Origin of the sequence: Campylobacter sp. 2352 PW (genome assembly GCF_024723575.1) — a bacterium.
Taxonomy (GTDB): domain Bacteria; phylum Campylobacterota; class Campylobacteria; order Campylobacterales; family Campylobacteraceae; genus Campylobacter_D.
Genome location: NZ_JANQCX010000002.1, coordinates 1 through 57671 on the forward strand (window position 1 = coordinate 1; position 57671 = coordinate 57671).

Below are 57671 nucleotides of genomic sequence, written 5' to 3' on the forward strand. Positions count from 1 at the left end.
AGTTTGATGTAATGTGGTATTAGATAAATTAGTACTATGAAAGCCATTAACTACAAAAATATCTTCTTTAATACTTGGAGTGAGTATGTCTTGTTGTGATTCTTTTAAATTTAACCTAAAATAATCCTTATTTTTAGGATTATCATAAATCAAAGTAGTATCCGAAATATTTTTATTAGTAGAAAATTGTCCATAATAATTCACACCGTTGATAAATTTATAGGTATCAAGATTATAATCATATACATCATTATTATTAAATTTATGCTCTTTAATAACATAAGCATTAGAAGCTTTATCATAATTTGCCTGGGTGGCTGCTTGTAGGGAGCTTAAAGAGATGATAGTGATAAAATAGAGTTTTAATAAAGTGCTACTACCCCCCACCCATAAAACATTTTTTAGATAAATTTTTATTCATTAAAAAACCCTTTCGTAAAATTGATATAAAAAATGGATATAGCTGTTTTATGTATATTTTGATAATGAGCGTAATATTAATATTTTATTCATAAAATTATTCTTAATAATAATTTTATGAATAAAAATTATCTAAATTATAAATTTTTATTTTATAATTTTTATATTTAATATTGGAAAAATTATTCTATATAATTAAAAACTAATTCTTTGGAGCATTTTTTACACTTATAAGCTATATTTAAATATTTTATTTTAATATGCACTCCATAATCAAGTTTATGAATCATATCCTTACAAGCGCAAATATACTCAAATTTATCACTGCTCTCTTGCACTTGTTTTTGATTTAAATCTTTTTTATCTAAACTTTTTTTAAATTTACTAATTCTCATGTCATGTTCTACTATATGTTCTAAAAGCCATACTGAAACTATCTTATATAGCTTTTCTTTAAGATCATTTGTACTAGAACATTCACTAAGCAATACACTCATGTCTTTGATAATTTTCTTATGCATTGCTTTGTGTTCTGATAAATACGGATAATTTATAGAATACATATAATCTTCTTCATCTTTAAAATGGGTTCGCATATAATCAAAAAAGTCACCCAATAATTCCTTGACTTCTGCTTTATAAATATGTCTATTTAAAAGATTAGCGGTTTTTTCTGCTAAAGCAAAAAGAGTTTGATGTTGCAAATCAATATCTGCATTTTCAATGCTGAATTTTTCATTCCATATTGGAAATGCTTCCATAAGACATCCTAAGCAATGCGAATATTTTTTTTACAAACTTTGCAGTTATATTTTACACCATTAAGAATTTGTAAATGAACACGATGAGGGATTTTATGCTTTTCATTTGCACAACCACAAATATAAACAACATATTTTGGTGTTTCTTCAACAAAATGCTCTACAGTTAAATTTTCATCCTTATTAAAATCTACCTCATCGGTTTTTTGTTGTTTTTGTTTTTCATATCTATAATATTTCATATCTTCTTTTAATATATGTTCTACAAGCCATTTTTCTGTAATTACATTAAGTTTTTCTTTGAAATCATTTACAGTTTTAATGTTTTTCACTAAAGAGATTAATGAAGTTGTAATTTCTTGATGGATTTTTCTATGTTGCTCTAATCCAGGATAAGCAATATTTTGCATATGAGCTTCCTCATCTTTAAAATGAGTTTTAATATACTCAAAAAGCTCAATCAAAACACTCTTGATTTCACTAATACTCGCATGATTTTCTGCTATAAGATAAGCCTTTTTGGCTATATCAAATAAAACTTTATGCTGCTCATCAATGGTTTTATTATGCACGCTATATTCTTTCGACCATTTAATCATAAAAGCCCTTTTTTTAATAAAAAATACAACCAAAAAATAAACATAAATAAGTATAACAAAATAACCAAATTATATAATAAATTATAAATGTTTGCAATAGTATAAAAATTAATTTGTAATATATTTATAATTATAAATATAATTTTTAAGCTAATATTTTTAACTTTTATATTGAAAATATTTTATTTAAAAGCTATGAAAGTTTCAAAATTTACCCATTTAAAAACACTTTCTACTTTAGAAAATCCTGCTTTTTTAAGCATGGCTATGTTTTCATTTTGAGTATAAGGTATGAGGATATTTTCTAAGGCTTCTCGTTTGCTTGAAATTTCTAGCTTGCTATAACCTTGCTCTAGTTTATATTGCTCATAAATTTGTATCATTTTTTTAGCTATTTTTACATCTTCATATAGAATTTTTTCACTAAACACAAACATACCATTTTCATTTAGGTTTTGATAGATTTTATCAACTAACTCTTGTCTTTTAGGTGGGCGGATAAACTGTAAAGTATAAGTAGCTATAAAAACATCATTTTTAAAAAACTCAAAATCATCTAAATTTTTTTGATGAAATTCCACCCTAGCTCCAAAGGCTTGGCATTTACTTTTAGCAATCTCTAGCATAGCATTAGCCTCATCAACCCCACTTAAAAGGAAATCTTTTCTTTTTTCATAAAGTGCAAGCAATAAACTAGCCGTAGAACAACCAAGATCACAAATTCTTGCATTTTGCGGTGTAAAATGATCTATGAGTTCGACTATGAGTTTTAAATTTTGCGTATAAAAAGGCACGGACCTTGACACCATATCATCAAAAACGCTTGCTACACTTTTATCAAATTCAAATTGTTTTTCTAAGGGTTTTTTAAAAATTTCATCTTTCATTTAATTTTCCTAAAATTTCTTTTGCTTTGTTAATATCTTTACCAATTTGTATTTTTAATAAGGCTAAATCATTGAATTTCTCATTAGCTCTTATATAGTCAATAAAGCTTAACTCCACTGATTTTGTATTTGTGTTTGTGAAATTTTCATCTAAAATATGCGTTTCTAAAGCAAAATTTTCATCAGTAGATCTTATACCTATAAAACTTACACTATGATAACTTTTATTTTCAATCTTTACCAAAGTCGCATATACACCATCTTTAGGTAAAAAGAAGTCTTTGACGCATAAATTTAAAGTTGCAAAAAGCTCTTTAGCACCTATGCCTTGCCCTTTGATGATATTTGCCTGTATAGTATAAAACCTACCTAGGAAATTTTTAGCTTCTTTAACTTTTGCTTCTTTAAGTAAGGTTTTAATCATACTTGTATGAACGCTTTTGTTTTGAATTTTAAACTCATCTACAATGATAGTGTTTATACCACAAAGGCTTTGTATATCTTTGGCGCTACATTTTCTTTCTTTACCAAATTTAAAATCATAACCTACGATGATTTTTTCTAGTTTGGGAAATTCTTGCTTTAAAAGCTTTAAAAAATCCTCGCCTTTGTAATTTTTTATTTTTTCAAAATCACAAAAAATCAAAGGAAAATCAACCAAATTTACTCTAAAATCCTTAGGCGTTAGGGCTTCTTTTTCCTCTTTAGTGATGATAAACAAGGCTCCATTTTCATCTAAATGCTTAAAAAGCTCAAAATGTCCTAAATGCATGCCATCAAAATGCCCTATAGCTAAATTTGTGATTTTAGTTTTTTCTATAGGCGTAGAAAAACTCAACATTACCTTCTTTTCCTTTTAAGTGTGACTCTTGACTTGCTTGCAAGATCCAACCAAACTTTGCACAAGCTTTTTCAAAGCTCTCTTTAGCAGTTTTAATAGCTTTTATATCTTTTACCACTCCGTTTTTATCACGTTTAGCATTTTTACCTACTTCAAATTGAGGCTTAAAAAGCAAGATGATAAGATCTTTAGCAAGCTTATCTATATGAAAAATCAAATGTGTTAAAGAGATAAAACTTACATCACAAGTGATAACATCATATAAAATTTCACTTTTAAACTCACGCAAATCGGTGTTTTCACAAATTTGGATATTTTCTAAATTTCTTAAGCTCTTATGAAGTTGGTTAGAGCCTACATCTAAAGCTGTGATGTGTTTAGCCTTATTTTGATGTAGAATTTGCACAAAACCTCCGGTTGATGAACCTATATCTAAACAAATTTTATCTTTTATAGTTAATGCATGCTCTTGTAAAAAATGTTTAAGCTTAAAAGCAGCTCTACTTACAAAAAGCTCTTCTAAAAGCGTGAGTTTTAAACTCTCATCTTCTAAAGGATTTAAAGATGTGATTTTAAAAGAGGTTTTTTTAAACTCGCCATTGAGTAAAATTTGCTTGTTTTCTATAAGCTCGCAAGATTTGTTGCGAGAAATGTTTAATTTTGTACTTACAAAAACATCAAACCTCATCAGCACCGCCTAAAAGAGCATTAAGTTCAGCTTCATTAATACATCTAACCCCTAAGCTTTGAGCCTTTTCAAGCTTTGAGCCTGCTTCGCTTCCATATAATACAAAGTCAGTTTTTTTAGACACACTAGAGCTTACTTTCGCTCCAAAGCTTTCGATTAGTTCTTTAAAATGATCGCGTGATTTGCTTAAAGTGCCTGTGATAACAAAGGTTTTATTAGAAATATTTTCATTTATAATAAGCTCTTTTTTCTCATCTTCTAAATGCAAAATTTCGTAAAAATGTTTAATGCGATTTGCATTGACATGGGTAAATTCTTCTAAGCTTTTAGCCATTTGCTCGCCAAAGCCTTCTAAATTTGCATAAGCTTCATAGCTTTGCATAAACCATTCAAAGCCAAAAGATTGTGCTAGCTTTTTAGCTGCCACTTCTCCAATATGCTCTATACCCAAAGCAGTGATAAACCTTGATAAAGAGCATTTTTTTGCATTTTCAATGGCGTTTAAAAGATTATTGATTTTTTTCTCTTTAAAGCCTTCTAAGCCTTCAAAATCGCTGTATTTTAAGAAAAATATGCTTTCTATATTAGTGATTTTTCCTTCTTTAAACAAAAGCTCGACGATATTTTCTCCAAGGCCGTCTATATTTAAACACTTTTTAGATACAAAATGTATAATGGAATTTACAAGTCTTGCCTTGCAGTCTAAGTTTTGGCATTTTAAAAAAGCACCCTCATCTAAAAGCTCACTAAAACACTCAGGACAAAGAGTTGGTTTAGTAATCTTACTTTCTAAACCATCACGCCTTTGGGTAAAAACTTTAGTGATTTTAGGTATAACATCGCCACTTCTTATCACACTTACACTATCGCCTATCATCACTCCAAGTCTAGCTATCTCATCAAAATTATGCAAGGTTGCAGACTTTACTACAACCCCATCTAAATTTACAGGTTCTAGCACTGCCACAGGAGTGATCACTCCGCTTCTTCCAACTTGCAAATTAACCCCAAGCAAAGTTGTGGTTTTTTCCAAAGCAGGAAATTTAAACGCAGCCATAAATTTTGGAAATTTCACTGTATAACCCAAAAGCTTACAATGAGCTAAATCATCAACCCTTACAACCATACCATCCATCATCATAGGCTTTTGATCTCTTTTTTCTAAAAGCTCGTGGTATTTTTCCAAAACCTCATCTAAAGTTTTCACACAAAAAACAAAATCATCTTTTAAAAAACCAAGACTTCTTACAAACCCCATCACTTCAGAGTGCTTGCTAAATTCTAAAGAATTCTCCCCCACTCCCCAAGGATAAAATTTTAAATTTCTTTCTTTTGTAATGCTTGTATCAAGCTGTCTTAAAGAGCCACTTGCTGCGTTGCGTGGGTTTGCAAATAAGCTCAAGCCATCTTTGGCTCTTTTTTCATTGATTTTTTCAAAATCTTCTTTTAAAATCACTACCTCGCCACGAATTTCTATCTTGTCTTTATAAGGAATTTTTTGAGGTATATTTGATATTTCTTTTATATTTAAAGTAATATCCTCGCCTACTTCTCCATCACCCCTTGTAGCACCGCTGATTAAAATGCCATTTTCATAAGTAAGATTTAAACTCGCTCCATCAAATTTAGGCTCTATGAAAAAATCAAACTCACATTTAGCTCTTTTTGCCCAAGCTCTAAGCTCAGCTTCATCAAAGACATCTTCCATAGACCACATTTTTGCACTATGCGCAAGTTTGTGAAATTCACTTTGTATAGTTGGGGCGATATTTTGCGTAGGAGAATCTTTAGAAATCTTTTCTTGATGAAGCGTTTCAAACGCTTTTAACTCTCTTATAAGTTTATCGTATTCTTCATCGCTTGCTAAAGGCTCATCATCTTCATAATAAGCCCTCATCCATTCTTTTGCTAATTTTACCTTTTCTAAATACTCTTGATAAGTCATCATTACTCCAAAGAAAGTTCATCCATAGCTTTTGCAAGTTCAAACATTTGCTTATGTTCATACACATCATGTACTCTTATAATACTTGCTCCATTTTTGAAAGCTTCTAAATGTAAATAAAGCGTACCCGCTAGTCTTTGCTCAACACTTGAGTTAAAATAAGCATTTATCATACTTTTCCTACTAGCTCCGATTAAAAGTTCTTTTTTAAAGCGTAAAAAATGCTCTAAATGCTTGATTAACATCATATTATGCCAAGGACTTTTACCAAAACCAACACCAACATCTAAAATCACATCTTCTAAACCAAGCTCACTTAGTCTTTCTAGCTTTTGCGCAAAAAAATCATCAAGCTCAGCTAATACATCTTCATAATGCGGGTTATCTTGCATATTTTGTGGGGTATTTTGTATATGCATGAGTGTGTAAGTGGCTTTGTATTTTAAAGCTAGTTTGGCTAAATTTTCATTTTTAAAACCGGTGATATCATTAATAAGTTTAAAGCCTTTATTTAAAGCATATTCTAAACAATACTCATCAAAGCTATCTAAACTAAAAATACATTTTTCATAAAGTTTTTCTTTATAGATTAAATCTAGGGTATTTTTTAAGCGCTTAAACTCTTCTTCTTTCCCACAATACACACTACCAGGTCTTGAAGAAACTGCACCTATATCTATATAATCAGCCCCTTGAGAGATCATAAGTTCGATTTTTTCTAAAACTTCATTTTCTTTAACCCTACTTTGAGCATTAAAACTATCTTCATTGATATTCATCACACCCATAATTTTTGCATATTTTGGTTTAGTGAAGTTAGATTTTAAAAATAGTGCTAAATTTTTAAGCTTAAAATCTTGTAATTTTTCTTTTTCTATAAGCTTTTTGGCTTGATCTTGCGTTACCATAAGCAAGGCATTAGTATGTTCTTTACCTAGTATAACTTCTTTATGTGTTACAAGCTCAGCTCCAACTCTTAGTGCATCTTGCTTGAGTATATTTGCAGCAGGCGCTCTTAACTCTTTAATAAGAAAAAAATGAATTTGAGTTTTTTCACTCATAATTTTCTCACCCGCTTTGTGTGGTTTTATATATTTAGAAATTTGTTCAAAGTCTGTGTTAGGATTGATTTTAATGATTTTCATTTTTTCTCTCGTGTAAAATTAAAGCTATGGTACTTAGTAAAATAGTTGGCTTTGCATTTAATTTAGCTAACTCATAAGCTTTGTAGAAAAATTCGATTTCTTCATCGTTTAATTTTATATCTTGTTTAAAGCACTCATGGCTTAAAGCACTAATTAGCTCTAAACACTCATGCTTGTCTATATTTTCATATTGTTTTAATAATGAAGCAATTTGAGCAAGATCTATTTTTTTAAGATCCAAATTTAAAGACATCTTTTCTTTTTGAATTTTATGCTTTTCTACGATAAATCTTGAAAGTATAGTAGGTAAAAAAACATTTTTTGAAGGAGCTACGATGATAAAATATACATTTTTTGGTGGCTCTTCAAAAAGCTTTAGTAAAAAATTTTGCGCTTCTTCACGAAAAGATCTAGCTAGTATAACAATGATTTTAGCTTGTGCTTCAGCCACATAGCTTTCTTTCATAATAGCTTTTGCGGTTGCTTGAGCGTTTTTATCATAGGTTAAGTCATTTATTCTTAATTCTAAGTCAGGATTTTTAGGTATGAAAAATTTAAGATTTTTTGCTCCATATTCTTCTGTGAGTTTTTCTTGCATTAGTTCAAAATCATTATGAATAATGATTTTATTTCTTAGATTCAAATTTCTACCTTAGAAAAAAGTACAGCCTCTAAGCTTTGTTCAAATACTTTATATAAAGAAATAAGTTTATAGTCTAATTCTTTATCATGCGAGGAAAGATAAAAGCTATTTTGCAATTGCTCATCAAAAAGCCAAAGCATACTTTCTGCTTTAGAATTAGCGATTTTAAATTTAAACCCTGTATTAGTTCCTATATAAAAAAAAGCATAACCGTTAGGAAAAGAAATACTCAAAAGATCATTAAGCAAATCTATATCTTCTTGGGTATTACAAGCTTTATTATAAATTCCTTTTAAAGACACAAAAGGCACTAAAGGTCTTGTGGAACTAGCGTTAATTTGACTTAAAAAATACTCTTCAAACCACGTTCTTTGATCATCAGTAATCACAATAAAAGTATAACCTTGCAAAAGCAAAGCTAACTTAGAAGCGATCAAAGGCGACCATTCAAGACGCCTTTCTTCTAACCAACTTGTATAAGTACCATTTTCTCGGATTTGTTCTAGGGTAAATTTTAAAAAACTATTGCTCATTTATATATCTAGTTTATAAACTTCATGCAATACTCTTACAGCCAATTCGCCGTATTTTTCATGCACGATAACTGAAATTTTAATTTCACTTGTAGAAATCATTTGTATGTTGATATTTTCATTTGCTAGAGCTTTAAAAGCTGCTGAAGCTACTCCAGAATGTGATTTCATACCCACACCCACAACTGAAACTTTTACCACAGCACTATCTGTTTCTATATTAGCATTAGCACCTAAAACTTTTTTCATAGCATTAGTTGCTAAATCAAGCTCGTTTTCAGGCACAGTAAAGCCTAAATTTGTAGCTCCATCTACACCTACATTTTGGATAATCATATCTACATTGATATTTTCATTTGCTAAAGTTCCAAAAATTTCAGCAGCAATACCTGGTTTATCATCAATATTTCTTAAAGTAACCCTTGCTTGGTTTTTATCTAGTGCTATACCGCTAACCAAAGCCTGTTCCATATTTTCCTCCTTAGTAATAATCGTCCCTTCATTTTCATTAAAGCTACTTCTAGTAACTAATTTCACATTTAATTTTTTAGCAAGCTCTACAGATCGGTTTTGTAAAACTTTAGCTCCCAAACTTGCAAGCTCTAGCATTTCTTCATAAGAAATTTTATCTAGCTTTTTAGCCTTTGGTTCAATTCTAGGATCGGTAGTATATACCCCATCTACATCAGTATAAATCTCACATAAATCAGCATTTAAAGCTCCCGCTAACGCAACTGCACTTAAGTCACTTCCACCACGACCCAAAGTAGTAACATTACCCATTTTGTCAATACCTTGAAAGCCAGCAACTACTACAATATATCCTTCATCTAAAGCTTTGTTAATATTTGTAGTATCAATGTGTTCAATTCTTGCTTTAGTATAAACATCATCTGTAATAATCCCTGCATTGCGTCCGGAAAATGCAGTGGCTTTTAAACCCATTTCATTTAATGCAATAGCAAGCAAAGATGAAGTTACGCGCTCACCACTACTTAAAAGCATATCCATTTCACGGCCTGAAGGGTTTTTACTAAAATGGTGTGCAAAATCGATAAGCTCATTAGTCACTCCACTCATCGCAGAAACTACAACAACTAACTTATCGCAAGTTTTTTTACTTTTTGCCACTCTTTTAGCAACTTCATCAATACGCTCAAGCGTTCCTACGCTTGTTCCCCCATATTTTTGTACGATCAGCATTAAATATACCCCCTTTCTTTAAAATATTTTAAAACCTTAATATATATAGGTTTTTTAAAATGGTTAATCATATCATAAACATCTTCTAATGAAGCAAATTTATAAGCATCAAATTCAGGATTTTTAGTGTTTAGATTAATGATAGCTTTATTTTTCAATCTAACCAAAAAATATTTTTGGCTTTGACCATCATAAGGATACATTTTTTGTGCAACCTTAGCTGGAAAATCATAATTAATCCACTCAGGATATTCAGCTAAAATTTCAACCTCATCTGTGCCTATTTCTTCTTTTAATTCTCTAAACAACGCACTTTTAACATCCTCTCCTTCATCTATACCACCTTGAGGAAATTGCCATATATCTTCCATATCATTGCGTTTAGCAAGTAAAATTTTACATTCAAAAGGATAAGCTGATGATAGTACTATAGCAGCTACATTTGGCCTATATTTTTTTTCTTTTTCCATGATTTTCTTATCCTTGACTTTTTAATAATATAATTCTAACAAAAAAATACGAATTTATAATCACATTTTAAAGAAGTTTTATGCATTTATACATACATATACCATTTTGTGAAAGCAAGTGTTTTTATTGTTCTTTTACTTCACTTAAAAAAAAGGACTTTGAAAAAGATTATTTAAATGCTTTAATGCAAGATATAAAATATCAACTAAATTTTTTCAAGCTTGATAAAAATTCCATAAAGACTGTTTTTATAGGTGGTGGAACGCCTAGTTTAATGGATGCTAGTTTTTATGAAAAAATATTTATTTTTATACAAAGTTATTTACAAAAAGATAGTGAAATTAGTATAGAAGCAAACCCCAACTCGAGTAATTTTTCTTGGCTTAAAGAGATAAAAAATTTAGGTTTTAATCGTATTTCTTTTGGAGCGCAAAGTTTTCATGAAAAAAAACTACAATTTCTTGGGCGTATTCATGATCAAAAAAGTATTTTTACTAGTATAGAAAATGCAAAAAAAGCAGGATTTGATAATATCAATCTAGACTTAATTTACGATACAAAACTTGATGATAAAAAAATGCTTGATTATGAAATTTCCAAACTTACTCTGCTTGATATTAGCCATGTAAGTGCTTATAATCTAACCATAGAAGAAAAGACAAGATTTGCTAAAAAATTTCATTTTAAAAAAAATGCACCGCGCCTTGCAAAGCATTTTATTAAAGCAATTGAAATCCTTGGCTATAAACAATATGAAATCAGCAATTTTGGACAAATTTGCAAACACAATCTTGCATACTGGCAAGGAAAAGACTATATAGGTTGTGGTTTAAGTGCGGTGGGATTTTTAAAAAATCAAAGATTTTATACTAAAAAAAGTTTAAAAGATTATATAACAAATCCTTGTTTTAGAGAGATTGAAAATTTAAATTCAAAAGATTTACGCTTAGAGCATATTTTCTTAGGACTTAGAAGTATTATAGGAGTGGATGAAACAAAGCTAGAACCTTTAGAAAAAGAAAAAGCAATATTTCTTAGTAAAAAAGGAAAGCTAGTTTATAAAAATGGAATTTTTTATAACACCAACTACCTTTTAAGCGATGAACTAGCTTTGTATATTAGCACTTAGAAAGTAATGTTTTAAATTTTTTAATTCTATCAAGTATTTTTGGACTTAATCTTAACAATTCATGGGTATGATCATTTATAATGATACAATTTTGCTTCCAAGCCTTAGTGGATTTTAATAAAGAATAATTCAATAAGCTTTGTTTGTTTGCACCCATTCCAAGTATGATCATATCAGGATTTTGCTTTAAGATATGCTCTTGAGAAAGAATGGGTCTTGAAACCTTACTTTTAGGACTAACATTAGAAAAACCCAGTAATCTTAAAATATCTGCAATCAAAGAATTATCATTAAAAGCCATCAAAGGTTGAGCTGAATATAAATATATAACATTTTTATTTTTAGCTTGTTCTTGAAGTTGTTTAAGTTCATTTTGAAAATACTCCAAAAGTTTTTGCCCCTGCTCCTCTTTATGAATAAGCTTTGCTAAGATGAGAATATTTTCTTTGATATCCTCTAAATTTTTTGATTGTAATGCAATGCTTTTGATTTTAAACTGATCTAATATGGGTTTTAGATTGAAAGAATATTCACTCAAAACAACTAAACTTGGTCGCAGGGAAACAATTTTTTCCACTGAAGGGTTAGAAAAAGTACCTACACTTGGGATATTTTTAGTCTTTTCTTCTGGATAAATACTAGAATATTGCAACTTAGCAATACCAACAATCTCATCTGCTCCATCAAGCATAAATATGGTCTCAACACTAGCAGGATCTAACACCACTAAACGCTCTTTAGAATACACAAAACTAATCACAATACTTATTAACAATAAGATTTTTTTCATTTTATTCCTTTAAAGCTAAAACATATGGTCTTGCATTTTTATAAATCACTTCGCATTTTAACCCATAAATTTCATATAAAATTTCAGGAGTAAAAAGCTTATGTGTACTGTCAAAATACCGAACCTTTCCATCTTTTAAAAATACCAATTGATCACAAAAAATCGAAGCTAAATTTAAATCATGCAAAATAGCCACAATAGAGATATTTTTTTTATGGATAAGTTGCTCGCAAAATTTTAAAATTTCTATAGAGTATTTTAAATCTAAAGCTGAAGTAGGCTCATCTAGGAAAAGTATTTTTGGATTTTTTAATAAAGCCCTTATAAGGAGGATTTTTTGGAATTCTCCCCCACTTAAAGATAAGATATTTCTATGCAACAAATGTTCGCATTGTAGTGTTTTTGCGTAATTTTTCACTTCTTTTATATCTTCATGAGTATAACTCGAAAAAGAATGCTTTAGTGCGTTATATTTTCCCATTAGCAAAACATCTACAACCTTTAAAGGAGCTTGGAGTTTAGATTTTTGTGGTACTAGTCCTATTAGACGTGATATGTCTTTTGTGTTAATATGATTCATATTTTCGCCTAATAAAACAATTTCACCTTGATTTGGCATTAAATCTTTCAATAGTAACTTTAATAAAGTACTTTTTCCAGACCCATTTGGACCTAAAATACCTAAGAATGTTTGATGTTTTAGACTGATATTGATATTTTCAAGTAATGCTTTATGATCATATGAAAAATACAAATTATGAATTTTAATCATTTTTCAAAATCCTTTTTTTGACTTCAAAGCTAAATATAAAAATATAGGCGAACCAAACAAAGCAGTAATAATGCCTATGGGTATTTGAACAGGAGAAAGTAAAGTCTTTGCTATAATATCACTAATGAGCAAAAAAATACCACCAAGAACAACAGAATATGGGATCACAATAGCATTATCATAGGTTTTAAAAATCAATCTCACAATATGCGGTATAATCAAACCAACAAAAGCTATAATCCCCGTAAAAGCCACAGCAAAAGATACAGCTAATGAAGAAACGATCAAAAGTTTTATCCTTAAACTATATGCATCAACTCCTAAATTTTTAGCCTCTTCATCTCCGCTTAGTAAAATATTTAAGGCATTTTTATTGATATAAAAATACAATAAACTTAAAAGCAAAGGCAAGATAAGAATTTGCACATGATACCAAGAACTTAAGCCAATATTTCCCATCAACCAAGCTACAACCTTAAAAGAGTCTTCTCCAATAACATAAGTAAAAAATGAAGTAAAAGCTCCTAAAAAAGATGATGTAGCAATACCAATAATCAACAATGTGCTAATGGAAGTTTTAGAAGCAATTTTAAAAACAAAAAAAGAAAAAATACTCGAACAAATAAAGGCAAAAATTCCATAATAATAATCTTCAAAGCCCAATAAATAAGCAACAATAGCCCCAAAAGTAGCCGCTGAAGCAATACCTATGATATAAGGATCTGCTATGGGGTTTAAAAATACATTTTGAGTAATAGCTCCACTACTTGATAATAACATTCCAATCAAAATAGCCATAACTACTCTACTTAAACGAGCATCTATGATCATTTGATTTAAAGTGTCATTATGTATAAAAACATACTCATACAACTGCACAGGGTTGATATTTTCTTCACCTAAGCATAACGCCATTACAATAACCACAAAATAAGCCAAAACAAACATGGAGTAAATTAAAGTGTTTTTAGAACACATACTTAAACTCCGTATAATAACTTCTTCCATTTCCTGGTAGGTACTGATCATTTATACTATCTTGATAGGTGTAGTATTTTTTATCAAATACATTTCTTATCCCTGCAGCAATTTGCAAATTTTTATAATTATAACTTGCTCCAATATCTACTAAAGTGTAGTCTTTGATCCATTCATTTTGATACATTTTTCCCGTTTTCTCATCTATCATACCACCATCTTTAGCTCTAGAATGATAATTTAAGTCAACAAAAGTATTAAAATTTGCACTCCAGTAATAATCTAATCCCGCATATAAATTAACATTAGAAACATAAGGAATTCTTAAGCCATCATTAACCCCTTTAGATATACTTGCATCGATGTAAGCTACACCTTGTTTTAAGATCAAAGTTTCTCCAAGTAGTTTTTGACTTAAATTCATTTCAACACCAAGTCGTCTAGTCTCATCTATATTGTAGTATTTCCACCATGATCCTGATGTAGCATGCGGGTTGCCAAGATAAGCTATCTCATCTTTACTTTGGGTGTAAAAAACACTTGCTCTAAAAGCGTGAAAATCCCACAATACATCATTAATACCCAATTCAAAGGTATGAAAAATTTCAGAATTTAAATCCGTAGAATAATACTTCTTACTTTTGTTGTCTTTATTTACAAATTGTGCTGGGCTTGGAGATATAAAACCCTTTTCGTATTTAAAATACGCCAAACCCGTATCAGAATACACAAAAGTAGGAGTAAGCTCAAAAGCAATATTATCACTGTGTTTTTTTGTGTCAAAAAGACTCAACTCATCTATAATTATGGGGTGATTTGGAGTATTAATTTGCATTTGATTTTTATAGCTTCTATGCGTGGTATATTGGTTCCATTCGTATCGAATACCACTAGATAAAACAAAAATATCATTAAATTGATGAGAGTTTAAAACAAAAATCGAATGGCTTTGCTTGTTCATATCCATAATAGTTTGCATATGATGATAAGGTATGATAGGAAAAACACTATATTTTAATAAGCTTGTTCGCTTAGCATCATGATTTAAAAAATCATACCCGCTTACCAAGTAAGAATTCTCATTGTAATTGTATTTTGCTTTAAAATTAAACCCTAAAGTCATGTCATTAAATCCACTTCCATCTTGGTAAGCTTTAATGCCTTTCATCATAATCACATCTTTATCGTAAACGATTTTTTGATCTTGCCAAAAACTCCCTAAGCGAAATTCCCAAGCATCACCAAGGTAGTAATTATAATCTAAGCTTAATTCAGATCTATTAGTTTGTGTGATATTCTCTGAAGCGCCTTTTTGTCTAGGGTTACTTTCAATTTGTGCTTTGGTTAAATAGCCGCTATTTTTATTTGTACTTTTAAAATGATTATAATTTAATGCAATATTACTATTTTCATCAAGATCACTCATTATGCCTGTATTAAGATGAAAGCCTTTTTCATTATAGCCTTCTTGAAAGCCATTTTTGTCAAATTTTTGAGCACTCAAAGACAAAGCCACATCATCACGTAAAACCTTATTTAAATTAAAACCGAAATTACCTCCATCGATAACATTTTGGTAAGATTGTGTTTGACCAAAAATAGAAAAATGATCTTGTTTTTGCTTTTTGCTTATAATATTGATCACACCACCTCTTGTGCCATTTCCATATAAAATTGACCCTCCACCCGGTATGATTTCTATACGTTCAATATTGTTTATATTAATACCATTTAAAGGAGTAACACCATGGGAATTATCAAGCATATTAATTTGGCGACCATCTAGCATTACCTTAACAGCAATATTAGATTTATTTCCTTGTCCTCTCATATCAACATTACGACCTAATCCAAAATTAACAAAATTGATTTCAGGTATACTCTCTAACACTTGCTCTATAGAGCTAAAACCTTTTTTCTTTAAAAAAGAACCATCTACAACAATAACATTTCTCAAATTCTTATCCGCATCTTGCTCAAATCCACTCGCAGAAACTACAAGTTCATCTAAATACACTTTTTCATCTTTTGTATTTAATGCATTAGCCCATGCATGATTTAAAAATAATACTGCATAAAAAGAAAATGAAATAATCCTACTTGTAGAATTCATTATATATACTCCTTAGTGATTACTATATAATAATGATAATTTATATCATTATTAAAAAAAGAGAAATATACTCTCATTTAATTTAAAAAAAGATAAAATAATAAGCGGTTTAAGATAAATTTAATTTGATAATTGATATTGTTTTTCAAAATTTTATAAAAAGGATACTATTCAATGAATTTTAGTACTATCATAGAGCATATGAACTCACACCATCAATCCAACCTTATAGACTTATGCAAAAAATTTTCTGACTCCAAGAAAATCGAAAAAGCTATACTTCAGAGTGTGGACTTTGAAGGGCTAGATATAATCTACAATGATGATCAAACACTACGCATTAATTTTCCAACAAAAGCTGATATAAACACCATTAAAGATATCATCATCGAGCTTTGCGTGAATGCAAAAAACGATGGTTTAGAAAACATTCATCAAGAGATTGATGAATTTATCGCACAATACAATTCCATCATTTTAGCAACACTCACTGAAAATGGTGAAACCACTTGCTCTTATGCTCCATTTTTTAGATTTCAATCTGAAAATTACATTTACATTAGTCAAATCAGTGAGCATTTTCATAATATCAAAACAAACCCAAACAACATTGAAGTAATGTTTTTAGAAGATGAATGCAAAGCGAGTTCAGTCGCTCTAAGAAAAAGACTACGCTATAAAGCAAGCGCATCCATTCTTGAAAGAGATACAGAATTTGACAAAAAATATGATGAGTTTGAAAAACAAACAAAAGATGATAAAGCAGTGAAGATGATTAGAACTATGCTTGATTTTCATTTGATTAAACTTAACTTTCACAATGGACGCTTTGTAAAAGGATTTGGCAAAGCTTATGATATACAAGATGGGAAAATTATTCACATCAAAGGCAAACACCCTCATCAATTCTCACACAAAAAATAGCTTGCTAGGTAACTTACCTAGCGTTAGCGCATTCACAAGAAAACCTTTTAAGCTCAGGAAGCTTTATGGAAAGTTCATTGATGTTTTTTAATATATCATTACAAAAATTATTTAAATTTTCTTTTACTCCATAATACGCCCAAACACCTTGTCTATCTACTTCTAAAAAATTAGCTTCTTTTAAAATTTTTAAATGTCTTGAAAGTCTTGATTGACTCATATTTAAAGAGCTTTGCAAATCACACACACAAAGCTTTCCGTATTTTTGTAAGAAAGCTAGGATCAAAATCCTGCTTTCATCATTAACCGCACTTGTTATTTTTAAAAACTCTTGCATAAAAATCCTTATATAAAAAACATTAAAAGACCAAAACTAATCGCAATAGCAACAATCATACTTGCAAATAAAATCAAAAAGCTTGTTTTGAAAATTCTTTTAAGCAAAATAAGCTCAGGCAAAGAACACCCTGCTCCTGCTATTAAAAAACTCATCATTATACCAAGTGGAATTCCACTGGTAGTTAAAGCTAGTGCTATAGGTATCATAGCTGTACAATTCATATAAAGTAAAACTCCTATAAAAGCTGCTATAAATACGCCCAAAACTCCATAATTTTTCATATAATTTTGGAAAAAATCTTGTGGAAAAGCACCATGTATAACAGCCCCTATAGCCATACCTATAACAATATAAGGTAAAATTTTTTTATACTCTTTAAAACTTTGTGAAAATAATATTTTGATTTTACTTTCTTTAGCTTTGTTTTTAAAATTTAAAATTTTACTTGTTTTAGAATTTTTAGCAAAAACCAAGCTAGGTTTTTGACAACATGAGCTTTGAAAAGTATTATTAGAACAACATGACTTTTGCTCTAAATCATTTTTTAAAAAGTCTTCATTAAAAAATCCTTGAGTGTTTATTTTAGAAACACAAAAAGCAATAAATAAAATCACACAAAATAAAAATCCCACATAAAATAAAGATATTTTTAAGCCAAAACTCACCATAAACATCACTACTATAATAGGATTAATTAAAGGCGAGGTGATTAAATAAGCTATGCATACCCCAAGTGGGACTTTAGCTTTTAAAAATGCGTTTAAAAGCGGTATGCTTGAACATGAGCAAAATGGAGTTAAACAACCCAAAAGTATGGCTTTTATATAGCTTGCAAAAGAATCTTTCTTTAAATGCTCATTAAAAAATTTGGCATAGCGCTCATTTAAATAAGCAATAAGCATACTAACTAAAATAAACAAAACAGATATTTCTATAAATAAAATAAGAAAATCTTTTAAAATAAAAACTAATTTCTCCATGCTTTTCCTTTTTTATTTTTAATTCAATATAACAAAAATATATTAATATATCAAGATATCTTTATATATTAATATGATAAAAGTAATAATATTTTTAAGTATTTTTATGTAAAATGTAAACCATATATTCAAATGAAAGAAGATAAAATAATGAGTTTTGGTGAAATTTTAGTTATTTTAGTTGTAGCTATTTTAGTGCTTGGGCCTGAAAAATTACCTTCAACTATAGTCGAAATTGCAAAAATTTTAAAAGCCATTAAAAGTAATATCGATGAAGCAAAAGCAAGTATTAATAAAGAACTAAAAATAGCAGAATTAAAAGATGAAGCACAAAAATACAAAGATGAATTTTCACAAACTAATGAAAATATCAGAAAAAAACTAAGTTTTGAAGAATTTGATCAACTCAAAGAAGATATTTTAAATAATACCAAAGAATTAAAAAGTGAAATTAATGATTTAGAAAAAGATATACAAGAACTTTCTAATCTTGAAGAAAAAATTCAAAAAGATGAAAAAAATACTCAGAAAATGGAAAGCTAAGAATGTTTGAAGAATTAAAACCGCATTTAGTAGAACTTAGAAAAAGATTATTTATAAGTGTTGCTTGTGTTGTTGTGATGTTTTTTGTATGTTTTAGTTTTAATAACTATATCATAGATATACTAAAAGCGCCTGTTGAAGCGGCCTTACCTGAAATTTCAAGACAAATGACCTTTGTTGAGTTACAAGAGCCTTTGTTTACTGCGATGAAGGTTTCGTTTTTTACAGCTTTTTTGATTTCTTTGCCAGTTATTTTTTGGCAGTTTTGGAAATTTGTAGCACCTGGACTTTATGATAATGAAAAAAGATTAGTAGTACCTTTTGTAAGCTTTGCTAGTATTATGTTTGCACTTGGTGCTTTATTTTGTTATTATATAGTTATACCTTTGGCTTTTAAATTTTTGATTGATTTTGGGGTGCAAACCCAAGATTTTAAGCCTTTAATTAGTATAGGTTTATATGTAGGCTTTTTTACTAAATTAGTAATCGCTTTTGGTTTAGCTTTTGAAATGCCTGTAATAACCTTTTTCTTTGCTAAACTTGGACTGATTGATGATACTTTTTTGAAAAAACATTTTAGAGTTTCAGTTTTAGTGATTTTTGTTTTTTCAGCTATGATGACACCACCTGATGTTATATCACAATTTTTAATGGCTGTTCCTTTATGCGGGCTTTATGGAATTTCTATTTATATAGCTAAAAAAGTTAATCCTAGTCAAAAAGAAGATGATGAAAATGATTGATAAAGATCTTTTGCTTTCTAGTTATGATTATGATTTACCCAATGAACTTATAGCAAATTTTCCTATTTTACCCAAAGAAAATGCCAAGCTTTTAGTATATGAAAGATGTAAAGATCAAATTTCACATTTGCATTTTAAGGACTTAGCTAAAATTTTACCACCTTGTGAAATCATCTTTAATGATACCAAAGTCATCAAAGCAAGAATTTATGGAAACAAAGAAAGTGGTAGTAAAATAGAACTTTTTATCAACCATCCTTTAAAAAATAATGAATTTTTAGTGCAAATTCGGGGTAAGGTTAAAGAAGGGCAAATTTTATATTTTGAAAATTCTTTAAAAGCTAAAATCAAAAAATTACATGATGATGGCACAAGAGAAGTAGAGTTTTTTAATGATGAAAAAGAGCTTAGTCATCATGAAGTTTTTGAAATTTTAGAAAAAATAGGTCATATACCTTTGCCACCTTATATTAAAAGAGCAGATGAAGCGCAAGATAGCATTAACTATCAAAGCATTTTTGCTAAAAATCAAGGCGCAGTTGCCGCACCTACTGCAAGCTTACATTTTGATAAAGCAATGATTGATGAACTTAAAAAAAATCATAATATCCATACTATTACACTACACGTTGGTGCAGGAACTTTTAAAGGTGTAGAATGTGAAGATATACGTGATCATAAAATGCATTCAGAATTTTTTCATATTGATGATGAAACTTGTGCTTTGATTGATTCTTCTAAGAAAATACTAGGCGTTGGTACCACTGTTACTCGTTGTATAGAATATTATTATAGAAAAAAAATAAAAGAAGGTTTTTGTGATTTGTTTTTACACCCACAAAATACCCCGCAAAGACTTGATTATTTACTTACTAATTTTCACTTACCAAAATCAACTTTAATTATGCTTGTGGCAGCATTTATAGATAGAGAAAAAACCTTAGAGCTTTACCATGAAGCCATAGAAAATAACTATCGTTTTTACTCATATGGCGATGGAATGCTAATTATTTAGTCTTTTTCTTGATATATTTTTTATCAATATAGCCCAAATCTATAAGTTTTTGATAAATTTTTGCCAGTATAGGCCCTCCTGTACTACTACCACTTTTTCCATGTTCGATTAAAACCACTACTACATATTGTGGTTTTTCATAAGGTGCATAAGAAGTAATCCAAGCATGAGATCTTAAAAAGTATTCTAAATCCTCTTCTTTAATACGCTTTTTTTCACTTTGAGAAATTCCAACTACTTGAGCTGTTCCTGTTTTAGCTGCTATGGTAATAGGTGAATTTCTTAAAAATCTTGCCGTAGTTCCACCGTCTTCATTAGCAACTTCATACATAGCACGCCTTAAAAGTGGAAGTTTTAATAGTTCAAAAGTCGTAAAAACACTTTCATTATTATCAAAATTTATCTTAGTAACATTATCATCAACGCTATGTAAAAAATGCGGTGTGATATTTTTAGCCGTAGCAATCATAGCTGTAAATTTAGCCACTTGCATAGGAGTAGCAAGAAAATCACCTTGTCCTATGCTTGTATTTAAAGTTTCACCTTGATACCATGGTTGGTTGTATTTTTCTTTTTTCCATATTCTATTAGGTACTGTTCCTATAAACTCATTAGGCAAATCCACTCCTGTTTTTGCACCAAAACCTATTCTTTCAAAAACAGAACTAATAGTATCAATACCAACCTCTAAAGCACCTTTATAAAAATATACATCACAACTTTCCCTAATAGCATCTGTCATATCTACATAACCATGACCTATAGCCTTCCAACATCTAAATTTTCTACCACCAAGCTCAAAGTTAGAATCACACAAATATTTATGATTTTCACTTACTTTTCCACTATCTAAAAAGGCCAAAGCTGTACCCATTTTTATAACTGAACCTGGAGGATAAAGACCGTTAATAAGTTTATTAGTAAAAGGATGGTTTAAATCATTAGAAAGTTTATCCCATTCTTCTTGGCTAATACCCGTAACAAATGGATTAAGATTATACTCAGGAAAACTACCCGCTGCTAAAATAGCTCCGCTTTTTACATCCATTACTATAGCTGCACCTGCTAAATTTTCAAAAATACTAGCTAAGTATTCTTGCAAATCAAGATCTATGCTTAAAGTGATATTACTTGAAGTAGGTTTTTTATAAGAAAGTTCTTCTATTTCTTTATTTAATGCATTTACCTTGCTAACCTTTTCACCCTTTTGACCTTGTAAAATATCATTATAAGAACGCTCTATGCCACTACGCCCTACATAGCTAGTTAATCTTGCAATTTCATTTTCATTCATATCATTTAAATTTGCTTTTCCAACATAACCTATAACATGGCTAGCTAAAGCATCATAAGGATAAAATCTTTGAGTAGTAGATTTAACTTGCATGTTTTCGCGCAAATTAAGCTTAGTAAAATGCTTAATCATCGCATCATATTCTATAAATGGAACCACTTCTATATAATCTTGGTTATAATAAGAATCTGCTTTTATATAAGTTCTTTTGAGCTTAGTAGCATTTAAATCCGGAAAGGCTCCTACTATAGCTTGCAATTCTTGTTCTAAAAGAGCTCTGTTTTTCTTTTTTATATGCAAATATGGCTTTATAGAGATCGAAAAACCTAATTTATTTACCGCTAAGGGTCTACCCTTTATATCTAAAATTTGCCCTCTAACAGGTGCTAAAAATTGCGTTTTAATGGCATTTTGTTTAGCTATTTCTTCATAATAAACATTAGATTTAATACTTATATAATACACCCTAGCAAGCAAAAGCAAGAAAAAACAAGCTATAAATCCCATCACCAAACGCATGCGCATATTAAATTTTCCCTTTAAAAATAACAAAAGAAATCAAAGCCTCAACAGCAAAAAACCATAGATATTCAATACCAAATTTTAAAATTTCATTATTATCTAAATATGCTAAAAACACATCAAAAAGATAGATAAAAATATAAGCACACAAAGTAAATATAATGAGTAAATAATGACCTAGTTTTAACTTGCTTTTAAACCAATCGACAAAAAGATGATAAAAAACAAAAAAAGCTATCCATGAGCTAAAAAGATAAAATCCATGGATAATATCAACTAGCAAAAGATAAAATAAAGAAAAATACCATCTAAAATCAAGCTTATTAAGAGTTCTTTCTTTTTCTTTTAAAAGCACTATCATATAACAAAAAAACACCCCAAACAAAGGAGGCATCCAATAATACACAGAGCTTAGCACTTGATAAAAAATCAAAGATAAATAAAAAAATAAATAAGAAAAATCAAATCTATTTTTTACTAAATTTCTACTCCTCATTCAAACCCAAGCTCTCTAAAATGATTTTTTGTTCTAATTTATCAATACCGCTTTTTTTCAAATTTGACACTAAGATAGCATTTTTATTTGTATTTAAAATTTTTGCTTTTTGACTTTGATTGAGCTTGTCTGCTTTTGTAAAAACTGTTATTTTTTTTTGATCAGCTCTAATAAAAGAATCCAAATATAAATCCAAATTTGCATCAATATCTAAATTTTCATGTCTTGAATCTATTAGATGGATAAAAAGCTTAATAGAACTACGCTCTTTTAAAAACTCATCTAAATTTTTATTCCAAATAGCCTTAGTTTTTTTGCTCACTTTAGCATAACCAAAACCAGGTAAATCAATAAATATTAGTTTAAATTTATCCTCATCTTTTTTGCAATCAACTTCAAAAAAATTAATGAGTTGGGTTTTACCTGGAGTTGAAGAACTTTTTGCTAAATTTTTATTTTTGCATAGTGTATTAATCAAAGAACTTTTACCCACATTAGAACGTCCTAAAAAGGCGATTTCAGTATATATAGGTTGCGGCGCTTCGTCTATTTTAGAAGCAGAAATTAAAAATTTAGCATTCAATATCATTCTTTTACTTCAAATACAAATTTGGCAGGTTTTTTATCTTTACTCACTACTCTATAAGTCATATTTTTTCTATCTACTATGATTTTATCCCCTATGAGTTCTTTTTTTGTTTGCATTTCTGTAATTTTTGCATTGCCATTAATCTCATATGTATCCTTAGCTACATTATAAATAAATTCATCACCGCTTCCATGATAAGTTTTATCTTTCATCATGATTTTAAATTTAGCATCTTTAGTAGCTATATACTTGGTTGGTTGTTTGTTTTTCATATAAATAACTAATTTTTGCGAATTTAAAACATCATTGCCTTTTTTAACTTCCACATCACCGGTTAATACACTTGTTTCATTTTTTTCATCTAAGTAAAAATCCTTAGCGTAAACTTCTATTTTTTGTGCACTAAATGCGAACAAATTTAACAAACACAGAAAAATTATTGCTCTAAAAACCATGCTTTTATTCCTTGAATTTTTAATTCTTTTTGATTTACATCATATAAAAAATTATCCCCAAAAACTTCATTTAAACCTATATATGCTTTAAAATTATCATTAGAAAATAAAATTTTATTTTTCATATCATAAGTTGCTTTTTGGGTAAAAATAGAAGTTTGGTTATGATCAAAATAACTTACATTGCCTTCTAAAATGGATTTTTCTTCATTTCTTACTAATAAATCTGAACTTAAATTATAATCAAGCGCTTGAACTTTAAAATCATCAAAAATATCTTTGTCTTGATATTTTACCCAACGACTTGCCTGATATGTAGCCTTAATTACACTAGCATTTAACTCATAATCAAGCACATCAAAAGCTTGCATATTTGCCACATCTACCTTTTGTGGTTTTATGGCAAATAAATATGGATCTTGGGTGCTTAAAATCACCATAACAAAGGCAAATAAACTCATCAATATAGCAAAAATTTTTATCGCCAAAGTTTATCCCATTGAGCTTGCATATTATTATGTTCAATTAAAATTTCAATCATCTCGCTCACTGCCCCATTGCCACCTTTTCTATTTAAAACTTTATCAGTTTTCAAAGCCTTATGTGCATCTTTTGGCTTGAAGCTATATCCAACTGCTTCAAGCAAACTCATATCATTATAATAATCCCCAATAGCGGCACATTGAGAAAAATCTAAATTTAATTTTTCTAAAATTTCTTTAGCGCAAGCTAGTTTATCACTAATACCTTGATAGACTAAATCAATTTTTAAATCCCTAGCTCTAAAATACACACACTCGCTAGTCCTACCTGTAATGATAGCAACTTTTTTACCAAGCTTTTGCCAAGCTTCAATCGCCGCACCATCTTTTACATTAAATTCTTTAATCTCGCCATAATTTTGTGTGTAGATGATTTTACCATCTGTTAGACAACCATCTACATCTAAAAAAATAAGTTCTATCATAATCTTACTCTCTTACTATAAACGCACCTGGGAAAGATCCACTATCAACAAAATCTCTTGCTTCTTGCTCACTTCTAAAACCTTTTAAAAATACTCTATGCAAGCCATCTTTAGCACTTGTTTGTATTGTTGTAGTATAAGAATTATAATTTTTGTATCTACTTGCTATTAGCTCTGCGCCACTTTTATTTCTAAATGCTCCAATTTGCACCATAAAAGATCCACCTTGGAAAATATGACCACTATCAGCAATCTCTCCACTGCTGCCTAAATTAGAATTAGTATGAACTGAACCCGAACTTGCACTTGTTCCAAAGCCAATCACTTCAAGTCTTACAGGAGCTGTTCCGGATTGAATCATATCTATATCTCTTGCAGCCATATTAGATAAATCTATAATCCTACCTGCTACAAAAGGCCCTCTATCGTTAATCCTAACAGTAGTTTGACGATGATTTTTTAAATTAGTTACTTTTACTATGGTATTCATAGGTAAAGTTTTATGAGCTGCGGTATATGCGTGTTGATCATAAGTTTCACCATTAGAAGTTTTTTTACCATGGAAGCCCGGACCATACCAACTAGCTATACCATCAGCAGTCTCACCTACTTCTACTACTGTTGGATAATAAGTTTTACCATTAATAGTGTAAGGCTTCATAGTGCCTTTTAAGCTTGTATTATTATGCTTTATACTTTTAAAATCTCTTTCTGGGTAATACACAGTAGGCGTGCTAATAGGAACCATACTACAAGCACTGAACAAAATCCCTACACAACTAACGACTAACGACTTTTGTATGAGAGTTTTTTGATATTTTTTGAGTTGTTTTAATTTTTGCATTATTATTCTCCTTAATTTTTAACACAAGTTTTTGATTGATATTGATTAAATTTCCTTTTATTTTATTATATTCTTTAATACTTTCAACGCTTATTCTATGTTTTCTTGCAATAGTATAAAGACTATCACCTTCTTTTACTATATAAATTTTTGTATGCGGAATGGTTGTATCCACCTTAGCTAATTTTACATTCTCCAATGCCTTTTCTACTGCCACACTTTTGCTTAAAGGAATATACATGTAATAATCTTTTTTATCAGGTGGAGTAAAATCATAATTAAAATGTGGATTATAACGCTTAAATTCTTTATAAGACATTTTAGCTACTTTGGCAAGCTCTCTTAAAGAAACACTTGGTGGAACTGAGATTTTTTTAACTTCACTTGATAGGGCATAATTAAGCAAAGCGCTATCTTGAGAAATTAAAAAATCATTATTATTAGCCAAAAATGCCATAGTAAGAATTTTTCTAATAAAAATTCTAGTTTCTAATGGCAAGTATTTTTTATCAGGATCAAGTAAGGTTCTTAAATCATCACTTTTTGCTTTTTTTATAGCTTGACGTAATTTACCATCACCACAATTATAAGCTAAAATAGCCAAATACCATTTTCCAAACTGCTCTTTTAGTTGTTTTAAATAAGTAATAGCTGCATAAGTTGATTTTACCAAATCTTTTCTCTCATCTACATAAGGATCTATCCTTAAACCCAAAGTTTGTGCCGTTGGTTTCATAAATTGCCAAACACCTACTGCTTTAGTTCTTGAAATGCTATGAATTTTTAAACCAGATTCTACAATTGCTAAGTATAAAAATTCTTGAGGAATATTTTCTTTTTCTAAGATTTTACGGATAATTGGAGTGATTTTGTAAAATTCCCTCATCGTATCTACTAAAGTTTTAGAATGCATATCCATGGAAGATTCTTTAAATTCTAAAAAAATCATATCACTAAGATAGCTTGCTTCTATATCTAAATTTCTTAAAATTTGTGCTTGTTGAGTATAGTGCTCTGGAGTAAATTGCAAGGCTTTAGCATTTAAACATAATAATACTAAAATAAAAAATAAAAAGCTTTTTTTCATCATAAACCTTGGAAAAACAAACGATTAGCGTTAGAATTAGTAAGTTTTATTATTTCATTTTTAGATAAATTTAAAAGCTCAGCCATTTTTTGAGCTACAAAATGGGTCAAAATAGGATCATTTACCTTGCCACGATATGGCTCTGGAGTTAAATAAGGTCCATCTGTTTCTAAGACTAGTTTATCTTTTGGAATTTTAGGTAAAACTTCTACTAGTTTTTTTGCATTTTTAAAAGTTAAAACCCCACCTATACCAAAATAAAAACCATCATCTGCTAGCTGAAGTAAAAGCTCACTAGCATTAAAACAATGCAAAACACCACCTTGTAAATCTTTTGCATATGTTTTTAAAATATTAAAACTATCTTCATTAGCTTCACGCACATGAACAATCAAAGGCTTTTTATATTCAATAGCTAGCTGAATTTGAGCTATAAAAACTTCTTTTTGCTTTGCTTTTATTTCATCCTCATCAGCCCTTAAACGATAATAATCAAGCCCGCACTCACCCACTGCAATGCATTTTTTATCATTTATAAATTCTTTTAAAACATCCAAATCAAAATCATCTATATCATAAGGATGTACCCCACAAGAAAAATACACATTTTCATAATCATGTGCAATTTCTCTTGCTCTTGGCAAATCTTTTATATCTGCTCCAGGTATGATGATTTTATCTACTCCATTAGCAAAGGCATGATTTAACATCTCATCCAAATATCCAAAATAAGCTTGATTATCTAGATGACAATGTGTATCTATGATTTTTTCGCTAAAGTCACAATCTAAAAACATACCTCTACCCTATTTTTACCATTAGCCTTAGCTAAATCTAGTGCCTTTTGAGCATTATTAAGCAAATCTTGTATTTGGCTTGTTTTACCTCCAAAAGCAACTCCTACAGAAATACTATAATCAACCTCATCTAAAGCTATTAAAACACTTTCTTTAGCAATATTTACTCTTATATTTGAAAAAGCTTTCAATGCTTCTTTATTATCTGTATTTTTTAAAAGTACGTAAAATTTACCATCTTCAATTCTAGTTGCTAAATCCATGCCGCGAATTTGATCTTTGATTTTTTTAGCTGTGTGTTTAATCACTCCATCACCACAATCATAACTTAGTTCATAGTTAATTGTTGCAAGATTGTCTATATCAATTAATGCTAAAGCTAATTCTTCACTTTCTTGCATATCTTCTAAATAATCTAAAAATCTTTTTTCAAAATTTGCATAATCATCAAGTCCTGTTAGCAAATCTTTACCCAAACTATACTCATCAAGTAAAACACATTTTTGCATATAATCTAAGCAATTATTCACTCTACAATTAAGTGATTCTTTTTGGAAAGGTCTAATCACATAGTCATTTACGCCCTTTCTAAAAGCTCTTGCCTCTAGCGCATCATCTTTATCTCCAACCATGATCACACCAAGTTCTATCTTAGAGTATTTTGAGCGAATTTCTACAAGCAAATCTTCTCCATTAATTACAGGCATAGTTGCATCACAAATTACCAATTTTGTATCAGGATTATCACTAAGATAACTTAGCGCTTCTTCTCCATGTGCTGCTGCTAAAACATTAAAAAGTTGATTATTAAGATTTTTTTTCATTTCTGCGCGTAAAGTTACATTAGCGATTGCTAAAATTATCTTAGTTTTATTGTTTTTTTGAAGCATTCTAATGGAACTTAGCATTTCATCAATACAGCTTTCGCTTTCTTTTTGAATATAACCTATAATATCTTTTTCCATAAATTTCTTACGCGTTTGCCCATCACTACTTCCTGTAAGTACTATAGCAGGAATATTTTTTTCTAAAACCACATCCACCACTTCTCCATTGGGAGCATCTGGCAAACAAAGATCTACAAAAGCCATAAAATAATCATTTTTCACTAATTCTTTAGCACTATTCATATCAAAAGCAACATCTACTTTTAAACCCAAAGTGTTTTCTACTTTTTTTGCTAAAAGCTTTGTGAGCATTTTGTTATCATCAATAATTAAAATTTTTTCTTCCATAGCCAACTCTCTTTATAATTTCAAAGTATAATTATAACATATAGAAATTTACTTTTTGTTTTTAAAGTAAAGTTCTAGTAAATTCTAAAGCCTCTTGTGTGATATTTTCCCCACTTACCATTCTAGCAAGTTCTCTTACTCTTTCTTCTTTTTCTATTCTTCTTACCCTACTTTCATTTCCTATTTTTTCTACTAAAAAATGATTGCTTGCTTTTGATGAAAGCTGTGGTAAATGTGAAATTGCAAAAATTTGATAAAACTTAGCAAGCTCTTTTAATACTTCAGCTATACTCATTGCTTCTTTACCACTTAAATTTGCATCAATTTCATCTAAAAATATTATCCCACTAGCTTTATTAGTAACATTACATTCTGTTGCAATAAAAGAAAGTCTTAGACGGTTTATCTCGCCTGAGCTTAAATTTTTTAAACTAGCCTCATTGATATTTAAACTCACTTCATCTTTACCTAAAATACTTAAAGAACAATCTTTAAGTTCTAATTTAACTTCTTTCATATAAAGTTTTTCAAGATAAAAATTAAGTAATTTTTCAAGCTCTTTTAATCTTTTTTTACGCAAAGTACTTAATCTTTGACTTTTCTCATCTAAAAGCATTTTGGCATTTTGTACTTTTTCTTCTAATTCTTTTTTTTCAAAACTTAAATTTTCATAATGAGCTAATTCTGCCTTTTTCTTCTCCAAAGCTTCTAAAGCTTCTTCTATGCTTCCATATTTTGAAATCAAAGAAGAAAGTTTTTCTATCCTATCAAGTACTTCTTCTATATCAAAATCAAAATCATCAAAACTTTGATTTTCCCACACTGCCCTTAGTTCATTTAAACACTCTGAAAAAAATGAACTATCAACATCACTAATTTGCAAAGCTTCAATCACTGCTGATTCTAACTCAAAAATTCTACTTGCTCTATTCCAAGCAGCGTCGATTTTATCTTTTTTCGAAAGTCTTTTTTTTAAACTCATCAACTCATCAAATTCGCCTATTTTTGGGTTAATACTTTGGATTTTTTGTATTTCAAAGTTTGTAAATTCTTTTAATTCTTCTACCTTTTTTTCTTCTTCTTGAATTTTTTCTAATTTAGTTTTATTTTCCATATATTCTTTATAAATATTTTTATATTCATTTAAAAAATCTTGAAATTTCTTATCCTCTTTTGATTGCATAAAATCAAGTAAGTCTAAAAACCTTTCATTTGAGAACTCATTATTTTCCTTAGCTGAAAGATATTTTACAAATTTCTTAGAAAGCAAGGCTAAATTCTTTTTTGAAATAAGTTGATTATTAATAAAATAACGCGAACTTTTATCTTTTAAAAGTTTAAATACATTTAATTCTTCATTTTCAATACCAAACTCATCTAATTCAAGCTCATCATTTAACAAAATTTCTACCATTTTAGCTTCACTCTCACTTAGAGCAAATGCTGCCAAAATAGCCTTAAAAAGTACAGACTTTCCAGCACCACTTAAACCAGTAAAGACAGTAAGTCCCGCTTCTAATTCTAATTTTGCCTGTTTAAAACCTAAATTTTCTTTGATTAAAATACTCTCTATCATCACTTACCCCAATTTAACTTTTCTTTTAAAACTTGGAAATAATCTCTATCTTTTTTATGTATAAAACTAAGTTCTTTTTTACTAAGTCCTATAAGAATTCTATCATATTCTTTAGGATCAATCACTTCTTGTCCATCTAAATACAACAAACAATGCTCAACTTTCAATTCAAGCTCAAAGCCATAAGGTAAAACTATGGGCCTTTGAGTTAAAGAATGAGAACAAACTGGAGTTAGAACAAAAATTTCACTCCAAGGATGCACTATAGGCCCACCTGCACTAATATTATAAGCAGTTGAGCCACTTGAGCTAGCTATAATCAAACCATCTCCATAATAAGCATTAAAAAGTTTATTTTCAAAAAAAACTTCCACATTTGCCATTAAAGCATTATCACGAGAAAAAACCGCATCATTAAAAGCAAATTTTTTAATGATTTTGTTTTTTTTACAAAGCGTTATTTGAAGCATTTTGGCTTTTTCTATTTTAAAATCACTTTTAAAAAAATCTTTAAAAAAACTTTCTACCTCATTAAAAGAAAGAGCTGTTAAAAAACCTAAATTTCCTGCATTTATACCCAAAATAGGCTTTTTAGCTTGATAAACTTGTCTACATAAAGACAAAAGCGTACCATCTCCACCCAGAGAAATCAAAAAATCTAATTCTTGTAAATCTTTTAGATTAATTTTTTCTTGCTCTAGCAACACAAGCTCTATATTTTTTTGCAAAAAAATTGCTCTTAAAAAATCAATTTGCTTGTTTAAATTTGTATTTAACCTACAAAATAAGCCTATTTTTTGAATTTTTTCTATATTTATACATTTTTTCATAAAAAAATTATAACAAAACTTAGCTAAGCAAAAGAATAAAATACTATAATAACAAAATTGAACAAAATTAAGCTAAGGAAAAATTTTGAGAACTCATTATAATACAGAGCTTAACATACAAAATGTTGGCGAGGAAGTAACATTATGTGGTTGGGTAAATTCTTACCGTGATCATGGAGGTGTAATTTTTATCGATCTTAGAGATCGTAGCGGACTTATACAGTTAGTATGTGATCCTGCAGATAATCAAGAAGCACATAATATAGCTTCATCAGTAAGAAATGAATATGTTTTAATAGCACAAGGTAAAATTCGCCCACGCGGTGAAGGACTTGTAAATCCAAAATTAAAAACTGGAGAAATAGAAGTTATTATAAGCAAACTTACTATTGAAAATGAAAGCGCTGTAGTGCCTTTTGCTATAGGTGATGAAAGCGTAAATGAAGAATTAAGATTAAAATATAGATTTTTAGATTTAAGAAGTAAAAAGCTTTATGATAATTTTGCTCTAAGATCAACTGCTTGTATAGCAGCAAGAAATTCTTTATCAAAAATGGGATTTTTAGAAGTTGAAACCCCTATTTTAACTAAAGCCACTCCAGAAGGTGCAAGGGATTATTTAGTACCATCACGCGTACATCAAGGCGAATTTTATGCCTTACCTCAAAGTCCTCAACTTTTCAAACAACTTTTAATGTGTTCAGGATTTGATAGATATTTTCAAATTGCAAAATGTTTTAGAGATGAGGATTTAAGAGCAGATCGCCAACCTGAATTTACTCAAATAGATATAGAAATGAGTTTTTGTGAGCAAAAAGATATCATAGCTATGGCAGAAAATTTACTTAAAGATATTTTCAAAGCTTGCGGAAAAGAAATTAGCATACCTTTTAGACAAATGAGTTATAAAGAAGCTATGGAAAATTATGGCTCTGATAAGCCTGATTTAAGATTTGATATGAAATTTATTGATGTGATTGATATTTTTTCAAAATCAAATAACGAAATTTTTACAAATATCGCAAAAGATACGAAGAAAAATCGCATTAAAGCTTTAAGAGTTCCAAAAGGCGATACGATTTTTTCTAAACGCCAAATGCAAAGATTTGAAGATTTTGTACGCAAATTTGGGGCAGCAGGACTCGCATTCATACAAATGAAAGAAGATGGTCCTAAGGGTCCACTTTGTAAATTCTTTAGCAAAGAGGACTTAAATGCTTTAATCCAAAGATGTGAATTAGAAGTTGGAGATGTAGTATTTTTTGGTGCAGGAGCTAAGAAAACCGTGCTTGATTATATGGGTAGATTTAGATTATTCCTCGCTGATGAAATGAAAATTATTGATGAGGATAAATTAGAATTCTTATGGGTTATTGATTTTCCTATGTTTGAACAAAATGATGATAGAAGCTATTCTGCAATGCACCATCCATTTACTATGCCAAAAAATATTGACGAGCAAGATTTAGAAGAAATTAATTCTATTGCACATGATGTGGTGTTAAATGGTGTAGAATTAGGTGGTGGTAGTATAAGAATTCATAAAAGCCCTATCCAACAAAAAGTCTTTAAGCTTTTAAATATTAATGAAGAAGAGCAAAGAAAGAAATTTGGTTTCTTACTTGATGCATTAAGCTTTGGAGCACCGCCACATGGTGGTATAGCAATAGGCCTTGATAGACTTATCATGCTTTTAACAAAATCTTCAAGCATTAGAGAAGTCATAGCTTTTCCTAAAACACAAAGAGCACAATGTCTTATGACTCAAGCTCCAAGCGAAGTAAGCAATGAACAAATGAGAGAATTAGGTATAAGATTAAGGGAGAATACTAAATGAAACAATTATTTTTAATTATAGGTGCACCAGGTAGTGGTAAAACAACCGATGCAAGCATCATAGCTAAAGATGATGCAAGCGTTACTCACTATTCTACAGGTGATTTACTAAGAGCAGAAGTGGCTAGTGGAAGCGAACTTGGAAAGACTATTGATAGCTTTATTTCTAAGGGAAATTTAGTTCCACTAGATGTAGTTGTAAATACTATCATCACTGCTTTAAAAAATGCACCAACTAATACTATATTAATAGATGGTTATCCAAGAAGTGTTGAACAAATGCTTGAGTTTGATAAGGTATTAAAAAACCAAAGTGAAGTAAATTTAAAAGGTGTTATAGAAGTTAAAGTTAGCGAAGAAGTTGCTAGAGAAAGAGTTTTAGGGCGTGCTAGAGGTGCTGATGATAACGAAGAAGTTTTCAATAATAGAATGAAAGTTTACTTAGAACCTTTAGAAGAAATAACAAATTTTTATACTAAAGAAAATATCCACCATGTAATCGATGGTGAAAGAAGTATTGAAGCTATCGTAGCTGATATGAAAAATTTAATCAATGATTTATTAAAATAAAGGATAAAAAATGGATATTAGTAAAATCAAAGTTGGAGAAGTACCAAACAAACTTAATGCAGTTATTGAAATTCCTTATGGATCAAACATTAAATACGAACTTGACAAAGAAAGCGGAGCTATCATGGTTGATCGCGTGATGTATTCAGCTATGTTTTATCCAGCAAACTATGGTTTTATACCAAATACTCTTGCAGATGATGGCGATCCTATTGATGTTTTAGTTTTAAATGAATACCCTATCCAAGCAGGAGCTGTGATTCCTTGTCGTTTAATAGGGGTATTATTAATGGAAGATGAAAGCGGTATGGATGAAAAATTACTTGCTGTTCCTGTAAGTAAAATTGATCCAAGATATGATAATATTAAAAGTTTAGATGATTTACCAAAAGCAAGCTTAGATAAAATCAAAAATTTCTTTGAAACATATAAAATGCTTGAGCCAAACAAATGGGTAAAAGTAAAAGAATTTGCAGGTATTGAAAAAGCAAGTGAAATTTTAGAAAATTCTATTAAAAATTATAAATAATCAAAGTCCTTTTAAGGACTTCACAAAGGATAAAAAATGAAAAGTATTATTGCTTTTAGTATAGCTTTTGTGGTGCTAATAGGCGCTAGTATTGGTTTTTACATGTGGTATTTTGAAGATGATTCAAATACTTATGTATATGATTATAAAAAAAGTAGTTCTTATCAAAGCTACACCCCACCAAGCACTCAATACAATCAAGAAAGAAATAATATAAGTGATAATACTTACTACCAACCACAGCAAACAAACCAAGAGCCTTTAAAAGAAGAAACTCCGGTACAAAATAATCCTATCATAGATGAAAATACAAGCACTCAAGAAGTTGCTCCAACAACCCAAACAAATATGGCTGAAGTTTCTAAAAATGAAACTACTACACCTAAAGTAGTCCAAAAAGAAGAAAAAACTCCAGTTGAAAACAACAAACAAACAAGCGTAAAAAAAGAAAAAACAACAAAATATAAAAATACCATGCAAGAATACATTGCAAAAGGCAAAACTAGCAGATATGAGCCAAGATTGAGTGATGATTTTGTTAAAGTTTATGTGCTAGATGGAAAAAGCTTAAGTGATTATAGAGTTGATATGCTAAAAGAAATGATTAATCCTATTAAAGTTAATTCTCAAGATTACAACTTGACTATTTTTATTGATATGCTATCAAATGATAATATGAAATTAAGCATATATAATAAAGATATTGTTTTTGCTAAAAATAAGAAAAAATATAATTATGTAGATGTTAAAATTTCTGATTTGAAATTTTTATTTGAAAGAAATGGATATAGCGAATACAGCAATGAAAATTTACTTGAAAAAGTCAATCAAAATCTAGCAAGAGAAGATATAATCAAAAGAATCAAAATTCAAGGTTATGCAGACGATAGAGGTAGCACTTTTGCAAACTATATGATAGGGTTAAATAGAGCAATGAACGTAGCCAAACATTTCTTTAGCTTTACTGAGGTTATAGAAATAGAATCTTTAGGAAAAGACACCTATCCTATTAAAGATAAGTCTGATTCTCAAAGACAAAATAATCGTAAAGTAGAAATTAGTTTTTTATAACTAATTTTTAAATTTCAAAACTTCTTTAACAATTTTAAGCTAACATAACAATTTATTTTCATTCTCAAGGTAGTAATTATGTATGATAAATCACTAGAAAAAGAATATTATAAAATTTGCGAAGAACGCGGATATTTTGAAATCAATGGTAATGAAAAAATTCAAGAAAAAGGCAAAAACTTTTGTATTATGATGCCACCACCTAATGTAACAGGCGTTTTACACATAGGCCATGCCCTAACTTGTACTTTACAAGATATCACGACGCGTTATAAAAGAATGGATGGTTATAAGACTCTTTATCAACCAGGGCTTGATCATGCAGGCATTGCAACACAAAATGTTGTGGAAAAACAACTTTTAGCTCAAGGCATTAAAAAAGAAGATTTAGGTAGAGAAGAATTTATAAAAAAAGTATGGGAATGGAAAGAGCAAAGCGGTGGTGCTATAGTTAAGCAAATGCGAATTTTGGGTATCACTCCTGCTTGGAGTCGCTTGCGCTTTACTATGGATGAAGGTTTGGTAAATGCAGTAAAAAAAGCCTTTGTAGATCTTTATGATAAAAAGCTTATCGTGCGTGGAAATTACATGGTAAATTGGTGCACTCATGATGGAGCATTAAGCGATATAGAAGTTGAGCATAAAGAAAATAAAGGAAAATTATATTATTTAAAATATTTCTTAGAAAATTCTCAAGAATACATCGTAGTAGCCACTACAAGACCAGAAACTTATTTTGGTGATAGCGCTGTGATGGTTAATCCAAACGATGAAAGATTTAAACACTTAATAGGCAAAAATGTCATTTTACCTTTAATAAATAGAAAAATTCCTATTATTGCTGATGAACATGTAGATATGGAATTTGGTACAGGTTTTGTAAAAGTAACCCCAGCACATGATCATAATGACTATGAAGTAGGCTTAAGACATAAACTTGAATTTATTACTATCTTTGATGAAAAAGGTATTTTAAATGAACATTGCTTACATTTTAAAGGCTTAGAAAGATTAGAAGCAAGAGATGCTATTATAAAAGAATTACAAGAAAAAGGTTTTGTTGAAAAAATAGAAGATTATACTAATCAAGTAGGATATTGCTATCGTTGTAAAAATGTAGTAGAACCTTACATTTCTAAACAATGGTTTGTAAAAAATGAAATCGCAAAAGAAAGTATAGAAAAAGTTAATCTTGGTGGAAGTAAATTCTACCCTGCACATTGGATTAATAGTTTTAATGCTTGGATGAGAGATTTAAAAGATTGGTGTATTTCAAGACAACTTTGGTGGGGTCATCAAATTCCTGTGTATTATTGTGAATGTTCTCATGAATGGGCAAGCGAAGAAACTCCAAGTCAATGTCCAAAATGCCAAAGCACTAATTTCAAACAAGACCCTGATGTTTTAGACACTTGGTTTTCTTCTGGTCTTTGGGCTATGAGTACTTTAGGTTGGGGTAATAAAGACTGGGGTAAAAACACACTTTGGCATGAAGATGATTTAAAAGATTTTTATCCAAATTCTTTATTAATCACCGGCTTTGATATTTTATTTTTCTGGGTTGCAAGAATGATGTTTCAAAGTACTAATGCCTTAGGTGAGCTTCCTTTTAAAGATATATATTTGCATGCTTTGGTTAAAGATGAGCAAGGTAGAAAAATGAGTAAGTCTTTAGGCAATGTCATTGATCCTGTGCAAAGTGTGGATGAATACAGTGCTGATATCTTGCGTTTTACTCTTGCTCTTTTAGCTATCCAAGGTAGAGATATAAAATTAAGCAATGACAAACTCATACAAGTTAGAAATTTTACCAACAAGCTTTATAATGCAAGCAAATTTTTACTTTTAAATGAAGAAAAATTTGAAGATTTAGATAAAAGCAAAATTCAAACTAACTTGGCAAAATACATGCTGTCTCGTTTTGAAGTATGCGTAAAAGAAACAAGAGAAAATTTAGATAATTACCGCTTTAATGATGCAGCAAATACTTTGTATAGATTTTTCTGGGATGAATTTTGTGATTGGGGGATCGAGCTTAGTAAGGCTGAAAAATCAAGTATAAAAGAACTTGGAAGCATTTTTAAAGAAGCATTAAAGCTTTTAAATCCTTTTATGCCATTTATTAGTGAGTATTTATACCATGAGTTAAGTAAAACTTCTATCCAAACTCATGAGTCTATAATGATTTCAAGATATCCTAAATTTAATTCTAGAGATGAAAAAACCGAAAAATTATTCAATATCATTATAGAAAGTATAGTGAGTTTACGTCGTGCAAAAACCTTAGTAGAGCTTGCAAATGCAAAAATTCAAAAAGCTTGCATAAAATTAAACGATGAGAGTTTAATAGCTGAGTTAAAAAATTACACTAATTTTATCTCGACACTTGCAAAATGTGAAAACATCGAGTTTATTAGTACAAATTTAGAAAAATCCATTAGAGATGTAAGTGAGAATTTAGAAGTATTTATACCAACTCAAGATCTTGATTTAAGCGGTGTTTTAAATAGACTTAATAGTCAAAAAATAAAACTTGAAAAAGAATTTAACAAGTTAGATGCTATGATGAAAAATGAAAAATTTATCTCTAATGCACCTGCTGCGGTTGTTGAGCAAAATAAAACTCAACTTGAAAGCATTAAAACTCAACTTGAAAAAATCAATGATGAAATTTCTAATTTAGAAGGCTAATAAGTGATAAAAATACAAAATCTTAAAAAATATTATGGCAAAGAATTAGTTATAAATGATGTTTCTTTAGAAGTTAAAGAAGGAGAAATTTATGCTCTTGTTGGACACAGCGGGGCAGGAAAATCAACTTTGCTAAGATGTATTAATGGTTTGGAAAATTATCAAAGCGGTAGCGTGCAAGTTTTTGGTAAAGAAATAGCTACCTTAAAAGAAAAAGAGTTAAGAGTATTTAGAAAAGATATAGGGATGATTTTTCAGCATTTTGCACTTATGAGCAGAAAAAATGTATTTGAAAATGTAGCTATGCCTTTAGAAATTCATAATTTTAACAAAAGCACAATTCAAAAAAGAGTTAATGAACTTTTAGATCTTGTGGGACTTTTAGCTAAAAGCAAAGCTTATCCAAATGAGCTAAGTGGTGGGCAAAAACAAAGAGTAGCCATAGCTAGAGCCCTTGCTTTAAATCCTAAAATTTTACTAAGCGATGAGGCTACTTCTGCGCTTGATCCAAATACTACAAACAATATTTTAGAGCTTATTGCCAAAATCAATCAAGAATTTAACATCAGTGTAGTATTAGTAACCCATGAAATGGAAGCAGTAAAACAAATAGCACAAAAGGCCGTATTGCTAGAGCATGGACAAATCATAGGTCAAGGAAAAATCGAAGATTTATTCTTAAAGCCAAGTGAAAAAATGCGTGAATTCTTAGGTGAAAGTGATTTTTTGCCACAAAATGGAGTCAATGTGCGCTTATATTTTTGTAAAGAAAAAGCAAACCAAAGCATAATCACTCACATGGCTAGAAGTTTAAATATTGATTTTAATATAGTTTGGGGTAAGATAGAAAAACTAAACAACAATGCTTTAGGAAATTTGGTAATCAATATAGAAGTTAAAGATCAAGAAAGAGTTTTAAATTATTTACAAGAAAATGGCGTTATTTGGGAGCTTGTATAATGAACTTAGAAACAATTTTAAGAAATTTTGAAAATATACTTTATCCAGCATTATTGGAAACTCTTTATATGAGTTTTACAGCCACTTTTTTAGCCTTTTTAATTGCACTTATCCCTGCAATTGTACTTACTGTTACTGATAAAGGCGGCTTATGGGAAAATAAAAGCATTTATAGTGTGCTTGATTTTATTATCAATATTTTAAGATCTTTTCCATTTTTAGTGCTCATTGTAGTTTTAAGTCCTTTTACAAAATATCTTATTGGTATTAGTATAGGTACAACTGCTACGATAGTGCCACTTACCATAGGAATTGCACCTTATTTAGCTAAAATGATTGAAAGTGCTTTTAAAGAAATTGATCCTGCTATCATTGAAGCAGCAAGATCTTATGGAGCTAGCAAAGCACAAATCATCTTTAAAGTTATGTTTAGTGAGGCTTTGCCAAGTATTATTAATGGTATTACTTTAATTTTAATTATTGTTATTGGATTTTCCGCTATGGCAGGAACTGTTGGTGGTGGTGGCTTGGGTGATGTGGCTATTCGCTATGGATATGAACGTTTTAGAACTGATATTATGATTCAAACTGTTGTGATTTTAATTATACTAGTGCAAATTATACAATTTATAGGAAATATTCTTTATAAAATCACCAAAAGATAAACAATGAAACATAAACTTGGTATTTTGCTAGCAGCAACTAAAAATTCAAGCTTTACCATAGGAACTCTACTCATTAACATCATGGATGTTATGGGTGAGAAGGTAGATGTATTTTATATTTTACATGATGGCTTTAGCTTGAATGATCAAAATATCATGCATAAAATTGTTAAAAACAAAACAATTAAATTTATTCCTTTTACTCAAGAAGATTTTTTAACTACTCTTGGTAAAAATCAAAATGATATTGATAATTTATTTTTCTTAAAAAGATGGACGCATATGGCTTTTGCAAGATTTGAAGCTTTTAAGTTTTTAGATGAATGCGAAAGTATTATTTATCTTGATTTTGATGTTTTACTTTTAAAAAGTATAGATGAACTTAGTAAATTAAGAGCTAGAAAATATCATTTTGGTGCAAGATTAGGTAAAACTTTGCTTCAAACAGCTCTGCCTTTGGAAAAAAATCATAACAATAAACGAGTATATCAAACAGGGATTTTAGTATTTAACGATCTTATACCAAATCCTTTACAGTGTTATCAATTTATCTATAACTATCTTTCACAAAATACTAAAAACTGGCAAGATCAAGGAATTTTTTCCTTAATGGTTTATGAAAATCACTTTAAAGTCAAAGATTTAAAAGACAAATACACAGGAAGTACTCATTATCTTACAAATCTTACACAAAATGCCTCTATAGTTCATGCTTGTGGAACTAATAGTCGTTTTTGGAATAGTAAATTTTGCAATCATACATGGCCTAAATGGCAAGAATATTATGAAAAATGGCTAGAGCTTGGAGGAAGTAAATATACAGGATCTTTTTATAAAGATAATAAACAATCTATTCAACGTACAAGATATCATTTATCATACAAACTAGGTTATGCTTTTATAGAATGTACTAAAAATAAGAAAAAAATTCCTTTTTTACCTTTTACTCTACTAAAGATTTACTATAAACACACAAAACTTGCCAAGCAATATCAAAAAGATTTAAAAACAAAACCTTATCTTAAACTTCCACCTTTATCAAGCTATGATGATTATAAAAGCGAAGGTATTAAAAATCAAAATACTTATTCTTATAAAATCGGACAAGCTCTCATTAAGGCTCAAAAAAATTGGCACAAAGGTGGTTATATAAAATTTATAAAAGAACTTAAACATTTTGCCAAAGAATATAAAAACAAACAAAAATAAAACTTTTCTTATCTTATTAATATTTTTATAATATAATCAAGCATTTTAAACTATAAAAAGGAGTTAAAATGAAATTGTTAAAATTGCTCGCTGCAAGCACAATTTTAGGTGCAAGTTTATTTGCTAATGAAGTTATCACTGTAGGTGCAACACCTGTTCCTCATGCTGAAATTTTAGAACAAACTAAAGATTTGCTAAAAAAAGAAGGTTACACATTGGAAATTAAAGAATTTAATGACTATGTTTTACCAAATCTTAGTACAGATAGTAAAGAACTTGATGCAAATTTTTTCCAACATCAGCCTTATTTAGATGAGTTTAATGCTAATAAAGGCACAAAATTAATTAGCGTTGCAAAAATTCACATCGAACCAATGGCAGTTTATTCTAAAAAATATAAAAACATCCAAGATCTTCCACAAAATGCTACCATAGCTGTACCAAATGATCCGACAAATGAAAGTAGAGCTTTGGATATTATCGCTAGCACCAAGCTCGTTAGTTTTGAAAATGCTGCATTAAAAACTCCACTTGATATTAAAGATAATCCAAAAAATATCAAATTTAAAGAGTTAAAAGCAGCACAACTTCCAAGAGCTTTAGATGATGTTGATTTTGCAGTGATTAATTCAAACTATGCCTTATCAGCAAATTTAAATCCTGTAAAAGATTCTATTTTAATAGAAAGCAAAGAAAGTCCTTATGCAAATATCTTAGTAACCACTCAAGATAATAAAGACAATCCTAAAATCAAGGCTTTAGTCAAGGCTTTACAAAGTCAAAAAGTAAAAGATTTTATCAATGAAAAATACCAAGGTGCAGTAGTCCCTGCATTTTAAAACAAACCTTGAGTTTTAAAACTCAAGGTTATTTATTTTTAATAAGCTCTGTGGTAATTTTAGCTATTTCTAATTCTTCTTCTGTTGGAATAATTAAAATTTTAATTCTAGAGTCTTTTTTACTAATCTCACCATTTCTAAGCTGTGCATTTTTATCTAAATCTATATCAAATCCCAAATGCGCTAGCCTTTGGCATACTTTTGCTCTAACAATATCATCATTTTCACCTATACCAGCTGTAAAAATCAATGCATCAACTCTAGGCAAAATCGCAAAATAAGAACCGATATATTTACTCAAACGATAACAAAACATATCAAGAGCAAGTCTTGCTTTTTCGTTATTTTGTTCAATTTGAGCTTCAATATCTCTAAAGTCATTAAACCCACAAATTCCATAAACACCACTTTTTTTATTCATTATAGTGTCTAAATCAGATGGGTTTAAATTTAATTCTTTTGCTAAAAATGGTAATACAGCAGGATCAATATCTCCACATCTAGTTCCCATAATCAAACCTTCTAGCGGTGTAAAGCCCATAGAAGTATCTACACATTTTCCATTTTCTATAGCACAAACACTCGCACCATTTCCAAGATGAGCGCTAATTGCATTAAATTCATTAATATTTTTACCAAGTATATGTGCAGCTTGCTTGCTTACATAAGAATGTGATGTACCGTGAAAGCCGTATTTTCTGACTTGGTGTTTTTCATAAAACTCATAAGGTAAAGCATACATATAAGCATAATCAGGCATACTTTGATGAAAAGCTGTGTCAAAAACTGTCACATTAGGAACTTTTGGAGCGGCTTTTATCATAGTTTTAATACCTATTAAATGCGCAGGGTTATGTAAAGGTGCTATGTGAGCAACTCTATCAATTTCTTTTAAAATTTCATCATCTACCAAACAATGCTTGGTTAAATTTGGGCCTCCATGAACTATTCTATGTCCACATCCATCAAGCTCATTTAAATCATGCAAAATTCCACTTTGAGCAAATAGTTCATTTACTAATTCAATACCTTGTTCATGATCTTTAATTGCTAATTCTTTTTTGTATTTTTGACCACTTTTTAGATCTTTTAATTCTATTTTAGAGCTTTGCTCGCCTATTTTTTCCACTAAACCAGATGCTAAAGCCTCATCTTTTTCAAAAAGCTTAAATTTAATTGAAGATGAACCTGAATTTAAAACTAATATTTTCATTTTTCTCCTTATTCTTGCGCTTGAATAGCACTTAAAATCACAGTATTAACAATATCTTCTACCAAACATCCTCTACTTAAATCATTAATCGGCTTTTTAAGACCTTGTAAAATCGGACCAATCGCTAAAGAATTTGCCGTTCTTTGCACTGCTTTGTAACAAATATTTGCCGCATTTAAATCAGGAAACACATATACATTTGCTCTTCCTGCTACTTTAGAATTTGGCATTTTACTTTTTGCTGTTAGCATATCATATGCTGCATCAAATTGTATAGGACCTTCTAGCTCAAGTTGAGGATATTTTTCTTTAGCTATTTTAGTAGCTTCTTTAATTGCATCCACGCTAGCCCCGCTTCCACTATCTCCACTAGAATACGAAAGCAAAGCCACTTTAGGTTCAAGCCCAAAAGCTTTAGCGCTATTTGCGCTCACATAAGCAATTTCAGCAAGTTGCTCAGGAGTTGGATTTGGCATAACAGCACAATCAGCAAAAACCAAAACCTTATCTTCTAAAGACATAAAAAACATACCAGAAACTAAACTCACATCAGGTTTTGTTTTGATAATTTGCAAGGCAGGACGAATAGTTTCAGCAGTAGTTGTACTCGCACCACTTACCATAGCATGCGCTTTTTGAGTATGTACAAGCAAGGTCGCAAAATATGTTTTATCTTGCACTAATTTTTTAGCTTCTTCTTTACTCATACCTTTACTTTTTCTAGCTTCATACAAAAGCTCTTCAAATTCTTCATTATATTGAGAATTTTTAGGATTTATAATACGCACACCATCGATGTTAATATTTAAACTATTAGCTTTAGCACAAATTTCATTGCTATCGCCTAGCAAAATCAAATCAACAATCTCATTTTGCATTAAAAACTCACTAGCTTTTAATACTCTTTCATCAAAACTTTCAGGTAAAACCACTACCTTTTTATCTGCTTTTGCTTTTTCAAAAAGCTCATAAGAAAATCTTGCCTGAGTTTTATAGGTATATTCTTGTAATAAATCTTGAGTAAAATCTTCATTTTCTTTTAACAAAACAAAGTCGCTAAGCTTTTGACTTAGTAAAAAATTTAACATAGTATGATTTCCATCTTGACTTTTTGCATATAATGGAGCATTTAACTCTTTAGCTAAAGCTATATTTAAACCCAAATCTCCCATCAAACCAAAATCATCTACTCCAACCACTATAACAAAATCATTTTTATTTTTTATTTTTTCAAAATCTTCAATAATTTTTTTAAAAAAATCATTTGAATTTTGAGTAAATTTGCTTTGATAATTATTTTTTTCAAAACTGCTAAAAAAATCTAGCTTGAAGTTGGTTTTTGAGCATATTAAAGCAATTTTTTCTTTATTTTTTTCACAAAAAACAGGAAAATAAAAAGCTATTTTACCTTGAACTTTTCCTAAAGACTGTGTTAAAAATTTCTCATCAACACAATTTAATAAAAACATGGATTTCATTTTTTCCTCTTTTTTAACAAAATAATTGTTTTTTTGTAATATAATAATTTTAAAATTCATCACAATAATATAAGGTTATAAAGCTATGAAATTTAAAAATGTTAATTTTTACTTGTTACCTTTTGTAATGTTTGGTTGTAGCGCCACAGTCGATCCACATATTAACATGAAACCTCCAACTTATGTAGAAGAATTAGCTCCAAAGCAAAATCATAACACCCAAAGCAATCCTGGATCGCTATTTGGCAAAGGAGATAATCCTTTATTTTCTGATAAAAAAGCAATGAATGTAAATGATTTAGTTACTGTAGTCATTAGAGAAAATGCTACACAAAACTCACAAGGCTCTAAAGCTACAAGTAAAAACAATAATGTTAATTTAGGCGGAGGACAAGTAACCACTGGTGCTGGACTTAGCAAAGCTAGAGATTTTATCAATGATTATACAAACATAGGTTATACTACAGCAAGTACTTCACAATATCAAGGCACAGGAAGCCAAACTAGAAGTGAAAATTTCCAAACCACCATTTCTGCTAGAGTGATTAAAGTTTTATCTAATGGAAATTATTTTATAGAAGGAAGTCGTGAGCTTTTAATCAATGGTGAAAAACAAATCATTCAGCTAAGTGGGGTTATAAGACCTTATGATATTTCTCAAGATAACATGATAGATAGTAAATACATAGCTGATGCAAAAATTCTTTATAAAACAGAAGGTGATATAGATAAATCTACACGCAAGCCTTGGGGAACAAAATTCATGGAAACCATTTGGCCTTTTTAAGCTAAATGGTTTTACATAAAACTTGGCGCATCATTAGAAAATAAAATCAAATCTCCATTTTGGGTTAATTTTGATAAAGTTTGCACAAGTTGAGATTTTTCTTTTAATACATAAAAATCTAATGTAATATGTTTTTGCAAAATCGTGCTATTAGCCTCTGAAGTAATAATTACAAAATCAAAACATTCATTGATTATCTTGCATAATTTTATATTTTCTTCTTCATTAACTTCAACTATACCAGGAGTTACCAAAACTTTTTTTCCTTGATAGCTTTTACAAAGCTCATAGCTTTGACTCATACCTTTAAAATTTCCATTAAAACCATCATCTATGATAAATTTAGGTTCTTTAGAAATCACTTGCAAACGATGTTCTACTGCTTTTAAATTTAATACACTTTTTATAATATTTTCTATTTTTATTCCTAAATAATGAGCAAGTAAAATACACACACTAATATTATAAGCATTAAAAGCGCCTAGTAAATTTGCATGAAAATCATAAATATTATTATCTAATCTTATTTTAAAATCTAAACCTTCTAAACTTGCCCTAACATCACTTAAACAATCATCATAAAATTCATTTTTATATAAGGTGCTTGAGTGTAAAAAGTATTTTTCTAAACGCTTGGATTTTAAAGCTTGCAACTTAGCACTGCGGATGTTATCTTGAGTTTTAAAATACTCCAAATGCGCCAAACCAATCTCACCTACTATACAAATTTGAGGATTTAAAAACTCTGTAATTTCTAAAATATCATTTTGCTCTCTTGCGCCAGCTTCTACGATATAAATTTCAGTATTATTTTCTAAATTTTCATTGATATCTTTTACTATACCCATGAAAGTATTAACACTTCTTGGAGTTTTATAGCACTTAAACTCATCTTTTAAAAGTTCGTATAAAAAATTTTTTATACTTGTTTTTCCAAAACTAGCAGTAATTAGAATAATTTTTAAATTTGGATTATCACAAATTTTTTTATTTGCTTTTTTTATAAATGTATTTTGGTTTATTTTTTCTACTAAAAAGCTTAATAAAAATGCAGCTACTAAAGCTTCTAAACCTATCCAAAAAAATGGCATAAATACTAAAGTAAAAAGCGACAAAAATAAAAAATAACGCTTAATCCTAGCAGTAAAAACTAGCTTTTTATCTAAATTTTTATATAAGTATCCACCATGTAACAAAGATAAAGCAAAAACTATAAAATATAAATAAAAATTTCCACTATACAAAGAAAACACAAAAGCAAAATAAGGAATTATTAAAAAATATAAATGCCACAAAGGCTTAGCAAAATGTAAAATTATGCGTGAGAATTTATAAGAATACCATTGCAAAGCTAAAATCAGGTAAAATCCAAGTAAAAAATTCAAACTTAAAAAAGCTATCATACTAATCATTTTTTAAAAATTCCTCATGTATTTTTTCATTTATAAAATCAGCATGTTTTAAAAAGAAAAAATGATCCCCATCTAATGCAAAAAAATTTCCTTTTTGTGCCAAAGAGTGGATAATCGCTCCACTTTTTAAAGGCGTAGCCTTATCTTCATTACCCCAAAAAATCAAAATAGGGTTTTTAAGTTTTTGAAATTCATTTTCTAAATTTTCATTAACAACCTTCTTAAAGGTTTCATACATCACTTCACTCATGCCTTGAGCGTCTTTACTAATAAAAAATTTCCTCCAAAAATCCCCATAAGGAAGATTTTTTAAAATTTTAAACAAGGCTATTTTAAACCTCACTTTAAAGCTTTTTGGCAAAACCACACCTGCACTAGAAAGTAAAATCAAACCTTGAAAATTAGCATTTTGACACATAATAGTTGCAACTTTTCCGCCAAAAGAATGCCCCATTAAATAATCTGCCTTTTGCTCAATTGTAGTTAAAAAGTCTTCTACAACCTTGGCATAAGCATAAGAATCCATAGGTGCATCTATGCTTGAATTTCCAAAACCAGGTAAATCTAAATAAATTTGTTTAAAATCACTCAAAGGCTTTTCAAAAGCTTGTTTCATAAGCTCTTTATTAGCACCCCAACCGTGTAAAATAAGAATTGTTTTTTCACATTTTGGATTGATGATTTCATAACTTAAATTATAAAAATATCCATTAGAATATACTCTAGTTTTTGCCATTTCTAGCCTTTTTTATCTTTATAAATCTTTTCTAAAAGCATTACAGCTTCATTTAAACGCTCATATTCTTCAAAACTTAAAAGCACGGCTTCAAATTTATTATTTTTTACTATCACCACTCTACCATTTTCGCTCTTTTTTGTTTTTTCAAGCATAGTACTGAAATTTCTTACTACTTCAGTTGCAGTATAAATTTCATCTTTGCTAAAAGTAGCCATGATTATAACTTACCTTTTTGCCCATTAATACTGTGAATAAAAGCATAATCAATCTTAATTTGCTTTTCTAGCTCTATATTTTTTGCTAAATTATCAACTGTGTTAGTAAAATCTTCAAATAAATAATTTGCCAATGATCCTGGATTTGGATTGATCTCATTTAAATAAACCTCATCACCTATCACAAAAAAATCACAGCGAATCAAAGCTCCTTTAAATAAAGGATTGTAAATTCTTGTAAAATTATCCCTTAGTTTTTGCTTTAATTCTTCACTAATATCCGCTTCACTGACTTTAGAACTTTCTGAAAAACCTAAATATTTTTGTTCAAAATCTAAAATTTCATTTTTTCTAGGCTCTTCAATGATAGAAAATTCCATTTTTTCACCTATCATACAACCTGCTAAGTTATATTCTTTAATATTACTTACAAATTGTTCTACCACAACATCCTCATCAAATTCAAAAGCAACATCTTTAGCATATTTAAGCTCGCTTTTATCTTTAACTATACTTATACCTATGCTACTACCTAATCTTGCAGGCTTTAAAATACAAGGAAAATCTAAAGAAACATTTTGCTCTTTATGCAAATTTAAAACCTTATAATCAAGTGTTTTTACCCCTACACTTTGTGCATAAAGTTTAGTTAAAACCTTATTAAAAGATAAAACGCTAGCTTCTATACGCGGTCCTATGTATTTTATACCATAAAAATCAAGCAAAGCAGCTATTTTGCCATCTTCGCCATCTTTTCCATGTACGATATTTACCGCTACATCAATGTCAAGTTTTTTCTCGCCTAACATAGTTTTTATAAAAAACCCACCCTGCTTTAGCACCAAGGCTTTTTCTTTTTTATAAGCACCACTGCTAAAAGTTTTTGCATTCATTTTTTCTTCATCTATAAGAAAAAATTCTTTATTTTTATCACAAAATATAAATTTTTTTTGCGCTTTGAGTACTTTTTTTAATACCACAGCACTCACAATGCTAATTTCATGCTCATAAGAATTTGCACCAAAAATTACACCATATATCATTATATTTTTCCTTTTTATTATGCTAATTTTTTCAAAGCCTCTTTAATAAGCTCACTAGTATTTTTACTCTCACAAGTTCTTAAAACCTTTAAAATATTTTCTTGTTTAAAACCAAGTGAAAGTAAAGCTGCCAAAGCTTGTGCTTGATCTTGATTAGAATTTTCTATATTGATTTTTGCATCACTTAACTCAGCTATAATTCTTTTTGCACTCTTTGGACCAATACCAGGAACCTTTTTAAATACACTCTCATCACCACTTTGCAAAGCTACATAAAAAGTATTAGTATCTAAGCTTGAGCAAAGCGCCATAGCAGTAGTTGCTCCTATACCACTAATTTTAATTAATAATTCAAACATTCTTTGCTCATTAATATCTAAAAATCCATATAATTTATGAGAGTCTTCTTTGATAATTTGCGTGATTAAAAACTCAACCTTTTGATCTTTTTCAAAATTACTTGAGCAAAAAAGCGACACATAAACACCATAACTTACCCCACTTGAAGTTTTTAAAATTACAAAAGTAGGTTCTTTTTTACTCACTATTCCTTCAATTGCCACTATCATTTAGCTTATTCCTTGTAATTACTAATAGAGCGAATTTCATAAACACTCATCCCATTTTCAGTATCTATTTTTTCAAGCTCAAAACATTGAATTTTTTCTTCACTATGAGGATGATAGCTTAATTCTTTCCTAGGATTTAATAAAACAAATTTAACCTCGTTTAAATCCATCCATTTTCCACTTTTACTAATAATTTTTGATTTTAAAAGTTCATCTTGAATTTTTTTAAGTTTTTCTATATTTGCTTTTTCTTCTTCTTTTAAGGTTTCTATTTTATTAGCTAAAATATTTAAATTTTCAATCTTTTGATTAAAATCTTTAATAGTAATCTTATAAGCTTGCGGTACAGCTCTTTTTGCACTCATTAATTCTTTTGCCTTTTGCTGTAAAATTCTCACAGAATCTTTACTCACATGGATAGTATGCTTGGTTTCTTCAATTTCTTTGACTAAATTTTCTTGTTCTTTTTTTAACTCTTCAATATGCAAAAGTATCTCTTCTCCACTTTTTTCTTTATCAAAAGCTTTGAGATCTTGAATTACAAGTTTATTACCACTTCCTTGAACTTTTTCAACATGAATCAAGCTTTTAGCAATACACAAACAATTACCACCAAGCTCTTGTATGTAAATTTCATCCGCAATAATCTCTCCACCCACAGCCTTTTTAATATTTACTTTTTTAGCCTTGATAGAACCATTTTCTAAAGTTTCAGCAAAAACTTCCTCGGCCTCACAATATCCTCTTAAGATATTAACCTCAACCTTTTGCCCTATAATAGTGCTTTTATGATGCATATTACCTTTAAGAATTACTTTTTTACCTCTTAAAACAGAATCTTGAGCCATATTACCAGTAACTTCTAATTCCTGAGCCTCAACAGTAATCCTAGGACCTATTGCATCTTCTAAACTATTTGTATTTTTAATCACAATGATAACTTGTTTATCAAAACCCGCCCAAATAGAACCCGTACTTTTAAAATCAACCTTATTAAATTCTAAATAATTTTCTATCTCATAAATAGATTTTTTTTGGATAATAAAGCCATCTTTTTTGGCAATATATTTTATACTTTCATCATCTTCTTTAACTTCAAAATTATCCGAACAAATAACTTTTTCTTTATTTGTTTTTGGTGGGAGAGCTTTTAAAATTTTAAATCTTAAATCCTTGCCATCACTACCCTCTTTTGGTTTAATCCTCTCAATAGCCACCTCATCTTTTCCTATGGGTGCTACATAGTTTCTATTCATCACATCATTGTGCTTTTTTAGATTTTCTAGGTAGTGATATTGAATTTCTTCATTTGTAGGCTCTTGTGGATTAACTCCCTTACATACTTCAAATTCAACTTCAAAATCAAATTTTTGCTTTTCTTTAACTTTGGTATTAAAATCAATAATTTGCTTTTTAAAATCAAAAATTCTAAATCCAAGCAAATATTTTTCTTTTATCATCGCTTTGTAAATAGCTTCTAAAAGTTCTAGTGCCAATTTATCATGAAAAGCAATAATTTCACTGGCTTTAACACTAGCTTTTAATAAAGTACAAATTTCATTAGTGTATAAACTGATCTCAAAAGCTGGTGAGTGTGCAAATTTTTTAAAATAAATTTCTATTTTATACTCTTGCTCTATACTTAAATCATGAATTAAAAATTTTTCATCTTCTTCAAAAATTTTTAATTCTTTTTCATTAACTTTTATCCATTCTTGATTATCATAAGTATAAGAAGTACTAAAACTTAATAATCTAAAATCAAGTTCATCAACTTCGCATTTATTTTCAGAAGCAAATATCAAAAGCTCTTTATAAGGGTCTTTAGTATATAAATTTTTCTTCTCTTCCATAGCTTAAGCTTCCTTATTGTGTATAAAATTTTGATTTTAGCAAAAATAAAATCAAAATTTAGTTAAAATTATTGCTACTAAAAAATTTTATAATACTCAAACTAATATTTAAAGAATGAAAATTAATGAGAAAAAATATTATTTTTAAAAATTTTATCATCAACGCCTTGGGAATTTTATTTTCTAGGATTATGGGTGTTTTAAGAGATATTGTTTTAGCTTTATATTTAGGGGCTGGAATTTATAGTGATATTTTTTTTGTAGCTTTAAAAATGCCTGCTTTTTTTAGAAGAATTTTTGCAGAAGGGGCTTTTGGACAAGCTTTTTTACCAAGTTTTTTAAAAGTAAGTAAAAAAGGTGCTTTTTGTATAAATGTCTTGTTACAATTTAGTATTATTGTTTTTTTAACCTGTGTTTTGGTAAGTTTTTTTGCTGAATTTTTTACAAAGATTTTTGCCTTTGGTTTTAACAAAGAAACGATCATTCTAGCTGCACCTTTAGTTTCTATTAATTTTTGGTATTTGTTTTTTATTTTTTTAGTAACTTTTTTAGGCTCTTTGTTAAATTATAAACAAAATTTTTTCATCACTTCTTTTTCTACTTCATTTTTTAATCTTTTTGTTGTGATTGCCGGATTTTTTGTCACTCAAGATGAACCTTTAGAAGCTTTGTATTATTTTTCGTATGCGACTGTTTTAAGTGGTCTAGCTCAACTTATATGGCATATTTTTGCTTTAAAAAACACTAGAATTTTAAAAAGTATGTATTTAAGCATAAAACTTAAAAAAACAAAGACTAATTTAGATAAGTTCCACTCTACATTTACTCATGGACTTTTAGGCTCTTCGGCAAATCAAATTAGTTCATTATTAGATACTACTATAGCTAGTTTTTTAATGGCTGGAAGTATTTCGTATTTGTATTATTCTAATAGGGTTTTTCAGCTTCCTTTAGCTCTTTTTGCAATCGCACTAAGTCAAGTAAGTTTTCCAAAAATACTAAGGCATTTAAAAGCAAATGAAGAACAAAAAGCCTTAGCTTTTATGCAAAAAGCTTTTGAATATTTAAGCGTGCTTTTGATTTTAGCTAGCATAGTGGGGATTATCTTAGCTAAAGAAATTGTGGAGTTTTTATTTCAAAGAGGAAATTTTAATCAAGAAGATACAAAAATCACTGCATTTTTATTACAAGCTTATCTTTTAGGACTTTTACCTTTTGGCTTACAAAAACTTTTTTCTTTATGGCTTTATGCTAAATTTAAACAAAAAATAGCCGCTATAATAGCCTTTAAAACACTTTTTATATCAGCATTTTTTAGTATAGTGATTATTTTACTTATCAAAGAAGAAGCTTATAAGAGCTTAGGCATTGCACTAGCCTCATCTATTAGTGCTTTTTATTTATTATATGCTAATATTAAAGAATTTGGCTTTAAAAATCTTTGGGGTATTTTTAGGGTTAAATTTTGGCTTATTAGCATAGTATTTTTAAGTTTATTTGCTTTAGGCTTATTTGAAATTAAAGATATTTTAATACAATTTTTAATTGAAATTTATCATTTTTTTAAAGGTTTGTTTTGATGGTTTTTTTTGATAGTGCTTTAAAGAAAAAATGCGAATTTATCTCACATGAGGCAAAAAAAGCAAATATTTATTTATGCGGGCCTACTGTATATGATGATGCACATTTAGGGCATGCAAGAAGTAGCGTGTGTTTTGATTTTTTAAGAAGAGTTTTACTAGCAAATGATTATGAAGTAGTTTTTGCTAGAAATTACACTGATATTGATGATAAAATCTTAAAAAAAATGCAAGAAAGTGGCAAAAGTTTAGAAGAAATTACAAATTTTTATATTAAAAGATATGAAGAGGATATGCAAGCACTTAATATCTTAGAACCTGATTTTAAACCAAAGGCTACAGCTTATATTGAGCAAATGATTATATATATAGAAAAACTTTTAGAATTAAACCTAGCTTATAAACTTAAAGATGGGATTTATTTTGATACCAGCAAAGATGATAAATACTTTTATATCTCTAAAAGAAATTTAGAAGATAATCAATCACGCCTAGAAGAAAACGTTGCCAAAAAAAATGATAGTGATTTTGTTTTATGGAAATTTGATGAAAAATTTTATCCTGCAAATTTTGGCAAAGGAAGACCAGGTTGGCACACAGAATGTGTTGTGATGATAGAGAGTATTTTTAAAGATAAACTTGACATTCACGCAGGGGGCATAGACTTACTTTTTCCTCATCATGAAAATGAAGCTTGCCAGTGTCGTTGTAAAAACAATCATGAATTAGCTAATTTTTGGCTACACAATGGCTTTGTACAAATTAATGGTGAAAAAATGAGCAAAAGCCTGGGAAATAGCTTTTTTCTAAAAGATTCTTTAAAACTTTTTAGTGGAGAGGTTTTGAGATTTTATCTTTTAAGCGTGCATTATAGAGCGCATTTTAACTATGCTTTAGAAGACTTACAAGCTGCTAAAAAAAGACTTGATAAATTTTATCGCTTAAAAAAACGCTTAAATTTAAATGCTTTTATAGATGAAAGAACTACCATAGAAAGTGAAGTAGCTAAAAGCATCTTAGAAGTTTTAAATGATGATTTAAATGCCTCTAAAGCCTTAGCTTTACTTGATGAGTTCATCAATGAAAGTAATATTTACTTAGATCAAAACCCAAAAAATAAAACTTATAAAATACAATTAGAAAAAACCTTGAAAGAACTTTCTTTTATTTTTGGTATAGGCTTCATAGATACCATAAAATATTTTCAATTTGGCATTAGTGAAGAAAAATGTCAAGAAATAGAAGAAAAAATTGCTCTACGCAACAAGGCAAAGCAAGAAAAAAACTATGCCTTAGCAGATCAAATTCGTGATGATTTAGCTAAAGAGAATATTCTTTTAATGGATACACCAAATGGTGTGGTATGGGAGAAAAATGGATAAAAATTACAAAGAAATGAAGCTTAAAGAGGTATTTACTCGCTTTAAGCCTTATTATAAAGATTATTGGTTTTATTTTGTTTTAGCTATCATTGGCATGCTTTTAACTAGTGGTGGCACAGCAGCTAGCGCATACATCATAGAGCCTATTTTAAATAAAATTTTTATAGAAAAAAATGTTAATTTGCTTTACTACATGCCTTTACTTGTTGTTTTAATTTATGCTTTAAAAAATCTTGGTGCTTATATGCAAGTTTATTATATATCTTATGTTGGAACAGATATTTTAAGAAGATTAAGAGAATTAGTTCTTGGTAATCTTTTGCGCTTAGATATGAGTTTTTTTCATAAATACAGAAGTGGCGAATTAATCAGTCGGTGTACTTCTGATATTGGAGCTTTGCAAAATATAGTTTCTACTATCATACCTGAAATTTTAAGAGAAAGTTTAACTGCCATTGGACTTTTAAGCGTAGTGATTTATCAAAGCCCAAAACTTGCTTTTTTTGCTTTAGTTATTTTACCTTTAGCAATTTATCCTCTTGCTATTTTTGCTAAAAAAATCAAAAAAATAGGACGCAATACCCAAGAAAAAAATTCTGATCTTACTTCAAGATTAAGTGAAATCTTTTCCAATATAGAACTTATTAAAGCTTCCAATGCAGGCAAAAATGAAATGCAAAAATTCAGCCAAACTAATAGCGAAGTTTGTAAACTTTCCTTAAAGGGCATTAGAATCGAAGCTTTGAGTAGCCCTTTAATGGAATCTATGGGTTCAATTGGCTTTGCAATAGTAATTATAATAGGTGGTAAAGAAGTAATCGATGGAAGTTTAAGCATAGGTTCTTTTTTTAGTTTTACTACAGCTTTATTTATGGCTTATACTCCTATTAAAAGACTTTCTTCACTTTATACAAGATTACAAAATGCTGTGGCAGCTAGTGAGAGAACTTTTTATCTAACTGATTTAGAACCACAAATTAAAGGTGGTGAAGAAAAACTTACAGAAAATATCCAAAATATCCATTTTAAAAATGTCTCTTTAAGCTATCAAAAAGATAAAATGGTATTAAAAGATGTAAATTTTTCTTTTGATAAAGGAGAAATTCTAGCCTTAGTTGGATCAAGCGGTGGAGGAAAATCTTCTATTATCAATCTTTTGATGTATTTTTTTGAAAAAGATAGCGGTGAGATTTTAATCAATCAAAAAGACATTAGCTCTTTTGATATTATTAGTTTAAGAGAAAATATTTCTTTGGTAACTCAAAATATTTATATATTTAATGACACCATAGCTCAAAATATTGCTTATGCTAAAGAATATAACGAAACACGCGTGATAGAAGTTTTAAAACAAGCTAATGCTTATGATTTTGTCCAAGAACTTGGTGGTATACATACTGAATTAAAAGAACATGGAAAAAATCTCTCCGGCGGACAAAAACAACGCATTGCCATAGCAAGGGCTTTATATAAAAATCCTCAAATTTTAATTTTTGATGAAGCAACTTCAGCACTTGATAATGAAAGTGAAAAAGCCATAGTAAGAACTATAGAAAGCTTAAAAAAAGATCGCTTAATACTCATCATCGCTCATAGACTTAGCACTATAGAAAATGCTGACAAAATTGCTGTGCTTGATAAAGGAAAAATAGCTTCTATAGGAAATGATGCTTATTTAATGCAACATTGTGAAATTTATCAAAAATTAAAACAAAAAGTACAAAAAACTGATAAAGTTAAAGAAAATGAAAACTAAGAATTATCATTTTTTTAGTAAAATATGCTATTTTGTAAAAAAGGAAAAATATGACTTATGAAAGTTTAAAACCTTTAATATATAAATTAGATCCAGAAAATGCCCATGCTTTAGTTGAATTTAGTATGCGAACGCTAGATTGTATATTTCCTGGAGGGCTTAGTTTTTTTGCAAAAGATTGTATAATAAATGATGAAATTTTAAATCAAGAAATTTTTAATTTAAATTTTTACAATCCTGTGGGCTTAGCAGGTGGCTTTGATAAAAATGCAACTATGATAAGACCGCTAAGTGCTTTAGGTTTTGGTTTTTTAGAATATGGAACTTTCACCCCAAAACCTCAAAATGGCAACGAAAAACCTAGACTTTTTAGACTTGTTGAACAAGAAAGTATTCAAAATGCTATGGGTTTTAATAATAAAGGTAAAGATGCTATCGCAAAAGAAGTAAAAAAAGTCTATCCTTTTAGCATACCTTTAGTAGCAAATATAGGCAAAAATAAAATCACTCCAAATGAAGAAGCTATTAATGATTATATTATTTTATTAAAAGAATTTAAAGATTTGTGCGATTTGTTTGTGATTAATATATCCTCTCCAAATACCAAAAATTTAAGAGATTTACAAAGTGAGGAATTTGTAAACACCCTATTTAATCAAGCAAAAGAAATCACAAAAAAACCTGTGATTTTAAAAATTGCTCCAGATATGAGTATAGATAGCGCAATTTCACTTTGCAAAAGTGCTATTAGTGCAAAAGCTGATGGTATTATCATGGCAAATACAAGTATAGATTATTCTTTGATTGATAATACAAGAACCTTTGGTGGAATTAGTGGTAGATTAATCACTCAAAAAAGTGCGACATTTTTTAAAGAAGTAGCTAAAGAAATTTATCAAGATACTATTTTAGTAGCAAGCGGTGGTATAGATAGTGCTGAACTTGCTTATGAACGCATTAAAAATGGGGCTAGTTTGGTTCAAATTTATACAGCTATGATTTTCAAAGGACCAAGCATTGTTAAAAATATCAATCAAGGATTAATTGAACTTTTAAAACAAGATGGTTTTAATCATATTAGTCAAGCTATAGGAGTTAATTTTAAATGATTAATTATAAAAAAATCACCCTTGAAAATGAACTTGAAATTTACACTTTACCTGTAAATAAAAAAAGCGGGGTTATAAGTGTAGATATTTTTTATAAAGTTGGCTCAAGAAATGAAAAAATGGGAAAAAGCGGCATAGCTCATATGCTTGAACATTTAAATTTTAAAAGTACAAAAAATTTAAAAGCAGGCGAATTTGATGAGATAGTCAAGGGTTTTGGTGGAGTGGATAATGCAAGTACTGGTTTTGACTATACGCATTATTTTATAAAATGCTCTAGTGAAAATTTAGACAAATCTTTGTGGCTTTTTGCTGAATTAATGCGTAATTTAAATTTAAAAGATGATGAGTTTCAGCCTGAAAGAAATGTAGTTTTAGAAGAAAGGCGTTGGAGAACTGATAATAATCCTTTAGGATATTTATATTTTAGATTATACAATCATGCCTTTTTACATCATCCATATCATTGGACTCCAATAGGCTTTTTTAAAGATATACAAAATTGGAAAATAGAAGATATACAAGATTTTCATCAAACTTTTTATCAACCCAAAAATGCTATTTTGCTTGTGAGTGGCGATATTAATGAAGATGAAGTTTTCAATCTTGCTAAAAAACATTTTCAAGATATAAAAAACACCAAAGAAATCCCTATAGTTCATGAAAAAGAACCTGAACAAGATGGTGCTAAACGCGTGATCTTGCACAAAGAAAGCGATACGCAATTACTAGCACTTGCATATAAAATTCCTGCATTTAATCATGAAGATATGCCAAAACTTTGTGCATTAAGCGAACTTTTGGGAAATGGAAAAAGTTCTTTAATAAGCGAAATTTTAATTGATAAATTAGAACTTATCAATGAATTTTATGCTTATGCAAGCGAAAATATAGATGAGAATTTATTTATATTTATTTGTGTTTGCAATGAAGGTATAAAAGCAGAAGATGTTGAAAAAGAGCTTTTAAAAATTCTTGAAGATGTAAAAAATGCTAAATTTGATGATACT

Annotated in this window: 56 protein-coding genes and 2 pseudogenes (1 of these 58 running past the window's edge); 20 read left to right on the plus strand and 38 right to left on the minus strand. The window is 29.2% G+C overall.

Annotated elements, in window-relative coordinates; genetic code table 11:
- The 12 genes and pseudogenes from CAMP5121_RS01180 to CAMP5121_RS01235 form a co-directional block, all read right to left on the minus strand.
- Positions 1–387, minus strand: a pseudogene (locus tag CAMP5121_RS01180) (hypothetical protein); the annotation flags it as partial.
- A 215-nt stretch (positions 388–602) separates the two neighbouring features.
- Complete coding sequence (locus CAMP5121_RS01185) at positions 603–1181, minus strand: bacteriohemerythrin (RefSeq protein WP_263664141.1); 579 nt, start codon at positions 1179–1181, stop codon at positions 603–605.
- 8 nt (positions 1182–1189) lie between these two features.
- Positions 1190–1780: a bacteriohemerythrin gene (locus CAMP5121_RS01190; RefSeq protein ID WP_337214568.1), complete on the minus strand. Its 591-nt coding sequence runs from the start codon at positions 1778–1780 to the stop codon at positions 1190–1192.
- A 182-nt stretch (positions 1781–1962) separates the two neighbouring features.
- Positions 1963–2667, minus strand: coding sequence for a carboxy-S-adenosyl-L-methionine synthase CmoA (cmoA, locus tag CAMP5121_RS01195; protein WP_263679039.1), 705 nt, complete (start codon positions 2665–2667; stop codon positions 1963–1965).
- Positions 2657–3508, minus strand: a complete 852-nt coding sequence (locus CAMP5121_RS01200; RefSeq protein ID WP_337214569.1) for a bifunctional riboflavin kinase/FAD synthetase — start codon at positions 3506–3508, stop codon at positions 2657–2659. The genes cmoA and CAMP5121_RS01200 overlap by 11 nt, the downstream gene beginning before the upstream one ends.
- Entirely contained in the window at positions 3474–4196 is a 723-nt protein-coding gene (gene tlyA, locus CAMP5121_RS01205; RefSeq protein ID WP_337214570.1) for a 23S rRNA (cytidine-2'-O)-methyltransferase TlyA, read from the minus strand. Before tlyA ends, CAMP5121_RS01200 begins: the two co-directional genes overlap by 35 nt.
- Positions 4186–6141 (minus strand): NAD-dependent DNA ligase LigA, encoded by a 1956-nt coding sequence (gene ligA / locus CAMP5121_RS01210; RefSeq protein WP_337214653.1) that lies wholly within the window; start codon positions 6139–6141, stop codon positions 4186–4188. Before ligA ends, tlyA begins: the two co-directional genes overlap by 11 nt.
- Before the next feature lie 2 nt (positions 6142–6143).
- Positions 6144–7286, minus strand: coding sequence for a dihydropteroate synthase (gene folP, locus CAMP5121_RS01215; protein ID WP_337214571.1), 1143 nt, complete (start codon positions 7284–7286; stop codon positions 6144–6146).
- A complete protein-coding gene (locus CAMP5121_RS01220; RefSeq protein ID WP_337214654.1) occupies positions 7273–7884 on the minus strand; it encodes a DNA polymerase III subunit delta' in 612 nt (203 codons plus the stop codon). Before CAMP5121_RS01220 ends, folP begins: the two co-directional genes overlap by 14 nt.
- 41 nt (positions 7885–7925) lie before the next feature.
- Positions 7926–8462 carry a HobA family DNA replication regulator gene (locus CAMP5121_RS01225; protein WP_337214572.1) on the minus strand — a complete coding sequence of 179 codons (537 nt, stop codon included), beginning with the start codon at positions 8460–8462 and terminating at the stop codon, positions 7926–7928.
- Entirely contained in the window at positions 8463–9665 is a 1203-nt protein-coding gene (locus CAMP5121_RS01230; RefSeq protein WP_337214573.1) for an aspartate kinase, read from the minus strand.
- On the minus strand, positions 9665–10135 hold the full coding sequence (locus CAMP5121_RS01235; protein ID WP_337214574.1) for an RNA pyrophosphohydrolase: 471 nt from the start codon (positions 10133–10135) through the stop codon (positions 9665–9667). The genes CAMP5121_RS01230 and CAMP5121_RS01235 overlap by 1 nt, the downstream gene beginning before the upstream one ends.
- 80 nt (positions 10136–10215) lie before the next feature.
- Here CAMP5121_RS01235 and hemW point away from each other — a divergent pair, with 80 nt between their 5' ends.
- Entirely contained in the window at positions 10216–11265 is a 1050-nt protein-coding gene (gene hemW, locus CAMP5121_RS01240; protein ID WP_337214575.1) for a radical SAM family heme chaperone HemW, read from the plus strand.
- On the opposite strand, the gene CAMP5121_RS01245 is transcribed toward hemW, so the two are convergent.
- From CAMP5121_RS01245 to CAMP5121_RS01260, 4 genes are read right to left on the minus strand one after another with little or no spacing between them, the layout of a single operon-like run.
- On the minus strand, positions 11255–12055 hold the full coding sequence (locus tag CAMP5121_RS01245; RefSeq protein WP_263683149.1) for an ABC transporter substrate-binding protein: 801 nt from the start codon (positions 12053–12055) through the stop codon (positions 11255–11257). The genes hemW and CAMP5121_RS01245 overlap by 11 nt on opposite strands.
- A 1-nt stretch (position 12056) precedes the next feature.
- Positions 12057–12827 carry an ABC transporter ATP-binding protein gene (locus tag CAMP5121_RS01250; protein ID WP_337214576.1) on the minus strand — a complete coding sequence of 257 codons (771 nt, stop codon included), beginning with the start codon at positions 12825–12827 and terminating at the stop codon, positions 12057–12059.
- 3 nt (positions 12828–12830) lie between these two features.
- Positions 12831–13835, minus strand: a complete 1005-nt coding sequence (locus CAMP5121_RS01255) for a FecCD family ABC transporter permease (RefSeq protein ID WP_442863278.1) — start codon at positions 13833–13835, stop codon at positions 12831–12833.
- Positions 13795–15918, minus strand: coding sequence for a TonB-dependent receptor (locus CAMP5121_RS01260; protein WP_337214577.1), 2124 nt, complete (start codon positions 15916–15918; stop codon positions 13795–13797). Before CAMP5121_RS01260 ends, CAMP5121_RS01255 begins: the two co-directional genes overlap by 41 nt.
- A 174-nt stretch (positions 15919–16092) precedes the next feature.
- Between CAMP5121_RS01260 and CAMP5121_RS01265 the strand changes: the two genes are divergently transcribed.
- Complete coding sequence (locus tag CAMP5121_RS01265) at positions 16093–16842, plus strand: HugZ family heme oxygenase (protein WP_337214578.1); 750 nt, start codon at positions 16093–16095, stop codon at positions 16840–16842.
- Between the two features lie 13 nt (positions 16843–16855).
- Here CAMP5121_RS01265 and CAMP5121_RS01270 read toward each other — a convergent pair whose 3' ends face one another.
- Both CAMP5121_RS01270 and CAMP5121_RS01275 read right to left on the minus strand, forming a co-directional pair.
- The gene (locus CAMP5121_RS01270; protein ID WP_337214579.1) at positions 16856–17179 is read right to left on the minus strand and encodes an ArsR/SmtB family transcription factor; all 324 of its coding nucleotides are present in this window, start codon (positions 17177–17179) and stop codon (positions 16856–16858) included.
- A gap of 8 nt (positions 17180–17187) precedes the next feature.
- A complete protein-coding gene (locus CAMP5121_RS01275; protein WP_337214580.1) occupies positions 17188–18162 on the minus strand; it encodes a permease in 975 nt (324 codons plus the stop codon).
- A 150-nt stretch (positions 18163–18312) separates the two neighbouring features.
- On the opposite strand from CAMP5121_RS01275, the gene tatB reads away from it, so the two are divergent.
- Genes tatB through queA form a run of 3 tightly spaced genes read left to right on the plus strand, consistent with a single transcriptional unit; the run spans position 18313 to position 20463 of the window.
- The gene (tatB, locus tag CAMP5121_RS01280) at positions 18313–18705 is read left to right on the plus strand and encodes a Sec-independent protein translocase protein TatB (RefSeq protein WP_039618091.1); all 393 of its coding nucleotides are present in this window, start codon (positions 18313–18315) and stop codon (positions 18703–18705) included.
- Between the two features lie 2 nt (positions 18706–18707).
- Positions 18708–19448: a twin-arginine translocase subunit TatC gene (gene tatC, locus CAMP5121_RS01285; RefSeq protein WP_039628251.1), complete on the plus strand. Its 741-nt coding sequence runs from the start codon at positions 18708–18710 to the stop codon at positions 19446–19448.
- On the plus strand, positions 19435–20463 hold the full coding sequence (queA, locus tag CAMP5121_RS01290; protein ID WP_337214581.1) for a tRNA preQ1(34) S-adenosylmethionine ribosyltransferase-isomerase QueA: 1029 nt from the start codon (positions 19435–19437) through the stop codon (positions 20461–20463). The genes tatC and queA overlap by 14 nt, the downstream gene beginning before the upstream one ends.
- Here queA and mrdA read toward each other — a convergent pair.
- The 12 genes from mrdA to CAMP5121_RS01350 all read right to left on the minus strand — a co-directional run bounded on the left by mrdA (position 20456) and on the right by CAMP5121_RS01350 (position 31155).
- A complete protein-coding gene (mrdA, locus tag CAMP5121_RS01295) occupies positions 20456–22282 on the minus strand; it encodes a penicillin-binding protein 2 (RefSeq protein WP_337214582.1) in 1827 nt (608 codons plus the stop codon). The two genes, queA and mrdA, sit on opposite strands and share 8 nt — an antisense overlap.
- A gap of 1 nt (position 22283) precedes the next feature.
- Positions 22284–22775 (minus strand): hypothetical protein, encoded by a 492-nt coding sequence (locus CAMP5121_RS01300; protein WP_337214583.1) that lies wholly within the window; start codon positions 22773–22775, stop codon positions 22284–22286.
- The gene (gene yihA / locus CAMP5121_RS01305; protein WP_263664125.1) at positions 22765–23364 is read right to left on the minus strand and encodes a ribosome biogenesis GTP-binding protein YihA/YsxC; all 600 of its coding nucleotides are present in this window, start codon (positions 23362–23364) and stop codon (positions 22765–22767) included. The genes CAMP5121_RS01300 and yihA overlap by 11 nt, the downstream gene beginning before the upstream one ends.
- Positions 23361–23819: a lipopolysaccharide transport periplasmic protein LptA gene (gene lptA / locus CAMP5121_RS01310; RefSeq protein WP_263725258.1), complete on the minus strand. Its 459-nt coding sequence runs from the start codon at positions 23817–23819 to the stop codon at positions 23361–23363. Before lptA ends, yihA begins: the two co-directional genes overlap by 4 nt.
- Complete coding sequence (locus CAMP5121_RS01315; protein ID WP_039628246.1) at positions 23801–24307, minus strand: hypothetical protein; 507 nt, start codon at positions 24305–24307, stop codon at positions 23801–23803. The genes lptA and CAMP5121_RS01315 overlap by 19 nt, the downstream gene beginning before the upstream one ends.
- Positions 24298–24786 carry a 3-deoxy-D-manno-octulosonate 8-phosphate phosphatase, YrbI family gene (locus tag CAMP5121_RS01320; protein ID WP_039618077.1) on the minus strand — a complete coding sequence of 163 codons (489 nt, stop codon included), beginning with the start codon at positions 24784–24786 and terminating at the stop codon, positions 24298–24300. Before CAMP5121_RS01320 ends, CAMP5121_RS01315 begins: the two co-directional genes overlap by 10 nt.
- Before the next feature lie 4 nt (positions 24787–24790).
- Positions 24791–25630: a septal ring lytic transglycosylase RlpA family protein gene (locus CAMP5121_RS01325; RefSeq protein WP_337214584.1), complete on the minus strand. Its 840-nt coding sequence runs from the start codon at positions 25628–25630 to the stop codon at positions 24791–24793.
- A complete protein-coding gene (locus CAMP5121_RS01330) occupies positions 25566–26717 on the minus strand; it encodes a lytic transglycosylase domain-containing protein (protein WP_337214585.1) in 1152 nt (383 codons plus the stop codon). The genes CAMP5121_RS01325 and CAMP5121_RS01330 overlap by 65 nt, the downstream gene beginning before the upstream one ends.
- A complete protein-coding gene (locus tag CAMP5121_RS01335) occupies positions 26717–27514 on the minus strand; it encodes a TatD family hydrolase (RefSeq protein ID WP_337214586.1) in 798 nt (265 codons plus the stop codon). The genes CAMP5121_RS01330 and CAMP5121_RS01335 overlap by 1 nt, the downstream gene beginning before the upstream one ends.
- Positions 27505–28749 (minus strand): bile resistance response regulator CbrR, encoded by a 1245-nt coding sequence (gene cbrR / locus CAMP5121_RS01340; RefSeq protein WP_263679015.1) that lies wholly within the window; start codon positions 28747–28749, stop codon positions 27505–27507. The genes CAMP5121_RS01335 and cbrR overlap by 10 nt, the downstream gene beginning before the upstream one ends.
- 61 nt (positions 28750–28810) lie before the next feature.
- Positions 28811–30325 (minus strand): AAA family ATPase, encoded by a 1515-nt coding sequence (locus CAMP5121_RS01345; RefSeq protein WP_337214587.1) that lies wholly within the window; start codon positions 30323–30325, stop codon positions 28811–28813.
- Entirely contained in the window at positions 30325–31155 is an 831-nt protein-coding gene (locus tag CAMP5121_RS01350; RefSeq protein ID WP_337214588.1) for an NAD(+)/NADH kinase, read from the minus strand. The genes CAMP5121_RS01345 and CAMP5121_RS01350 overlap by 1 nt, the downstream gene beginning before the upstream one ends.
- Before the next feature lie 85 nt (positions 31156–31240).
- On the opposite strand from CAMP5121_RS01350, the gene aspS reads away from it, so the two are divergent.
- From aspS to CAMP5121_RS01395, 9 genes and pseudogenes are all read left to right on the plus strand, one after another.
- Entirely contained in the window at positions 31241–32992 is a 1752-nt protein-coding gene (aspS, locus tag CAMP5121_RS01355; protein WP_337214589.1) for an aspartate--tRNA ligase, read from the plus strand.
- Positions 32989–33561, plus strand: coding sequence for an adenylate kinase (locus tag CAMP5121_RS01360; RefSeq protein WP_263725266.1), 573 nt, complete (start codon positions 32989–32991; stop codon positions 33559–33561). The genes aspS and CAMP5121_RS01360 overlap by 4 nt, the downstream gene beginning before the upstream one ends.
- Positions 33562–33571: 10 nt before the next feature.
- Complete coding sequence (ppa, locus tag CAMP5121_RS01365; RefSeq protein WP_120759358.1) at positions 33572–34090, plus strand: inorganic diphosphatase; 519 nt, start codon at positions 33572–33574, stop codon at positions 34088–34090.
- Positions 34091–34126: 36 nt separating this feature from the next.
- The gene (locus CAMP5121_RS01370) at positions 34127–35161 is read left to right on the plus strand and encodes a hypothetical protein (protein WP_337214590.1); all 1035 of its coding nucleotides are present in this window, start codon (positions 34127–34129) and stop codon (positions 35159–35161) included.
- Between the two features lie 78 nt (positions 35162–35239).
- A complete protein-coding gene (locus CAMP5121_RS01375) occupies positions 35240–37852 on the plus strand; it encodes a valine--tRNA ligase (protein ID WP_337214591.1) in 2613 nt (870 codons plus the stop codon).
- Between the two features lie 3 nt (positions 37853–37855).
- Positions 37856–38812, plus strand: coding sequence for a methionine ABC transporter ATP-binding protein (locus CAMP5121_RS01380; protein WP_337214592.1), 957 nt, complete (start codon positions 37856–37858; stop codon positions 38810–38812).
- Positions 38809–39471, plus strand: a pseudogene (locus CAMP5121_RS01385) (methionine ABC transporter permease); the annotation flags it as partial. The gene CAMP5121_RS01380 and the pseudogene CAMP5121_RS01385, both read left to right, overlap by 4 nt.
- 9 nt (positions 39472–39480) lie before the next feature.
- Complete coding sequence (locus CAMP5121_RS01390; protein WP_337214593.1) at positions 39481–40686, plus strand: glycosyltransferase; 1206 nt, start codon at positions 39481–39483, stop codon at positions 40684–40686.
- Between the two features lie 68 nt (positions 40687–40754).
- Complete coding sequence (locus CAMP5121_RS01395) at positions 40755–41525, plus strand: MetQ/NlpA family ABC transporter substrate-binding protein (protein ID WP_220516277.1); 771 nt, start codon at positions 40755–40757, stop codon at positions 41523–41525.
- Between the two features lie 28 nt (positions 41526–41553).
- Here the strand turns inward: CAMP5121_RS01395 and CAMP5121_RS01400 are convergent, their stop codons facing one another.
- Positions 41554–42738 carry an acetate kinase gene (locus CAMP5121_RS01400; RefSeq protein WP_263728112.1) on the minus strand — a complete coding sequence of 395 codons (1185 nt, stop codon included), beginning with the start codon at positions 42736–42738 and terminating at the stop codon, positions 41554–41556.
- Between the two features lie 8 nt (positions 42739–42746).
- Positions 42747–44216, minus strand: a complete 1470-nt coding sequence (pta, locus tag CAMP5121_RS01405; protein WP_337214594.1) for a phosphate acetyltransferase — start codon at positions 44214–44216, stop codon at positions 42747–42749.
- Positions 44217–44301: 85 nt separating this feature from the next.
- Between pta and flgH the strand changes: the two genes are divergently transcribed.
- Complete coding sequence (gene flgH, locus CAMP5121_RS01410; RefSeq protein WP_263664106.1) at positions 44302–45003, plus strand: flagellar basal body L-ring protein FlgH; 702 nt, start codon at positions 44302–44304, stop codon at positions 45001–45003.
- A gap of 11 nt (positions 45004–45014) precedes the next feature.
- Here flgH and CAMP5121_RS01415 read toward each other — a convergent pair whose 3' ends face one another.
- From CAMP5121_RS01415 to CAMP5121_RS01440, 6 genes are read right to left on the minus strand one after another with little or no spacing between them, the layout of a single operon-like run.
- Positions 45015–46415: a UDP-N-acetylmuramoyl-tripeptide--D-alanyl-D-alanine ligase gene (locus CAMP5121_RS01415; RefSeq protein WP_337214595.1), complete on the minus strand. Its 1401-nt coding sequence runs from the start codon at positions 46413–46415 to the stop codon at positions 45015–45017.
- A complete protein-coding gene (locus CAMP5121_RS01420) occupies positions 46408–47151 on the minus strand; it encodes an alpha/beta fold hydrolase (RefSeq protein ID WP_263737055.1) in 744 nt (247 codons plus the stop codon). Before CAMP5121_RS01420 ends, CAMP5121_RS01415 begins: the two co-directional genes overlap by 8 nt.
- Before the next feature lie 2 nt (positions 47152–47153).
- Positions 47154–47369 carry a type II toxin-antitoxin system Phd/YefM family antitoxin gene (locus tag CAMP5121_RS01425; protein WP_012661347.1) on the minus strand — a complete coding sequence of 72 codons (216 nt, stop codon included), beginning with the start codon at positions 47367–47369 and terminating at the stop codon, positions 47154–47156.
- Positions 47370–47371: 2 nt separating this feature from the next.
- Positions 47372–48412 carry a D-alanine--D-alanine ligase gene (locus CAMP5121_RS01430; protein ID WP_337214596.1) on the minus strand — a complete coding sequence of 347 codons (1041 nt, stop codon included), beginning with the start codon at positions 48410–48412 and terminating at the stop codon, positions 47372–47374.
- Between the two features lie 17 nt (positions 48413–48429).
- Positions 48430–48981 carry a Holliday junction branch migration protein RuvA gene (gene ruvA, locus CAMP5121_RS01435; protein ID WP_337214597.1) on the minus strand — a complete coding sequence of 184 codons (552 nt, stop codon included), beginning with the start codon at positions 48979–48981 and terminating at the stop codon, positions 48430–48432.
- A gap of 5 nt (positions 48982–48986) precedes the next feature.
- Entirely contained in the window at positions 48987–50834 is a 1848-nt protein-coding gene (locus tag CAMP5121_RS01440) for a flagellar assembly protein A (RefSeq protein WP_337214598.1), read from the minus strand.
- A 125-nt stretch (positions 50835–50959) separates the two neighbouring features.
- Here CAMP5121_RS01440 and murJ point away from each other — a divergent pair, with 125 nt between their 5' ends.
- The 5 genes in view from murJ to CAMP5121_RS01465 are tightly spaced (at most 50 nt apart) and all read left to right on the plus strand, a layout consistent with a single transcriptional unit that may run on beyond the window.
- Complete coding sequence (murJ, locus tag CAMP5121_RS01445; protein ID WP_337214599.1) at positions 50960–52414, plus strand: murein biosynthesis integral membrane protein MurJ; 1455 nt, start codon at positions 50960–50962, stop codon at positions 52412–52414.
- Positions 52414–53796: a cysteine--tRNA ligase gene (cysS, locus tag CAMP5121_RS01450; protein WP_337214600.1), complete on the plus strand. Its 1383-nt coding sequence runs from the start codon at positions 52414–52416 to the stop codon at positions 53794–53796. The genes murJ and cysS overlap by 1 nt, the downstream gene beginning before the upstream one ends.
- Complete coding sequence (locus CAMP5121_RS01455) at positions 53789–55552, plus strand: ABC transporter ATP-binding protein (protein WP_337214601.1); 1764 nt, start codon at positions 53789–53791, stop codon at positions 55550–55552. The genes cysS and CAMP5121_RS01455 overlap by 8 nt, the downstream gene beginning before the upstream one ends.
- A 50-nt stretch (positions 55553–55602) precedes the next feature.
- Positions 55603–56661 carry a quinone-dependent dihydroorotate dehydrogenase gene (locus CAMP5121_RS01460; RefSeq protein ID WP_337214602.1) on the plus strand — a complete coding sequence of 353 codons (1059 nt, stop codon included), beginning with the start codon at positions 55603–55605 and terminating at the stop codon, positions 56659–56661.
- Positions 56658–57671, plus strand: the 5' portion of a protein-coding gene (locus CAMP5121_RS01465) for a M16 family metallopeptidase (protein ID WP_337214603.1). Its footprint extends 240 nt past the window's final position; 1014 of the gene's 1254 nt are visible here — the first part of the coding sequence; it begins with the start codon at positions 56658–56660; the stop codon falls past the right edge of the window. Before CAMP5121_RS01460 ends, CAMP5121_RS01465 begins: the two co-directional genes overlap by 4 nt.

Coding starts and splice junctions, on each gene's coding strand:
- CAMP5121_RS01455 (WP_337214601.1), top strand. CDS start 53,789: ATGGATAAAAATTACAAAGAAATGAAGCTTAAAGAGGTATTTACTCGC.
- CAMP5121_RS01260 (WP_337214577.1), bottom strand. CDS start 15,918: ATGAATTCTACAAGTAGGATTATTTCATTTTCTTTTTATGCAGTATTA.
- CAMP5121_RS01370 (WP_337214590.1), top strand. CDS start 34,127: ATGAAAAGTATTATTGCTTTTAGTATAGCTTTTGTGGTGCTAATAGGC.
- CAMP5121_RS01245 (WP_263683149.1), bottom strand. CDS start 12,055: ATGAAAAAAATCTTATTGTTAATAAGTATTGTGATTAGTTTTGTGTAT.
- mrdA (WP_337214582.1), bottom strand. CDS start 22,282: ATGCGCATGCGTTTGGTGATGGGATTTATAGCTTGTTTTTTCTTGCTT.
- CAMP5121_RS01420 (WP_263737055.1), bottom strand. CDS start 47,151: ATGGCAAAAACTAGAGTATATTCTAATGGATATTTTTATAATTTAAGT.
- CAMP5121_RS01345 (WP_337214587.1), bottom strand. CDS start 30,325: ATGATAGAGAGTATTTTAATCAAAGAAAATTTAGGTTTTAAACAGGCA.
- tatC (WP_039628251.1), top strand. CDS start 18,708: ATGTTTGAAGAATTAAAACCGCATTTAGTAGAACTTAGAAAAAGATTA.
- CAMP5121_RS01415 (WP_337214595.1), bottom strand. CDS start 46,415: ATGATTAGTATGATAGCTTTTTTAAGTTTGAATTTTTTACTTGGATTT.
- yihA (WP_263664125.1), bottom strand. CDS start 23,364: ATGATATTGAATGCTAAATTTTTAATTTCTGCTTCTAAAATAGACGAA.
- ligA (WP_337214653.1), bottom strand. CDS start 6,141: ATGACTTATCAAGAGTATTTAGAAAAGGTAAAATTAGCAAAAGAATGG.
- CAMP5121_RS01375 (WP_337214591.1), top strand. CDS start 35,240: ATGTATGATAAATCACTAGAAAAAGAATATTATAAAATTTGCGAAGAA.
- CAMP5121_RS01430 (WP_337214596.1), bottom strand. CDS start 48,412: ATGATATATGGTGTAATTTTTGGTGCAAATTCTTATGAGCATGAAATT.
- flgH (WP_263664106.1), top strand. CDS start 44,302: ATGAAATTTAAAAATGTTAATTTTTACTTGTTACCTTTTGTAATGTTT.
- CAMP5121_RS01220 (WP_337214654.1), bottom strand. CDS start 7,884: ATGCAAGAAAAACTCACAGAAGAATATGGAGCAAAAAATCTTAAATTT.
- CAMP5121_RS01265 (WP_337214578.1), top strand. CDS start 16,093: ATGAATTTTAGTACTATCATAGAGCATATGAACTCACACCATCAATCC.
- CAMP5121_RS01255 (WP_442863278.1), bottom strand. CDS start 13,835: ATGGAAGAAGTTATTATACGGAGTTTAAGTATGTGTTCTAAAAACACT.
- pta (WP_337214594.1), bottom strand. CDS start 44,216: ATGAAATCCATGTTTTTATTAAATTGTGTTGATGAGAAATTTTTAACA.
- CAMP5121_RS01300 (WP_337214583.1), bottom strand. CDS start 22,775: ATGAGGAGTAGAAATTTAGTAAAAAATAGATTTGATTTTTCTTATTTA.
- ppa (WP_120759358.1), top strand. CDS start 33,572: ATGGATATTAGTAAAATCAAAGTTGGAGAAGTACCAAACAAACTTAAT.
- CAMP5121_RS01235 (WP_337214574.1), bottom strand. CDS start 10,135: ATGGAAAAAGAAAAAAAATATAGGCCAAATGTAGCTGCTATAGTACTA.
- cysS (WP_337214600.1), top strand. CDS start 52,414: ATGGTTTTTTTTGATAGTGCTTTAAAGAAAAAATGCGAATTTATCTCA.
- CAMP5121_RS01275 (WP_337214580.1), bottom strand. CDS start 18,162: ATGGAGAAATTAGTTTTTATTTTAAAAGATTTTCTTATTTTATTTATA.
- folP (WP_337214571.1), bottom strand. CDS start 7,286: ATGAAAATCATTAAAATCAATCCTAACACAGACTTTGAACAAATTTCT.
- CAMP5121_RS01460 (WP_337214602.1), top strand. CDS start 55,603: ATGACTTATGAAAGTTTAAAACCTTTAATATATAAATTAGATCCAGAA.
- cmoA (WP_263679039.1), bottom strand. CDS start 2,667: ATGAAAGATGAAATTTTTAAAAAACCCTTAGAAAAACAATTTGAATTT.
- CAMP5121_RS01350 (WP_337214588.1), bottom strand. CDS start 31,155: ATGAAAAAATGTATAAATATAGAAAAAATTCAAAAAATAGGCTTATTT.
- CAMP5121_RS01230 (WP_337214573.1), bottom strand. CDS start 9,665: ATGCTGATCGTACAAAAATATGGGGGAACAAGCGTAGGAACGCTTGAG.
- queA (WP_337214581.1), top strand. CDS start 19,435: ATGAAAATGATTGATAAAGATCTTTTGCTTTCTAGTTATGATTATGAT.
- CAMP5121_RS01400 (WP_263728112.1), bottom strand. CDS start 42,738: ATGAAAATATTAGTTTTAAATTCAGGTTCATCTTCAATTAAATTTAAG.
- CAMP5121_RS01325 (WP_337214584.1), bottom strand. CDS start 25,630: ATGCAAAAATTAAAACAACTCAAAAAATATCAAAAAACTCTCATACAA.
- CAMP5121_RS01360 (WP_263725266.1), top strand. CDS start 32,989: ATGAAACAATTATTTTTAATTATAGGTGCACCAGGTAGTGGTAAAACA.
- tatB (WP_039618091.1), top strand. CDS start 18,313: ATGAGTTTTGGTGAAATTTTAGTTATTTTAGTTGTAGCTATTTTAGTG.
- CAMP5121_RS01395 (WP_220516277.1), top strand. CDS start 40,755: ATGAAATTGTTAAAATTGCTCGCTGCAAGCACAATTTTAGGTGCAAGT.
- lptA (WP_263725258.1), bottom strand. CDS start 23,819: ATGGTTTTTAGAGCAATAATTTTTCTGTGTTTGTTAAATTTGTTCGCA.
- CAMP5121_RS01440 (WP_337214598.1), bottom strand. CDS start 50,834: ATGGAAGAGAAGAAAAATTTATATACTAAAGACCCTTATAAAGAGCTT.
- CAMP5121_RS01270 (WP_337214579.1), bottom strand. CDS start 17,179: ATGCAAGAGTTTTTAAAAATAACAAGTGCGGTTAATGATGAAAGCAGG.
- cbrR (WP_263679015.1), bottom strand. CDS start 28,749: ATGGAAGAAAAAATTTTAATTATTGATGATAACAAAATGCTCACAAAG.
- CAMP5121_RS01390 (WP_337214593.1), top strand. CDS start 39,481: ATGAAACATAAACTTGGTATTTTGCTAGCAGCAACTAAAAATTCAAGC.
- CAMP5121_RS01330 (WP_337214585.1), bottom strand. CDS start 26,717: ATGAAAAAAAGCTTTTTATTTTTTATTTTAGTATTATTATGTTTAAAT.
- tlyA (WP_337214570.1), bottom strand. CDS start 4,196: ATGAGGTTTGATGTTTTTGTAAGTACAAAATTAAACATTTCTCGCAAC.
- CAMP5121_RS01335 (WP_337214586.1), bottom strand. CDS start 27,514: ATGTTTTTAGATTGTGACTTTAGCGAAAAAATCATAGATACACATTGT.
- CAMP5121_RS01200 (WP_337214569.1), bottom strand. CDS start 3,508: ATGTTGAGTTTTTCTACGCCTATAGAAAAAACTAAAATCACAAATTTA.
- murJ (WP_337214599.1), top strand. CDS start 50,960: ATGAGAAAAAATATTATTTTTAAAAATTTTATCATCAACGCCTTGGGA.
- CAMP5121_RS01425 (WP_012661347.1), bottom strand. CDS start 47,369: ATGGCTACTTTTAGCAAAGATGAAATTTATACTGCAACTGAAGTAGTA.
- CAMP5121_RS01250 (WP_337214576.1), bottom strand. CDS start 12,827: ATGATTAAAATTCATAATTTGTATTTTTCATATGATCATAAAGCATTA.
- CAMP5121_RS01190 (WP_337214568.1), bottom strand. CDS start 1,780: ATGATTAAATGGTCGAAAGAATATAGCGTGCATAATAAAACCATTGAT.
- hemW (WP_337214575.1), top strand. CDS start 10,216: ATGCATTTATACATACATATACCATTTTGTGAAAGCAAGTGTTTTTAT.
- CAMP5121_RS01320 (WP_039618077.1), bottom strand. CDS start 24,786: ATGATAGAACTTATTTTTTTAGATGTAGATGGTTGTCTAACAGATGGT.
- CAMP5121_RS01225 (WP_337214572.1), bottom strand. CDS start 8,462: ATGAGCAATAGTTTTTTAAAATTTACCCTAGAACAAATCCGAGAAAAT.
- ruvA (WP_337214597.1), bottom strand. CDS start 48,981: ATGATAGTGGCAATTGAAGGAATAGTGAGTAAAAAAGAACCTACTTTT.
- CAMP5121_RS01185 (WP_263664141.1), bottom strand. CDS start 1,181: ATGGAAGCATTTCCAATATGGAATGAAAAATTCAGCATTGAAAATGCA.